The following is a 51,264-nucleotide window of genomic DNA, read 5'->3' as shown; positions in this document are numbered from 1 at the left end:
CCGCCTTCTCGGTGATCGACGGCACCTCGCGATACATGTTGAACAGTTCGCCCTCATCGAGTCCGAGGCTTTCGACGATATACTGGAAGGTGTGCGTATGCACGGCCTCCTCGAAAGACTGCCGCAGCAAATACTGGCGGCATTCCGGATTGGTGAGGTGGCGATAGATCGCCAGCACGATGTTGTTGGCGACGAGGCTCTCCGACGCCGCGAAGAAACCGAGATTGCGCTTGATGGCGCGGCGCTCGTCTTCAGTCAGGCCGTCGCGGGACTTCCACAGCGCGATATCGGCCTGCATGGAGACTTCGGTGGGCATCCAGTGATTGTTGCAGCCGGCAAGATACTTCTCCCACGCCCATTTGTATTTCAGCGGCAGCAGCTGATTGACGTCAGCGCGGCAGTTGATCATCCGCTTTTCGTCCACCGAGACGCGGCCGCCGGCGCGATCGATAGTGCCAAGGCCGGTGGCGTCGGCGGGAGGCTGCGGGAGTGGGATGAAGGCGGGGTTTTTGGGAGCGGCTGAGGTATCGGACCAGTCGAGCATGGGGTGTTCCTTGCGTATTTGTTCGGCCCTCATGGTGAGGAGCCCGCTTCTTCAGCGGACGTCTCGAACCATGAGCGTGGGGCCATCCTTCGAGACGCGGCCAAGAGGCCGCTCCTCAGGATGAGGTCAGTGTGTTTGGCGCAGCCTTACTGACACGCCTCGCATTCGGGGTTGTCGATCGAGCAGGCCATCGCGACATTCAGCTCCGGTGCCGTGACGGAAGACTGAACGAGAATCGGCGCGCCTGCCGTGTTCGCTGTCGCCACCATGGCCGACACAGCATTGAGCTTGCCGTCGGTGCCCTTCAGCGTGGACTTCTCCACATGCGTCGCGCTGCGCGAGCGCAGGTAGTAGGTCGTCTTCAATCCCAGCGTCCAGGCGAGGCGATAAAGCTGGTCGAGCTTCTTGCCGGAGGGATTGGCGATGTAGAGATTGAGCGACTGCGCCTGGTCGATCCATTTCTGCCGGCGCGAGGCCGCCTCGATCAGCCACGCGCTGTCGATCTCGAATGAGGTCGCATACAGCGCCTTGAGATCGTCGGGTACGCGGTCGATCGATCCGACGCTGCCGTCGAAATACTTGAGATCGGAGACCATTACCTCGTCCCACAGCCCGCGCTTCTTCAGATCGCGCACGAGAAACGCGTTCACCACCGTGAAGTCGCCCGACATGTTCGATTTGACATAGAGGTTCTGATAGGCGGGTTCGATCGACTGCGCGACACCGCAGATATTGGAGATCGTCGCCGTCGGCGCGATCGCCATCACGTTGGAATTGCGCATGCCGGTGGACTTCACGCGGTCCCGCAGGCTGTTCCAGTCCAGCGTGGTCGAACGATCCATCTGCACGCCGCCCCGCGCAGCGGCGAGTATTTCTATGGAGTCGATCGGCAGAATGCCGCGGCTCCACAGCGATCCATCGAAGGACGGATAACGGCCGCGCTCGGCAGCGAGATCGACCGATGCCGAGATCGAATGGAAGGCAATCGCTTCCATGCTGGTGTCGGCGAAGGCGACGGCAGCGTCCGACGCCATCGCGATGCCCTGGACCTGCAGGGCGTCCTGGAAGCCCATCAGGCCGAGACCGACCGGCCGATGCTTGAGGTTCGAGCGGCGGGCTTCTGGGATGGTGTAGAAATTGATGTCGATGACATTGTCGAGCATCCGCATCGCCGTAGTCACGGTGCGCTTCAGCTGCGCATGGTCGAGACCTTCCTTGCCGATGTGATTCAGCAGATTGACCGAACCGAGATTGCAGACGGCGACTTCATCATCCGACGTATTCAAAGTGATCTCGGTGCAGAGATTCGACGAGTGGATCACGCCGGCATGCTGCTGCGGCGAGCGCAGGTTGCAGGGATCCTTGAACGTGATCCAGGGATGGCCGGTCTCGAACACCATGGTCAGCATGCGGCGCCACAGGTCAGTCGCCCGCACTTTCTTGAAGACGCGGATCTCGCCGCGCGCGGCTTTCTCTTCATAGGCCGCATAGCGCTCGGCAAAGGGCTTGCCATAGAGATCGTGCAGTTCCGGCGTTTCGTCAGGCGAGAACAGTGTCCATTCGCCGTCAAGCTCAACGCGCTGCATGAACAGATCTGGCACCCAGTTGGCCGTGTTCATGTCGTGGGTGCGGCGGCGGTCGTCGCCGGTGTTCTTGCGCAGATCGAGGAATTCCTCGATGTCGATATGCCAGGTTTCCAGATAGGCACAGACCGCGCCCTTGCGCTTGCCGCCCTGGTTGACGGCGATGGCCGTATCGTTGGCAACCTTCAGGAATGGCACCACACCCTGGCTCTCGCCATTGGTGCCCTTGATATGGGCACCCAACCCGCGCACGCGGGTCCAGTCATTGCCGAGACCGCCGGAATATTTCGCCAGCAGCGCATTGTCCTTCACCGACTTGAAGATGCCGTCGAGATCGTCGGCGACGGTGGTGAGGAAGCAGGACGACAGCTGCGGGCGCAGCGTGCCGGAATTGAACAGAGTCGGCGTCGAGGCCATGAAGTCGAACGACGACAGCAGATTGTAGAATTCGATGGCACGGGCTTCGCGGTCGATCTCGCGCAATGCGAGGCCCATGGCGACGCGCATGAAGAAGGCCTGCGGCAGCTCGATGCGGTTGCCCTGGACATGCAGGAAGTAGCGATCGTAGAGCGTCTGCAGGCCCAGAAACTGGAACTGGAGATCGCCTTCCGGCTTCAGCGCTGCGGCGATTCGCTTGAGGTCGAAACGCGCGAGTTCAGGATCGAGCAGTTCGGCATTGATGCCGGTCTTGATATAGGCGCCGAAATAGTCGGCGTAACGCGTGGTCATGTCAGCCTGCGATGCATGCGTCAGGCTGCCATGGACGAAGGACAGGACTTCAGTGCGCAGCTTGTCGAGCAGCAGACGGGCGCTGACGAAGGTGTAGTTCGGTTCCTGCTCCACCAGCGTGCGCGCGGCCATGATGCCGGCCAGTGCCAGCTCATCCAGCGTGATGCCGTCATAGAGATTGCGGCGGGTTTCCTCGAGCACCGGGGCGGCCTCGACGCCATCGAGGCCGGCGCAGGCCTCGTTGACGATCAGCGCCAGACGCGCCGAATCGAGCGGCGCCCGGGTGCCGTTGGCGAGCGTGACATGCAGCACCGGCGCGGTGGAGACGAGCGCAGGCTTGGCGGCCAGTTCCTCTGCGCGGGTGCGGGCGCGCTCCTCGCGATACAGCACATAAGCGCGCGCGACCTTGTGATGCTCGCTGCGCATCAGCGCCAGTTCGACCTGATCCTGCACGTCCTCGATATGGAAGGTGCGCCCTTCCCCGACACGGCGCGTCAGCGCGGCGACGACGTCGCCGGTGAGCTGCTCCACCGCTTCATGAACGCGGCGCGACGCGGCAGCGGTGTGGCCCTCGACGGCGAGGAACGCCTTGGTCATGGCCACGGAAATCTTGCTGCCGTCGAAAGGCGACACGGTGCCGTTGCGGCGGATAATCTGCATCGAGGGTTCGCGCGCGGGTGCAGCGAGCGTTTCCGGCGACCGTTGAACCGGCGGCGTATGAGCCGCATCGCGGCCGTTGGACAAGACGGAAGATGAAGTAGGCATCGGCAAGACCCCGTGTGATGCATCAAGCAATGGGGGCTGGGGCCGAAAGGACGCTGCAAAATACACGGCGGACATCCCGCCGGCATTGCCTGCAAGCGACCGCTGGGACACCCCGCCCATGGACGTTCTGGTGTCGCGGCAGGTCTCCTGGCTCGCAGATTCAAGCGCTTGTTTCTGTCTTCCCAATGCCGACAGGGCATCAGTGACTTCAGACGAAACAAACTCTCTGCTTACAGTTGCGGGGGCAGCGCCGGAATTGGACGCGAAAACAACGTCTTCACCGGCTTCCCTCTTAGCCACCAAGTCTTGCGACAAGGCGGACCGTGACATCTACATTTGGTGTGACCCGTGGCAGAGTGTCAAGCGGACAAATTCATGACGGCTGTTGGTCCCGTGGACAACTGCTTGCCCTGGCAGGATCCGCGGCATCGGTGGCGGTCTCTGCACGATGCGATTCGTTGTCCGGAAGCGCTGTGAAGCGCAGAACACGATCATCAACCAATGGAGGATGCCATGCGCAACCTGATAACGACCACCGAGAGGATGAACTTCAATACTATCGTCGAGCGCCCGGGTGTGCCCGCGGCGTTCGAGACAACGGAGCAGATTGCCCGTCGCCGCCTCGACGAGATGCTGAACGAGGCGCTGATGGACAGTTTTCCGGCCAGCGATCCAATCTCCTCTTTGCAGCTCGCCTGAGCGGATCAGACCGCGCGAAAGCTGGCCCGGTACTGGCTGGGGGTCAGGCCCAGCCGTCGCACAAAGACCTGACGCATGTGTTCGGCGGTGGTGAAGCCGCATTCATAGGCCACCATCTTCAGCGGCAGATCGCTGCCTTCGAGGCGGTTACGCGCCGTGTCGATCCTGGCGCCCTCAACGAAATCTGCGGGCGTCATCTTCGTTTCCTGCTTAAATACCCGCGCGAAAGTTCGCGCGCTCATGCCCGCCACATCCGCAAGTTCATCCACGCTGTGCGCGTCACGCAAATGAGCCATCACATGGGCATGGACGCGCGCGATTGGTGAACCCGGCTCGGCCGGCGGCACCAGATAGGGACTGAATTGCGACTGGCCGCCCTGCCGCTGCGCCACCACGACCAGACGCTTGGCCACGGCCAGCGCAACATCGGCACCATGATCTTCCTGAACCAGTGCGAGACCGAGATCGATGCCTGCGGTGACGCCGGCCGATGTCACGAGCGCGCCATCGCGGCTATAGATGCGATCGAACTCCACATGCGCCTTGGGGAAACGCAGCGCCAATAGCGGCGCATTCTGCCAGTGCGTCGTCACCGTCTTGCCGTCGAGCAGACCTGCATGGCCGAGCGCGAATGCACCGGTGCACACCGAGCCGTAACGCTCCGCATGGAGTGCTGCGCTGGCCAGCCACTCGGTGAGCTGCGGATCGGCCTCCGCCGACGGCAGACCTGGCCCGCCGGCAACCAGAACCAGATCCCAGGGCTTCTTCGCGTCGCTGAACGCCAGATCGGCGGATATCCGCAAACCGTTCGATGCACGGAGCGGCGTGCAGTCTGCTGCAACAAGCGTGATGTCGTAGCCGTCGCTCGGCGCGACGAAGCCATTGGCCTCCATGAACACATCAAGCGGACCGGCCACGTCCAGCGACTGGACACCCGGAAAGATCGCAAGCGCAACGGACTTCATGGTGATGCTTCATTCCATCGATGGCAGTAAACCCAGACGCCGAAGAATAGATAGTCGCGTTCCGGCAGGAAATCAGGGATGAATGGCAGTTTTACAGGGCGTTGCGCGATTGCGAGAACACCGCCCTCGGACGACAACGGATGCATCACAACGACAGTGCAAGGAGCATCCCATGAGCAAGACGATTGCCGGCATTAAAGTGCCGGACAGCGCCCTCGCCCGCCAGGTCGATCAACTGGTGCGCGATACGGAAAGTGAGCTTTTGTATCACCACTCCAATCGCGTTTTCCTGTTCGGCGCGCTCGCGGGGCAGCGCAAGGGTCTCAAGGTCGATTCCGAGTTACTCTATGTGGGCGCCATGTTTCACGACATGGGCCTGCAGGCGCCCTGTGCGAGCAAGGAGGAGCGTTTCGAGGTCGATGGCGCGAATGCTGCCGCAGACTTCCTGCGCAGCCACCATATCGATGAACGCGATATCGACGATGTCTGGGACGCCATCGCGCTTCACACGACGCCGGGCATTCCCAAGCACAAGCGCCCCGTCGTGGCGCTGGTGACGGCGGGTGTCGAGATGGATGTACTTGGTCTGGACTACGATGCATTCACGGCACATCAGCGCCACGAAGTGTGTGCCTGCCATCCGCGCGGCCATGACTTCAAGAACGGGATCATCGATGCGTTCGCTGCAGGGACGATCCACAAGCCGGAGACCACCTTCGGCAACGTCAAGGCTGACGTGCTCGAACTTCGCGACCCCAGCTACAAGCGCGTTAATTTCTGCAGCGTCATCCTGAACTCGGCGTGGAGCGAATAGAGCTTCGGATTCGCATGGCGATCAACGCTGCCACCAGCAGCGTTGCGCCGAAGCCAGTGGGGCCGCCCAGGAATGGATAAGCAATCAACAGCGCCGCGGCGGCGCCGAGGATCGGCAGTTCGTGGCGCTGAAAGCCTTCGGAGAGACCGATACGCGCGAGAAAGCCGACGGCAATTGCAAGCACCATGACGTCGTACAGAAACAGATACGGCGTCGTCAGCAAGGCGCCGACCGCCAGCGCGGCTGCTTTCAATTCGTATCGCACACTGCTTCGCCACAACGGGACGAGCACCGCCACGACGGCGCCGATCATGATCCACTGAAACGTCCATGCCAGCGGCTCGCTGCCGTCAAAATAGCGCACCAGGGCGAAGATGCTCTGCATCTTGCCCCACGGCGCGCGGCCTTCGGTGAGAAAGGCCTGCGAGAACATCGGCATCCAGTGAATAAAGGCTTGCCAGCTCTCCGTGCCGAACGCGAGCCACGACACCGCGGCCAGCAGCACGGTCGTGATGCCTGCAATGACAAACGCCTTCCATTGTGATGCCGCGATCAACATCAGCGGAAACAGCAAACCATATTGCGGCTTGTAGCTGAGCAGCCCCAGACAGATGCCCGACAGGATCGGTCGGGTGGGCAATAGCACCAGCATGCCGCCGATGAGCGCCGCCGTCAGAAATCCATTCTGCCCGACCAGCGCGTTGGTCATGACAACCGGAAAAGCCGCTGCCAACACCAATCCGAAGGGGCGACCGACGATCGCGCGCATCGCAATCAGATAAGGAATGAAGCTGACTGCAGCCCAGCCGGCAAAGGCCACGGCATAAGGCAGCTTCGCGAGTAATGCCGCGATGAACAGGAATGGCGGCGGATAGTGCCAGGCAAAATTGCCCGGATAGGTCTGGCCGAGGACGGCGATCTGGATCTTCTTCTGAATGTCCCAGTCATAGGCCCATGCCGGATGCCCATCGAGCACCAGTCGGCCGGCGGACCAGACGTTGATGAAGTCCGTCGGGGAGCCGAGGTCGCCCTCATAGATCCAGCCGCGGCCGTAAAAGGTCGGGAAGAAGGCGAGATGCAGCATCGTCAGGATGGTGCAGACAATCAGCAGCGCCGGCGGAATGAGGCCGCGCCCGGGTGTCGAAGTCATCGTGAGCGGCACTGCCATGGGGTCCCCAATGCGCATCAAAGGCGCTGGCGGACAGTGCCGGGGGAAGTTTGAGGAAGGTTTAAGTGGACCGTAAGCCGACCGGAGCGCAGCGCAATCGGAGCTACAGACAACAAAAAACGCGGCCTTTCGGCCGCGTTTTGCATGTCTGAGTACGAGGCCTTTACGCCTGCGGCTGCGGCTCCAGGCCACCGTCCGGACGCGACCGCGGCTTGCCGGCGGGCGGCACGGCCGAGGTACGCGGGCCCGAGGGCTCCAGCACCGACTCGCGGTTCGGCTTCTTACCGTTCAGGAGATCAGTGATCTCATCACCGGACAGGGTCTCGAATTCGAGCAGGCCCTTGGCGAGGGCTTCCAGATCGGCACGCTTCTCGGTGAGGATCTTGGTCGCCTCGTCATAACCTTCCGCCACCAGACGCTTCACTTCGGAGTCGATCTTCTGCGCGGTCGATTCCGAGACGTTCTGCTGGCGGTTGACCTGCATGCCGAGGAACACTTCGTCATTGTTCTCGCCATAGGACACCGTGCCGAGTTCTTCCGACAGGCCCCAGCGCGTGACCATCATGCGCGCCAGGCGCGTGGCCTGCTCGATGTCGGACGACGCACCGGAGGTGACCTTGTTGCGGCCGAAGACCAGCTCTTCAGCAACGCGACCGCCCATCATGATGGCGAGGCGCGAGGTCATCTGCTCCAGCGACATCGACATCTTGTCGCGCTCCGGCAGCTGCATGACCATGCCGAGCGCGCGGCCGCGCGGAATGATGGTTGCCTTGTGGATCGGGTCGGTGGCGACGACGTTGAGGCCGACGATGGCGTGGCCGCCTTCGTGATAGGCGGTCAGCATCTTCTCTTCCTCGGACATCACCAGCGACTTGCGCTCGGCGCCCATCATGACCTTGTCCTTGGCCTCTTCGAACTCGCTCTGCGTCACCATGCGCTTGTTGCGGCGCGCGGCGGTCAGAGCGGCCTCGTTGACGAGGTTCATCAGATCGGCGCCCGAGAAACCGGGGGTGCCGCGGGCGATGGTCTTGAGGTTGATATCCGGCGCCAGCGGCACCTTGCGGACATGGACCTTGAGGATCTGCTCGCGACCGACGACGTCCGGATTCGGCACTACGACCTGACGGTCGAAACGGCCCGGGCGCAGCAGCGCAGGATCCAGCACATCCGGACGGTTGGTGGCAGCGATCAGGATCACGCCCTCATTGGCCTCGAAGCCGTCCATCTCGACCAGCAACTGGTTGAGGGTCTGTTCGCGCTCGTCATTGCCGCCGCCGAGGCCAGCGCCACGATGACGACCGACGGCATCGATTTCGTCGATGAAGATGATGCAAGGCGCGTTCTTCTTGGCCTGCTCGAACATGTCACGCACGCGGGATGCGCCGACGCCGACGAACATTTCGACGAAGTCCGAACCCGAGATGGTGAAGAACGGCACATTGGCTTCGCCGGCGACAGCACGTGCGATCAGCGTCTTACCGGTACCGGGAGGGCCAACTAGCAGCACGCCGCGCGGGATACGTCCGCCGAGGCGCTGATACTTGCCGGGGTCGCGCAGGAATTCGACGATTTCCTGCAGATCCTGCTTGGCCTCATCCACGCCGGCGACGTCTTCGAACGTCACGCGGCCATGCGCTTCCGTCAGCATCTTGGCGCGCGACTTGCCGAAGCCCATCGCCTTGCCGGCGCCACCCTGCATCTGGCGCGACAGGAAGATCCACACGCCGATCAGCGCGATGAATGGCAGCCAAGACACGAGCAGCGAGACGAACCACGGCACGTTGTCGCCCGGCGCCTTGGCAGTGATCGAGACCTTGGCGTCATACAGACGCTTGATCAGGGTCGGATCGCTGGGCGCATAGGTCTGGAAGGTGGAGCCGTTGGTGAAGGTGCCGTGAATCTCCGGCCCCTGAATCACAACGTCACGGACGTGATTTTGATCAACTTCGGTGAGGAGCTGCGAGAACGAGATGTCCTGTGAGGCAGTGCGCTGACCGGGATTCTGGAAAAGCGTGAACAGCGCCAGCAGCAGCAAAACGATAATGACCCAGAGGGCAAAATTGCGCAGGTTCGCGTTCATCGATCTTCCTTCGTCGCCGCGCGAAATCGCGGCCTTATTCCCTTGTGAGTCGCCACAAGGGTTCACCCTGGGTCGGTCGGATACAATCTAGGTGCGACCAGGGGCGCTGCCAAGGGAACTGGGATGGACTATTTAACGCATCTACGCGCATTTCCGGTTCAAATAATGGCGGTGCTGACAGGGTTTTCCCACGGTGGTTAAGGTACTGTGGGACAGCAGGTACGTCTTTGCACTCAATCTGCCGGACGCCGTCTTGGCGGCGCTGGAACGATTCTCAGGCGATCCTGCGTCAGCGTAATCATGGCGCCCGCCAGCGTCTGCTTCAGCAGGATACCTTTTCCGCCCGATCGCGCAGCCTGACCCATGGCCAGCACCAGTGTTTCGACCTTGCCGAGCTCTGCCGGGCCCTCGTGCCCGACCTGATTGATCATTCGCAACAGCAGCCGGACGCGGATTTCCTCGGCCAGCCCCGCAAAGGTCCCTGCGTCGATGGCTTCGGGCACCCGGCCCGGGCTATGCAGCGCCAGAAAACGTTCTGCGCCGTCGACCATCAGCTCCAGCGCTGCATCGGCGCGCCGCAACCGCATCGCCAGTCGGGCGAGATTGCGCGAGTCGAAGCCCTCGGACGCCAGCGTCGGCATCAGCGCCCGCAGCCGCGGACGGGTGTAGCTGGGGTCGGAATTACTGGGATCGGTCGCGAAATCGATATTCGCTTTGGTCAGCGTGGCAACAAGTTGTGCCTTCGCGATGTGCAAAAAGGGACGCGCGAGCTGGACCCCGTCACGCTCGGTCTGCCGCGCCATGCCGGCGAGGCCGGCGATGCCGCTGCCGCGCGCCATCCGCATCAGCAGGGTCTCAGCCTGGTCGTCGCGAGTGTGCGCCGTGAGCACATGGGAGGCGCCGGCACTGCGCGCGGCCTTGGCGAGCAAAAGATAGCGCGCCTCGCGTGCCGCGGCAGGCAGCCCGGCTTTCGGCTTGGTGCCGGTCCAGCGCATGGTGCGATGAGCAATGCCAAGGGAGGTCGAAAGCCGCTTGACGTCGCGCGCCTCTCGGGCCGCTTCGGGGCGCAAACCATGATCGATGGTCACAGCAATGAGGTCGGGGCCACGTTTCCGCATACGCCGCCAACGCGCGGCGAGCCACATCAGGGCGACGGAATCAGGACCGCCGGACACGGCAAGGACCAGCGCTGGCGCGGAGTTCCAGTCAGCGAATAGCTGTTTCGCCATCTGGGCCGAAATCGGCGACTGGTCGTCGTCGGACATGCGCATCAGACCGGTTGCGACCCGGCTCACCGTCCGGGTCGATCTGCCAGGGCGTGATCCGATCCGAAAACCGGGCTCCGCTCTTCGGGATCACGCCTTAGCACTTAACGCGTTTTTGCTCGCGGTCCACACCCTGTTTCACGCCGGCCGAGGCGCGGGGATACTTCCGCGTCACTTCACCGAAAGCAGCACAGGCGGCTTCCTTTTCCTTCAGCGCGGCCAGCGACTGGCCGAGCCGCAGCAAGGCATCGGGCGCCTTGGCGGATGTGTCGTATTTCGTAGTCACGCCCAGAAATGCCTCGGCAGCATCGCGATATTTCTGCCGCTGGAAGAAGCTCTCGCCGAGCCAATACTGCGAATCCGCAATCATTGGATCGCCCGGATATTTCTGCGCGAAGTTGCGCATGGTCTCCTCGGCCAGCGCGTAATCACGACGCTGCATATAGCCGATGCCGAGATCGAACTCGTCCTTCGGGGTCGAGCCCGGCGGCAAGGTCGTCAGTGCCGGCGCTGCTCCGCCCGGGGCAGCATTGCCCAACGGGAGCGGCTCGCCGGCCCCACGACCGCCCTGCGCACCGACCGGCGCGTTTGCGGGCATCGGCTGTTGGCCACCGCCGAGTGCGCGCGGCACGCCCGGCGCGTTCGGGTTCGCATTGGGATCGAACGCATCGTTACGACGGCCAGCGCGAGGAGCCGGCGCGGGATCCTGAGCAATTGGTGCAGGAATCGCGACCTGCGGCTGTTGTTGATTGTAACCGGGCTGCGGCGCCTGCTGCACCGGGGCGGCAGCGATATTGGGCCGGCCACCGGGAGCACCGGCCGGGGCACCGCCCGCCTGCAGCTGCCGCAGCTGATCCTCGAGCTGGCGGTTACGGAATTGCAGCTCCTCGTTCTGGCCGGTGAGTTGCCGCAGCTGGTTCTGCAATCGCTCGATCTGCAAGCCCTGATCGGCATCGTCGTCGCCCGGCTGCTGCTGGCCGTAGCCCTGCTGACGGGGAGCCGGTTGACCAAACAACTGCGCCCAAACCGGCGAAGCCGTGACGAGCAACATGGAGACGAGCGCAGCGCCGGCGAGCGAATGAGATCTGGATGACATTTGAGCCTGAAAATGACCGGTTTCGCGCCCCATTGGCGCGCATCACGATGAGAATTTCACTACGCCAAAAATGTGACTTTCGACAGCGACAAAGGCGCCCGTTGAAAACAAAAACGGCGCCTGCCCCAAGGCAGACGCCGTTTTATTTGATAGCAACGCCTGCTTACGCGCCGGCGTTCAGCACGGTGACTGCGCGGCGGTTCTGCGACCAGCACGAGATGTCGTTACACACCGCGACCGGACGTTCCTTGCCGTAGGAGATGGTGCGCATGCGGCTGGCATCGATCCCGCGTGAGGCCAGGAAGGTCCGAACCGACTGGGCACGGCGGGCGCCGAGAGCAATGTTGTATTCGCGGGTGCCGCGCTCGTCGGCATGACCCTCGATGGTGAACGAGTAGCGGTTGTACTGCTGCAGCCACTGCGCCTGCTTGTCCAGGGTCGCAATCGCCTGCGGTGACAGTTCGGTCTGATCGCTCTCGAAGAACACGCGATCGCCGACATTGACGACGAAGTCCTGCTGGCTGCCTGGCGTCGCGGCATTGGCCATCGCACCATCGGCACCCAAACCGTTCTTGTTGGCGCAGGCGCCCATCGACAGCGCCACGGCCAGCACTGCAGCCAGTTTTAATCCCTGGAGGATACGCATCTGATGCTTCATTCCCGGAGCCTCCACGCTCACGCTTTACCCAACTGTCATTCGGTCTACAGGGCGTTGGTTAAGCGAACGTTCCGTCAACCTTGATGAGGTGTTGCCAAAACCGATCAAAAGCCACAGGCCGCGAAAAAGCAACGACGTGGTTAATGGTTGGCAAATGTGGCGCGACGGTGAAGGTTCTGAGAAAGCAGATGGTTTTAGACAGAATCCTGCTGTGGGACTGCCGGGATAGTCAGCAATTGCCGCGACGGGACTGTCGCCCACTCACCCTCAGGTGCGGGGCGACATGGCGGCCTTGGCAATATGGAACTCGGATGAATGGAGATCCGGCGCCAGTGGCTCGCTCTTGCGCTCGAACAGAGCCCGCTGCTCGAACAGACTGGAGCGGAAATGCGGGTAGCGCATGAAAATGCGTTCGCGCACCGAGGCGTAGTCGGCCGCCATCAGGCATAGCGGCTTGGTCAGCGTCGGATAGGGCCGCGGCTCGCACATCGGCGTCTGCAGGAAAACCTTGCGATAAAATGCACGATGCTCGGCGCGCACGGTCGCCGTCCCGATATCGGCTTTGAAATAGCCGCAAGCGACATAGCCCAGCCGAACCGTCATATAGGGCAGTTCAGGAAACTTGGTGCGATTGTTCGGGTCGGCCACGAAGCGGTTCGGATCGACGATGATCTTCCCCTTGTCCAGCTCGGGACGCAGCAAGTCCCCGAATGCATCGACGGCGGGCGTTTCCGGATTGTCCGGCGTCGCTACGCTGACACGCAGCGAACTGGCGAGCTCGCCATCAACGAATATCCCGAAAGTCCATGAATTCGGCAAAGCATCGAAACGGTCGACGAGACGGCGATCCGCCCGAGGCTCGATGGCCCCCTCATGGAGATAGGCTCTATAGCGCAGGCTATAGATCGCCTCTTTCTCAGCTTCTGTTTCGGCAAGACGGTAGTCGACCCGGTCGAGAATATCGCTGCGCTTTGAAGCTTCAGTCGCTTGATCGGCCGAAGCCATCATTCCGTCTCCTACGCACCAACGCCATGACTACGCGAGTAGGGGAAACGTTAAAGCTTTCTTAAAAGTTGTCAAAGGTTCTGCCACAGTGTGGTTAACCTTTGCCCATGCTCGGCGTGGCGTAACGAACGGAAATGAAAATTCGGAAGTGTGGCCTGCGGCTGGTCAGGCGGGCGTACGTGTGGCCTCGACATTGACGTCGTGTTCGATCACGCGACGTCCGTGGGATGCATCCAGGAGCTGTCTGATACGGGTCGCAGGCACCGGGCGGCTGAACAGATAGCCCTGCGCCTCGCTGATCGTGCCATCGGCGCTGATCAGCTCCAGTTGCTCGTTGGTCTCGATGCCTTCGACGACAACCGTCATTCCGAGATCGGCACTGAGGCGCGCCACGCCGCGCAATAGCGTCAACGGACGATCCGTATCGATCCCTTCAAGGAATGAGCGATCGATCTTCACCTTCTGCAGCGGGAAATTGTGCAGATAGCTCAGGCTCGAATAGCCGGTACCAAAATCGTCGAGCGAAATCCGGCAGCCTGCTGCGTGCAACTGCGCGAGGGCATCGTGGGTCCATTGCGTGTTACGCAGCAGGGACGATTCCGTGATCTCGATTTCGAGACGATGCGCCGGCAGGCCGGACACGTCGAGGGCATAACGTACCTCGCTTAATACGTCGCGCTGATGAAACTGCTGTGACGAGAAGTTGACAGCGACGCTGACCGCATCCGGCCACTTCATGCATTCGATGCAGGCCTTGCGCAAAATCCAGCGGCCAAGATCGACGATCAGACCCATGTCTTCTGCGACGGGAATGATATCGACCGGCGAAACAGTGCCGCGAACAGGGTGATTCCAGCGCAGCAGCGCTTCGCAAGTCGAGATCCGCCCCGACTTCAGATTGACCAGTGGCTGGTAATAAATTTCGAATTCTTCATTGGCGAGCGCCTGACGCAGATCGAGTTCGAGCACGCGGCGCGCCTCGACCGTCTGGGCCATCTCGTCGCGGAAGAAGCAGAACGTGCCGCGGCCGGATGCCTTGGCGCGGTACAGCGCCATATCGGCATTCTTCAGGAGATGGTCAGCGCTGACATCGGGTTCCGTCAGGGCAATACCGACACTGGCGCCGATTTCGACCTGATGATTGTCGACCTCGTAGCGCTCGCTGAGCCGTTCGACGATGCGGCGCGCCAGATCGGCGGCATCATGACTGGTCCTGATGGCGCGCTGGAAGACCACGAATTCGTCACCACCGAAACGCGCGACGAAATCATCCGCGCGCAACATCTCGCGTAACCGGTCGGCGACCATGCACAGCAGCTGATCCCCGCACGGGTGACCAAGCGTATCGTTGACCTGCTTGAACTGATCGAGATCGACGAACAACAGGGCCGACAGCGTAGAATCGTTCGAACTCTTGAGCATGCGGCCAATTTCGTTTCGGAAACTGACCCGGTTCGGCAGGCCCGTCAATTCGTCGAAACGCGCCATGTGGCTGATACGCGCTTCGGAATTGCGACGCTCGGTAATGTCTTCAAGCAGAACGACCGTGCCACCGCCGATCATCGGCTGAAACTTCCACAACAACGCGCGTTCACACTCGTGCGCATGATCAAGGGTCGTGATTTCGGCTGCCTTCGAGCTTTCAATCTCGCCGACGATGGTCATCGCACTGGCCGACGACACTGTCCCCGCATTGACGCAGAGCGAGACGACTTCGCGAGCGGTCACGCCGCGCTGTACGAGATCCTCTGAAATCTCCATCATCGCGGTGAAGCGATTGTTGAGCACCGCCAACCGACCATCGGCGCCGAACATACACAGGCCATTGGGCATGTTGTTCAGCGCCGTATCGAACTGGCCGGCGATGGAGCCGACCCGCTCGGTGGCCAGCAGCGCCTTGACGTAGACGTCATGCAGGCGAAGCGTGATCCGGCGCAGGCCGACAAAGAACAGGACGTTCAGAAACGCGAAGCCGATATAGTAGAAATCACCGTGGATAATCAGTGCAAGCGCCATCGGGCCGCATGCCAGCAGCACCTGCAACTGCGCGATCTTCGGGCGGCCATAGGTCCGGCCCGCCCCGGCCGCGATATAGGCGACGGTCACGGCTGTACCAAGCATATGCGCGACAGGATCATCGCTGCCGAGCAGGACCACCCAGCACCACAGGCCCAACGCGGCTGCATAAAGCGAGCCGCCAATCATGTAATTGAATTCCCAGCGGATCGCCTCGTCAGGCGTCAGCGCGGTCTCGCGCTTTTCATAGCGGCTGAGCTGAAGAGCCCGCAAAGCGCCGATGACGATGATCAGGGCGGCGCATGGCCACAGCAACGGATTGCCGGTCTTCACAGCCGTCATGACTGCGCCGGTTCCGGCGCAGACCGCACCGGCCAGCATCGGAATCGGGTTCTCGAACAATGAATCGACGAGCGCCGTGTAGATCGACGGCGACATCGATTTGCTGTTCGTCCGGTTGTGGTCGGCGAGCTGCATCGGGCGTAAATGCGTCCTGTTCAGGCGCACATTGGTACCGGGTCCTGATGAAATCTTTCTGAGGGAAGATCGTTAGCGAACTGTTTAAGCATTCGCATAAACAGCAAATCTGCTCGTGATTTCAGCGCGGTGGGCAAAGTTTGCCGGGAATAGCCGGTAATCCGTCCGTCGCCGCCAATCGTTTGTTTACGATAGTAGCGGCGACCAGGCCGGGTCGGACGCGAAGCCGGGCGTCGGGACCTTGAGTTCGTTGCGTCCCGACACGTCGACCGTAAAGAGCGATGGCCCCGCTCCGGTATCGCGGAAGAACATGATCACGCGACCGTTGGGCGCGAAGGTCGGACCCTCATTGTGATAGCCTGATGTGAGCAGACGCTCGCCAGACCCGTCCGGCTTCATGATACCGATCGAGAACTGTCCGCCGCCCTGCTTGGTGAAGGCAATGTAGTCGCCGCGCGGCGACCAGACCGGGGTCGAATAGCTGCCTTCGCCGAACGAGATGCGCTGCGCGGGTCCGCCGGTGGCGGCCATCGTATAGACCTGCGGTTTACCGCCGCGATCCGATTCAAAGCAGATCTTCGAACCATCCGGCGAGTAGGACGGCGAGGTATCGATCGCCGGCGTATCGGTGAGGCGCGTGGTTGATTTCGAGCGAAGGTCCATCACGAACAGGTTTGAATTGCCGCCCTGCTGCAGGCTCATGATGACGCGCTGGCCATCCGGCGAGAAGCGCGGGGAGAACGACATGCCGGGGAAGTTGCCGACGACCTCGCGCTGACCCGTCTCGATGTTGAAGAGATAGACCTTGGGATCACCCTGACCGAATTCCATATAGGTGATCTCTTGCGTGGACGGCGAGAAACGCGGCGTCAGCACCAGGTCGGCACCGCGCGTCAGGTAGCGCACATTGGCGCCGTCCTGATCCATCAGGGCCAGTCGCTTGACGCGACGCTCCTTGGAGCCCGTCTCATCGACGAACACCACGCGGCTGTCGAAATAGCCTTTTTCGCCGGTCAGACGCTCATAGATCTGGTCCGAGATGATGTGGGCGATACGGCGCCAGTATTCCGGCGAGGTGAAATATTGCTGGCCGGCCAATTGCTGACCGGTGGCGACGTCCCATAGCCGGAATTCGGCCTTCAGGCGTCCATCGCCCTGACGGGTCATGCGGCCGGTGACCAATGCCTGCGCATTCACGGTCTTCCAGTTCACGAAGTTCGGCGGTGCATCGATATTGACGGCTTTCTCGACGAAGGCAGCCGGATCGATCGGCGCGAACAGGCCGCTGCGCTTCAGATTGTTGGTAATGACCTGCGAGACGCCGACGCTCACTTCGTTGTCAGCGCCTGTGCCTGCGGAGAAATTGGGGATGGCGATCGGCAGCGGCGCAACGTTGCCTTCGGTGATCTGCACGCGCGCCTGACCGAAGGCGGTTCGCGCACCGGTGCCCATCAGCAGACCGGTCGACGCCATTCCTGTGATGATCTGTCGGCGGCTTGGGCGAAACAACATCGGGGGCAATCCATTCTTGTCGGTCATTATTGCGGGCTTTGCTCGGTAATCGCGATTGTCACCAGAGGTGACGTGCTTATGACCGTCGTTCGGTGAAAACGGGTTCAAAAAACTTCCACTCCTCGAAAAACGCCGGAGGCAGCTTATACGGCGCACATTCGATGATCGCACGCAGTGCGCTCTCCTGATAGACGCGGAAATACGGCGTCGACGGATTGCTGATGGCAACCGGCGTCGTTTCCAACGACCCGTCACGCTTCAGCTTGATGCTGAAAATCGACTCGGTCATCTGCGCTTCGATGCCGCCATAGGGCTTCTTCCAGCAGCGTTCGACCTGCGACTTGAACATCGCGCCCCAGGTGGCGACGTTGTTGCTCGCACTGCCTTTCGCCAACCCCAGAGCCTCGTTCGGATTGAGGTCGGACCCCGTCACCGAATTCCGGGTCGGATCACGTTTGTCGATTAGCGCTGCGATCTTTGACTGGTCGAACACGCGCTCGGCCTTCTTCGCCTCCGCCTGGGCTTTTGCTTCAGCCTTGGCTTTCGCTTCGGCGTCAGCCTTGGCCTTGGCTTCCGCTCTGGCCTTTGCCTCCGCTTTTGCCTTGGCCTGCGCTTCGGCCTTCGCCTTGGCGTCTGCCTGAGCCTTGGCGTCTGCCTCTGCCTTCGCTTCGGCCTCTGCCTTGGCGTCGGCCACTGCCGCGGCTTTTGCTTCCGCCTTGGCCTTGGCATCCGCCGCAGCTTTCGCTGCAGCCTCGGCTTTTGCCGCAGCCTCCGCCTTCGCTGCTTCGGCCGCGGCCTTCTCGTCAGTCTTCGGCTGTTCCTTCGGCGCCGTCTCGGTGATCACCGGCGGCTTCTTGTCGTCGATCTTGCCGACGGTATCCTCGACCGGCGGCTTGGCCTCGGCGACCTTCTCCACCTTCGGCTTCGGATTTTCCTTCTTGCCGGTCTTTTGACCGACCATGGACTGGCTTTCGACGCTGATGTCGACCCCGACGGAATCCTCCGGCATCACTTCCAATGCCTTGGAAGAGAATGTGAGAAGTCCCCACCCGATCACGATGACGTGCAGGGCTACCGATGCGATGAGTGTCTTGTCGACCTTCACCATCAGATTTCCAATCCTGCTCCTGCCCCGATCAACCGGCTGTTCCACGAGCTTACGTCCCCTGCTCCGGCAGGATCACGATATTGGCCTTGAATCCGGCAGAGCGAAGGGTGCCGAGCAATTTCATCATGTCCGTGTAACAGACGTCCTTGTCACCACGGAGAAACACGGTGTTGTCTGCCTCCGAACGCGTCGCCCGGATTGCCTTGATCTTGGCGTCGAGCTCACTCACCGGCACCAGAGCGTCGCCGATATACATTTCGACCGCCGAATTACAGCCGCCGCCGGTGCGCTTCACCGACACGGTGAGCGGCGGAGCATTCTGCGATATCGACTTGCCGCCGCTCGCGATCGGCAGGTCGATATCGATGGTCGAGGTCATCAGCGGCGCCGACACCATGAAGATGATCATCAACACGAGCATGACGTCGACCATCGGAGTGACGTTGATCTCGGCCATGACGGCGGCACGCCGGCGTCCGCGCCGACCTCCGCCACCACCGCCCGAGCCCACATTCATCCCCATGACAGGGTGCTCACTTCAAGGTTCAATTCATCACCCATCAGGCGCGCTCGTCGATCTGGCGCGACAGGATCGCTGAAAACTCGTCGGCAAACCCCTCCAGGCGCTGGGCCTGTTTGTTCACTTCTGACGTGAATTTGTTGTAGAAAATAGTCGCCGGGATGGCGGCGATAAGGCCGATGGCCGTGGCAAACAGCGCTTCCGCGATGCCCGGTGCGACCACCGCCAGCGATGTGTTCTTCGACGCCGCGATCGCCTGGAAGCTCGACATGATGCCCCAGACGGTGCCGAACAGGCCGACGAAGGGACCGGCCGAACCGACGGTCGCCAGCACCAGAAGCCGGCGCTCGAGGCGTTCGACCTCGCGGGCGATGGAGACGTTCATCACCTTGTCGATGCGCATCTGCAGACCGGTGAAGGACCGCGCCTGGCTTTCGAACGACCGCTTCCACTCGCGCATTGCCGCGACGAAACACGCCGCCATCGACTGCGTCGGCTTGGCGGACAGCGCACGATACAGATCCTCGATCGACTCGCCGGACCAGAAGGCCTGCTCGAACCGGTCCATGGCGCGGCGTGTGCGCGAATACAGGAACATCTTGTCGATCGCGATCGCCCAGACCCACACCGAACAGCCCAGCAGTCCCAGCATGACCGCTTTCACGATCCAGTGAGCCTGCAGGAACAGCGCGATCAGCGAAACGTCGGATGAAGCCAGCGGCAGGGCTGACTGCGCCACATCGGCCGGGTTCATGAACGGTATCCTCTCAACGCAAAAATCCTCAATTTGCCAGCGACTTGCTCATCGCCGGTGTCGCGGCCACGCATCGCGCGCGGCGCGGAACGCCAGTGCAATGTTCTTGTTGTGTCGCATGGAGGGCTTGTCCAAAGCCGAGCCCTAAATTCCCTGCCAACATGTCAAAACAAGGGCTTGCACGCGCTTCTGCGGCTTTTACCAGACGCCAGTCATGGTTAATGCGGAGTTACCAAAGTGTGTTTTGGCCGAGAAATGAAGCGGTATTCGCTTGTTCGTGAAGAGCGCGTGACAACGCAAAACCGCCCGCCTGAATGATCAGGCGGGCGGCGATGCGGCATCGGGCGAAGGGGCGCTACCGCCTGACGCCAATCAGTTTCGGGCCCTTAGCCCTGCGGCTGATTGTTGTCGGTCGGCGGGGTGGGCTTGGGGCGGTGCTGCGCCATGAACTGGTCGAACTCTTCCTTGTCCTTGGCGTGACGCAGGCGATCGAGGAAGTTCTTGAACTCGTGCTGCTCTTCCTCAAGCCGGCGCAGGGTTTCGACGCGGTATTCGTCGAAGGCGCGATTGCCGGAGGTCGGCGGACCAAAGCCGAAGCCCGACCCGAAGCCCGAGCGCTCCATGCGGTTGCGCATGCGCTCCATCTTGTACTGCATCCGCTCCATCTTGCTCTCGAAACGGCCGTGACGATCCCAGCAACCCATTTTTCTGCTCCCGAGTGTGAAGAAGAGAAGTGCGAGGCCAACCGGCCACCAGATGATAAAACCGAGCACGATCAACACGATGTGCCATGGTGAGCGCATCTGGTAGGACACCCGATCATCGGCGGGCGGCCCCCATCGATTGTAATCTGCAGCGTTGGCCATCTTCCTCTCCATCAGCGGCACCATGCCGCTTGTGAATGTAAATAACATTTACATACGTAGCTCGCGGCCGGATTTTGTCAAGGCGACCGCAAGGGGAGCGCCGCGAATTATTTTGGGGCGGTTCCCCAAGGACCCGATCTGGGTGCCGAGGATATGTCGGCCTGGGGCGGCTTTTGGTCGGCCGGAAAACCCAGTCCACGCAAATAAATCAGCGCGCCGGCTTCCAGCAGATCTTCCGGGGACATCGGCAGTTTGCGTCGCGCGGCATCGCCGCGGCCGAACAGCGAGGCCACGCCGTGCGACAGCGACCAGATATGCAGCGCCATCATCATCGCCGGCGGACGCGTCACACCCGGCGGCGTCAACGCGGCCAGACGCTCGGCGGCTGCGCGGATCACACCGAAGGCGCGTTCGCCCGCCGCCGCCAGTTCAGGGCTTGAATCTGCGGGAACTCCCGACTCGAACATCGCCGAATAGAAGGCGGGTTCAGTCCGCGCGAAGTTGAGATAGGCCTTGCCGATCCGCTCGAAGGCCGAAACCGTATCCGGCCGTCCATCGTCCCAGGCTGCGGTCAGCGTCGCCTCGAATTGTTCGAAGCCCCGCTGCGCGATGCTGGCGAGAAGATCGTCGCGGTCGCGGAAATGACGATACGGCGCCGCCGCGCTGACGCCGGCCGTGCGCGCGGCATCGGCAAAGGTGAAGCCCGCCGGCCCCTTCTCTGCGATCAGCCCGAGCGCCGCCTGCAGCAGCGCCTCTTTCAGATTTCCGTGATGATAGCCGCGCTCGCCGCGACGGTCCTTGTGCCAGCTCATGTGAAGGGCTTTTACATGAGCTGGGCCAAAAGGTCACACCAAAACGGCGCGACCGGCGCAAATTCCCTCAACAAATCAACGCCCGCCGCATGCGGAATCCTGCGGCGGGCGTGCGACCATGCTGCGGTAAGACCGTTTCAGGCCCGTCGCAGTGATTTTGCCTCCGGTAAGCGCCTGGCGGTGGTCTGCATGTCCTCGAATCCCGAGGCGACCGCCTGCACGTCCTCCGGATAATCCGCCATTTCCTGCACCTGGCGGATCTCGATCACCTCGTTGGGGGTCGCCGGGCAACGACTGGCCCAGGCGATCGCCTCGTCGCGCGAGGCGACGTCGATCATCCAGTAGCCACCGAGCACTTCCTTTGATTCCGCGAACGGCCCGTCGGTCACCACCGGCTTGCCCGATGGAAAGGATACGCGCGCGCCCATCGATGGCGGGTGCAGTCCGTCGCAGGTAATCAGCACGCCGGCATCCATCAGCGCCTTGTTATAGGCCATCATCGCGGCGACGCGCTCGACGTCATCCGGCACGGTACCCGGCGCCGCAGTCTCATATCCGCCGGGGATCATCAGCATCATGAATCGCATGGTCGCGGTCCTCGTTGATCTCGTTGCCTATTTCTGCGCGGCTTGCGCCCGCAAACGTTCTTCCTGCTCGCGCAGTTCTGGCGTGAGCGCCTCGCCGAAATCTTCGGCCGCAAACACCTGACGAATTTCGATTTCGTCGCCGGCGGCGAACGGTGCGCGCTTCATCCACGCAATCGCCTCGTCCCGGGAGGCGACGTCGAGCACCCAGAAGCCGGCAATCAGATCGCGCGTCACATCGAACGGCCCCTGTTTCACTGTCGGCTCGCTGCCGGTAAAGGTGATGCGCACGCCTTTCGACGTCGGATGCAGCCCCTCGCCGGCCTGCAGCACGCCGGCCTTGACCATTTCCTCATTGAATTTGCCCATCGCGGTCAGCAGTTCCGTCGATGGCATCACGCCGGCTTCGCTGTCCTTGTTTGCATGCACAATCACCATGAAACGCATATCTCTCTCCTGTTTGCGTCATCGGCCGGACCCGGACTCATTGTCCACCACAACCCGGCTCGCCAGAATGACGAACGACCTTTTCGCAGACCGACATCTCCCGTGAAATTATTTCTGAGGTCATACGACGTTACAAAGCCTGCTTCTGAAACACCCCATCCCTGTATGTCGCGCCGAAATACACATCGATCGACCGGATGAGATCGCCCTCGAAGCCGAAGACTTCGGTGTTGCGAAAGCTCTTGCCGTCCCTCGCCACGCAGCGATAGGTCACGAAAACCACATCGCCATGGACCGCGACACGCTCAAGATCATGCTGCGCAATCCAGTCGGCGACACGCCAGCAGCGGGCGAAATAGGTCGCCTTGTCGATCCGGTCATCGAACGGGCTCGTAAAGGTAAAGTCGCCCGTGAACGCATCTTCGACAGCCTTGCGGTCATTGCGCAGATAGGCTGCAAACAGGTCTCGGATGATCCCGGTCTTGTCGGCCCCCATGATGCTCACTCCTGCGGAAACATATGGGCGTACGGCTCCGCCTCCTTCACCACGCGCGCAACTGACGGCCGCGCCAGCAACCGGCCGAGATAGGCCGAGACGTTCCGATGCGCATCTGCGAGCGGATGCACCTTGTTCGCGTAGTAGAGCGCTGGCACAGCTGCACAATCGGCGAGCGTGAACGCTGCGCCCATCGCCCACGTGTTCGTCACCATCTGCTTGTCTATCATCCCGTAGGACGTGGTGAGCTGGGCCCGCGCCATGGTCACACCATGCGCATCTTTCCAGTCAGCCGGCACCAGCCTGTCGCCGACGATTTTCTGCACTGGCGTATGGACATAGAGATCATAGAAGCGGTCGCGTAGCCGCGTCTGCAGGCCGAGATCGCCGTCGGGGATAAAGCGCGTGCGGTCCGGAAAATGCCGGTCGAGATATTCGATGACGATGGAGGACTCTGGCACGATCGCGCCGCGCGCATCGTCCTGCAGCACGGGGAATTTGCCGATCGGCCACAGTTTCAACAGGGCCGCACGCTCGGCCTCCTCGCCGAGATTGACCATATGCGGCGTGAACGGCGTGTCGTTCTCGTACAGGGCGATCAGCGCTTTCCAGCAATAGGACGACAGCGGATGATAGTGGAGCGTGAGCGACATGAGATCCTCCTGCATCTTGTTACTGGAAGACGAACAGGAACAGCCCGTCCCGACAAGCCTGTCGCAGAAATTCCGGCGGAAAATCCGGGCTTGTCCCGCCCTGCAGCGTCTCCTAAACAGGCCGCCTAAACAACAAGCCATCGATAACCATCAGGGCAGGACATGACCAAGGCTGACGGCAAGGAACAGATCCGCAAGGTTGCACTCGTCACCGGCGCCGCGCGCGGCATCGGCCTTGCGGTCGCCAGGCGCTTTCTTGGCGAAGGCTACCGTGTCGCGCTGCTGGATATCGAGCGCGAACTGCTCGACGCCAGCGTCAAGGCGCTAAACGATCCCGACAACACGCTGGCGCTGCACACGGATGTCTCCGACGCCGCCGCCGTCGACAAGGCCTTTGCCGCCACGCAGGCCCGCTTCGGCCGGCTCGATGCGCTGGTCAACAATGCCGGCATTGCGAATTTCAAGCCGCTGCTCGAGACGACACTGGAGGAATGGGAACGCATCATGGCCGTGAACCTCACCGGCCCGTTCCTGTGCACCAGGACGGCGGCCCCCTTGATGCGTGAGCATGGCGGCGGCGCCATCGTCAACATCGCCTCGATCTCGGCGCTGCGCGCGTCCACCCTGCGCGTTGCCTATGGCACCAGCAAGGCCGGCGTCATTCACTTCACCAAGCAGTCCGCCGTCGAGCTCGCGCTGCTCGGCATCCGCGTCAATGCGGTGGCACCGGGTCCTGTCGAGACCGCAATGGCCAAGGCCGTGCATACGCCCGCGATCCGCGCCGATTATCACGACGCCATTCCGCTCAATCGTTACGGCGGCGAGGACGAACTTGCCGACGCGATCTTCTTCCTGTGCAGCGACCGGTCGAGCTATATCACCGGCCAGATGCTGGCGGTCGACGGCGGTTTCGACGCCACAGGCATCGGCCTGCCGACGCTGCGGCGCGAGGGCATCAACGGCTAGGCTACCCGTTCGGCGTCACTGCGCGCGCAGGGCCAGCATGAAACAAGCCAGTGCGCCGGTCGAGGCCACCGTGCGGACGTGGTTCCAGCCGGTCCAGACCTCGAGATAGGTACGCCACAGGCTCGCGCCTTCGACACTATCAGGCGAGACCGAGGCGAGTGTGTCGTTCAGCGGCACATTGAACACGATGGTCACCAGCAGCGTGCCGACGATGTAGAGCAACGCCCCTGCGATCAGCCAGGCAGCGCCGGGCTGTGACCATCTGGTGACGCCGAAGATCGCCAGCACGACGCAGACCAAAGCCGTGCCCATGAAGGCCGCCATGAAGATCGGATTGAGGATGGTCGTGTTGATCGACTGCATCGCGGCGATTCCGGTCGGCGCCGGCAATTTGCCGAACGCGCCCATGACCGAGACCGAGAACACGAAGAACAACCCGGCCATCAGGCCGGAGCCGATGGCAGCCAAGAAGGTCAAACCGAACACGATCCGATCCACCGACGACCTCCCCCACCTCACAGACGCGGCACAATAGCAGCTTCGCCTACTCCGCGAGCTGCGGCGAAAGTTCGCGCGGGCGCAGCGTGGCGATGCTGACGGCAAGTGCGCCCACTGCCGTGCAGGCGATGGTCGCCACCATCGGCAGCGAGGTGCCATCGAAGAACAGGCCGGACACGCCGATCATCAGACCACCGGTGACCATCTGCAGCGTGCCGCCCAACGCACTGGCGATGCCCGCGATGGGGCCATGATTTTCCAGCGACAGCACCATGGTCGACGGGATCACCAGACCGAGGAAGGCAAAGGATACGAACAGCAGCGGAATCAGCATCGACAGGCTGGTGAAACCGGCCAGTGTCAGCGCCAGCAGCACGACTGCGAAAAACGCATAGGCCGACACCGCTGCCATCACCACCCGGCCCATGCCGAAGCGGCCGCCGAGGAACCCTGCGAATTGCGAGGCGCCGATGAAGCCGATGGCGTTGACCGAGAAGGCCAGGCTGTATTGCGTCGGCGTCAGGCCATAGTGGCCGATATAGACGAAGGACGATGTCGCCAGGAACGCGAAGAAGCTCGCCATGCCGAGGCCGCCGATGAAGGTGAGCCCGAGGAAGTGCCAGTCGCGCAACAGCTCGCCGAAGCTGCCGAGCACGTTGCGGACGCTGCCCGAGATTCGCTCATGGATGGGACGCGTTTCCGGCAGCAGCGCGGCGACGAGGACGAGCGCGAGCACGGCGGCGATGGTCACGGCAACGAATACCGCCCGCCAGCCGAACGGCACGATCATCGCACTGCCTGTCAGGGGCGCCAGGATCGGCGACACCGAGAACACCAGCATGACCAACGCCATCAGCCTGGTCGCCTCAGGGCCGGTGTGCAGATCGCGAATGATGGCGCGCGGGATCACGCCCATGGCGGCAGCGCCCAGCCCCTGGATGAAGCGAAACGCAATCAGCCACGCCACGCCCGGCGCCAGCGCGCAGCCGATCGAGCCGGCGATGAACAGCGACAGACCGGCATAAAGCGGCGCCTTGCGGCCATAGACATCGGACAGCGGGCCATAGGCGATCTGGCACAGACCGAAGGCGATGAAGAACGCAATCAGCGTCATCTGCGTTGCCGCGGTCGTGGTGTGCAGATCGGCAGTGATCGCGGGCAGCGCCGGCAGATACATGTCAATGGCGAAAGGACCGACGGCTGACAACAGGCCAAGCACGATGGCGTTGCGGGTAAAGGCGGACATGAGATTTTCTTTTCTAGTTCAACGTGGCCGCGACGCATCTTTCGATCGCTGATCGTGACACGCCGGCTGGGATGAGGGGCAAGGCACCGCCACTCACACCACCAATGATCTCTCGTGGCGCCTTGTAGCGGAAGCAAACCGCACAGGCCAACCAGCGGTTGGCATCGTGCCCGCCCCTCACCCGCCGCAAGGATGCAGCAACCTCTCCTTGCCTGGCGAAGCTTCGCTTCGCGAGGCGAGGTCAGGGAAGAAAGCCCGCAGTTACTCGGGGGCAGAATTGACCATCCAGGGCACGCCGAATTTATCGACACACATGCCAAATCCCTTCGACCAGAACGTGGCGCCGAACGGCATCTTGATGGTGCCGCCTTCGGCCAGCGCCGCAAAGCGCTTGCCACCCTCGACCGGGTCTTCCGCCTGCAGGCATACCGAGAAGCCCTGCATCTTCTCGAAATGCTCCGGCGGTGCATCGGAGGCCATCACCACCTCGCCATCGATGGTCATCTGCGCATGCAGCACCTTCTTGGCCATGGACGGCGGCATGTGCTCGGCCGCGGGCGAGCCTTCCACATGCATGATGACACCGATCTTGGCCCCAATCGCCTTCTCGTAGAACTTGAAGGCTTCTTCGCAATTGCCGTTGTAGTGAAGATAGGGATTGACCTGCATCGTCCTGTCCTCCGTTGGATTATTTTTCGGTGATGGATTTGAGACTGGCGAGGCCGGCGGAAAAATCCTTGCCGACCATGTTGTCCATGTTCATGAACACATGAATGATCTTCCCGAGAAACGGTGTCGGCCCGTGCATCGTCCAGGTCACCAGCGTAGTATTGCCCTGCGGCAGCATTGTGAACTCGGCGACATTGTGGCCTTCGAACGGCTTGATGAAATCGAGCTTGATGCCGATCTTACCGGGCACCGTCGCCTCGATGATCTCCATGCGGCCGGAGCCGACCTGGCCGTTGCCCTCCCAGGCATAGACGGCGCCGAGGCCGCTATTCGCGCCGCTGAAGGTGCGCTGCATGGCGGGATCCTTGTGCTCCCACGGCGACCATTGCCCCCACTGATGGAAATCGGCGATCAGCGGAAAGATCTTCGCAGCTGGCGCGTTGATGGTGGCGGCCCGCGTCACCTGGAAGGTGTCAGGCTTGGTGGCGGCGAGTATGAGGACGATCACGATGGCGACCGCGAGAACGGCGGCGACGCCGGCAATGATTTTCAACATGGATGGCTCCAGTGTTCAGTATCGATGTGTCTTCAAGACGAACGGGGCGGTGGCGATCCGACAACCGAGTTCATCTTTCTTTGCGGATCCCCAAGGCGATGCTTTGCATCGTCTGCGCGCCGCAACACCATCATTTCGCAGCCTTCGCGCTGTTCGGCTTGCTGTCGCGCTGCAGCCGGTCGAGATGCATCCGGATGTGTTCCGCCTCCGCCGACGTATTGGCCAGCGCGATGGCCCGGTTGAAGCTTTCCCGCGCCTCATCGTTGCGGCCGAGCTGCATCAGATAAGCGCCTTGCACGCCGAAAAAGTGGAAATAGTTCGAGAGCTTTGCGGCCAATGGCGCGATCATCTCCAGCGCGGCTTCGGGACCGCGCACTTTCGAGACCGCCACCGAGCGGTTGAGCGTGATCACCGGCGACGGCTGCAGAATTTCCAGCGAGCCATAAAGCAGGTCGATCTGTGCCCAGTCGGTGTGTTCCGGTTTCGCCGCGCGGGCATGGAGCGCAGCAATGGCAGCCTGGATCTGATAGGCACCGGTGCGGCGATGGCGCATCGCCTTGTCGATCAACGCCAGACCCTCGGCGATCATCTTGCCGTTCCACAACGTGCGGTCCTGATCGTCGAGCAACACCAGCGCGCCATTGGCATCGAAGCGCGCCGCCGAGCGAGCATATTGCAGCAGCATGAGCGCTGCGAGGCCCATGATTTCCGGCTCAGTTGGAAACAACTTCAGCAGCAGCCGCGCCAGGCGGATCGCCTCCTCACAGAGCGGGGCGCGCAAGTCGATACTGTCGCCGGACGCCGAATAGCCCTCGTTGAAGATCAGATAGAGCATCGCGGCCACGGCAGCGAGGCGCTCGGAGCGCTCCGGCGCGCCGGGCGTCTCGAACGGCACATTGGCCCTGGCGACGGCAGATTTAGCGCGGGTGATGCGCTGCTCCATTGCGGCATCAGACACCAGAAAGGCGCGGGCGATCTGCTTCACCGTCAGGCCCGACACGATGCGCAGCGCGAGCGCGATCTGCTGCGTCGCCGGAAGCTGCGGATGGCAGCAGATGAACAGCAGCCGCAGGATATCGTCGCGATAATGCGATCCGTCGAGACGTTCGGCCAGTTCGCTCTCGGCATCGTCCAGATCGGATATCGCGTGGTCGTCCTCGGGCAGCGGCTGCTGCTTCGCGCCGCGGCGGATATCGTCGATCGCCACGTTGCGGCCGACCATGATCAGCCACGCCGCGGCATCGCGCGGCGGACCATTCTGCGGCCAGGTCTTCAGCGCACGTAGGCAGGCGTTCTGGAACGCCTCCTCCGCCGTGTCCAGATTGCGGAAATAGCGCAGCAGCGCGCCAAGCACCTGGGGACGCGCCGAGGTCAGCGCCGCATCGATCCAGGCGACGTCGGTCATGGCTGAAACGCTCCGTGGAAGACGCCGATCGGGCGGATCTCATAGGCGCCGCCGGGATTGGCACGGCCAAGGTCCTGCGCAATCTCCAGCGCGCCATCGAGATTTTCTGCCTCGACGACATAGAAGCCGAGCAACTGTTCCTTGGTTTCAGCGAAGGGGCCGTCCAGCACAACCGGCGGCTCGTCCTTGCGCAGCGTGGTCGCCGCGGTGGTAGGCAGCAGCCGTGCCACGGGGCCAAGCCGGCCCTGCTGTGCGAGCTTGCCGTGCACGACGGCGAGCTTCGCCATCACGGCGTCGTCTTCGTCTTTCGACCAGCCGCCGACAACGGCTTCATCATGGTAGCAAAGGATGGCGTAAAGCATGGGGTCTCCTTGAATGAAAGACGGTCGGCATCGTGCGATGCCGACAGGATAGCGGAAATTATTGTTGGGAGCGCGGCGTGAAACCCGCTATGCGGGGGACTGGCACAACAGGCCGACTGCCTTTTGCACAAATGCCTCCAGCTCCGCGCGCGGAACGCCGGCGCGGGAGCGGATCGAGAGCATGTTCAACGTCGCGGATGCCAGTTGCGACAGCGTCGGAATATCGATCGTCTCAGGCAGCTCACCGCGCGTGACGGCTGTCCTGAAACACCAGCTGAAAGCGTCATCGAGCTCGACAAAATTCTCGCGCATCAGCGCGCTGATCTCCGGATCGGCGATCGCATCAGAGGCCACCGTCATCACGGCAAAACAGCCGCGCGGCGCGGTATCGCCTGTCGTGTAAATGTCGAGCGCCGCGTCGTAAAACCGGCGCAGTCGTTCCCGGATGTCGATATCGGCCTTGAAAATCTCGAGAACCTTGACCGTGTAGTCTTCGCGGTAGCGCTGATAGCTTTTGATATAGAGTGCGCGCTTGTCGCCGAAGGCGCCATAGAGCGACGGCCGGTTCATGCCGGTGACCTGGCTGAGCTCATCGAGCGACGTCGCCGCAAAGCCACCTTTACGAAAAAGAGCCAGCGCCTGGCCGATGGCCACATCGGGCGCATAGGCCCGCGGCCGCCCGCGCCGCTTCGGCCCGGCGGCCACTTCCGGCTTTGCCGCGACGGTGGGGCGATTCTTTTTTTGTACCATTTCGCATTAAATTCCTTGACCGGATTTATATTATGCGAGACGGTACGAAAATCAACCAACGGGTCGAGAGCAACGATCCGTCAGCTCAGGAGACTTCCAATGGATCTGTATTTCTCCCCGATGGCCTGTTCGATGGCGACACGTATCGCGCTGTATGAGGCGGAGGCCGGCAGTGCCGCGCGGTTCCTCGAGGTCGACCCGCTGAGCAAGGAGGTTCGCAGCGACGGTTCGGATTTCCGCAACGTGAACCCGCTGGGGCTGGTGCCGACGCTGCGCACCGACGATGGCGCGATCCTCACCGAGAATGCCGCGATCCTGCAGCATGTCGCCGATCACTTCCCGCAGTCGCCGATCGCGGCCGGGTCGGGCCTGGAGCGGTCACGGCTGCAGCAATGGCTCTGCTTCATCGGTACCGAACTGCACAAGGGTTTTTTCGTGCCGCTGCTCGCCAGGAAGGCGCCGCCCGAGATGAAGGCCTACACGCTGCAGAACGGCCAGTCGCGGCTGACCTATCTCGACAACCATCTCACCGGACGCGACTTCCTGCTCGACAGGTTCAGCGTCGCGGACGCTTATCTCGTCACAGTGCTGAACTGGACGATGGTGTTGCCGGAAATCGATCTGAACAACTGGCCGGCGATCAAGGCCTATCACAAGCGCCTGCGCGAACGGCCGAGCATCGTGCGCGCGGTGGCTGAAGAGTTCGAGCTGTTCAAGGCCGAGCAGGAGCGCCACAAGGCGGCCGCGTGACGCTCGACCTGTAGGATGGGTAGAGCGCATGCGCCAAGCGCCGGAGCGAAACCCATCGGCCGAATTTCCGCAACGATGGAATGATGGGTTTCGCGAAGACGCTCTACCCATCCTACGGCTGTTGCGTTCGCGTCACGCCACCGCGCGGCGACCGATGATGGCAAAGCGCAATCGGCTGGAAATCCAGTCGATTGCCGCCACCGCAACGAGGATCATCAGGATCAGGAACGAGACCTTCTGCCATTCCAGCACGCGTATCTGCTCGGCGAGCTGAAGACCGATACCGCCGGCGCCGACAATGCCGATGATGGTGGCGGAGCGCGTATTGGACTCAATGAAGTACAGCACCTGGCCGGCGATGACCGGCAGCACCTGCGGCATCAGGCCGAAGCGAATTTCGTGTAGCGCGCTGCCACCGGAGGCGCGGATGCCTTCGACCTGCTTCTTGTCGGCAGCCTCAATAGCCTCCGAAAACAATTTGCCGAACGCGCCGAAATCCGAAATCGCGATCGCCAGCACGCCGGCAAAGGGACCGAGACCGACAACGTTGATCCAGACCAGCGCCCAGATCAGCGTATCGACGCCGCGGATCGAATCCAGAAAACGCCGGACCGGGAAGCGTAGCCATGCTGACGGAATGACATTGCGTGCCGCGAGCAGGCTGACCGGCAGCGCGAACACGGCTGCGAGGGTCGTGCCGAGCAGCGCGATCGACAGCGTCTCGCCCATCGCCTGCAGATAGGCAGGCAGCGACGAACCGGGATTTGGCGGAATCATCATCATGGTGATCCAGCCGAGTTCGCGCAGGCCGGTCCACATCCGCGCCGGCGAAAAGTCGAGTTCATTGAGCCCGAAGATGAACAATGCCAGCGCCGCGACCAGGATGGCGGGCACACCGGCGCGCGAAGCCATCGGCCGGTTGAAGACATCAGGATAGCGCGCGCGTAATTCTGGCGTGTTGATGTCAGGCTGCCTGCTCATGATCTGGCTTCCTTGCCGAACAGACGGCCGCGCAGCCAGCCGGTGCCAATGTCGATGATGAAGACCGTGACGATGATCATCAGCAGGATCGCGCTGACATCGGAATAGTAGAACTTTCTGACAGCAACGACGAGCTCCTGACCTATGCCACCGGCGCCGACGAAGCCCATCACGGAGGCGCCGCGCACATTGATCTCGAAGCGCAGCAGCGTGTAGCTGGCAAAGCCCGCCGCAACCTGCGGCAGCACCGCAAAGCGCATGCTGTCGACCCAGCCCGCGCCGGTCGAACGAATGCCTTCCACCGGCTTCATGTCGATATTCTCGACGATCTCGCCATAGAGCTTGCCGAGCGCGCCGATGCAGTGGATCGCAATCGCCAGCACGCCGGCCATTGGGCCGAGGCCGAAGGCGATGACGAAGATCAGCGCGAACACGATATCCGGCACGGTCCGGCAGAATTCCATGAAGCGGCGCACGGCAAAGCGCAGCGGCGCTGACGGCGCGGTGTTCTCCGCGGCGAGAAAATTCAACCCGAAGGCCAGCACGGCACCGATCAGCGTGCCGACATAGCTGATCAGTACGGTCTCGCCGAGCAGCGACAGCCACTTCTTCCAGCCCCAGAACCATTCAGTGACGTCGGTCCAGACCCGCGTGCCGGCTTCAAGCGTGAAAATGCGATCGAAATAGCTGCCGAAATTGCCGATCTTCTCGATGAAGGTCCTGAGATTGACCTCGGCACCGAGCGCCGCGACGAACAGCGCTGCAAGGCAGGCCGCCACAACGAACAGCGTGCGCAACCGCCGGCGTGCCACCGACTTGCGGTAGGCCTCGTTCAGCGCAGCGAGCTGCGGAGCGGGAAGGATGGAAACGGCGGCGGACATGAAAAGTTGTGCCTATGAAAGTAACATACCGTCAGAGCGCTGCGCTCAGCATAACCTCTCCCCGCTTGCGGGGAGAGGTCGGAGCCGAGCGTTAGCGAAGCTTCGGGTGAGGGGGAGCCAGTGTTTCGCTCGCTGGCTTCCCCTCACCCGTCTTCGCTTCGCGAAGCCACCCTCTCCCCGCCCGGCGAAGCAGAGCTTCGCTAGGCGGGGCGAGGGAAGAGACCGCAGCGTTCCACACAGAAAAGGAGCCGGACCATTTCTGATCCGGCTCCTGTCCATTGCAGATACTTACGATGCCTTCTTCTTGCGAAGCGCGTCGACGAACTTGATCAGGTCGATGGTGGCGTCCCAATCCTTGGTGGTCGCGGCGTGGAAGCCCTTTTTCTGGCCGTCCGACAGCTTGTCGAACGCAGCCTTGTCCTTGGTCGGCGCGTCGGTGAAGGCCTTGGCGATGGCAGCTTTCAGATCTTCCGGCAGCGCCGAGCTATAGGCATAGGGGCCGTTGATGATCGGGGCCGACTTGTGGATGATCCGGAAGTCGTCCTTCTTCATCACCGAACCGTCGGCATTCTTCAGCATGCCCTTGGTGATCATCTGCTGCAGCGTCGAGTCGTTGTCGTTGGTCCACTGGTTGGCAGCAACGTCGACGGTGCCCTGCGACAGCGCGAGCATGGCGTTCTCATGGCTGCCGGTGAACACGACCTTGCTGAAATAGCTGTCAGCGTCCGAGATGCCCATCTTGTCCAGTTCGAAGCGCGGGACGTTGTTGCCCGAGGTCGAATTCGGATCGACGAGGCCGAGATTCTTGCCCTTCAGATTGTCGATCGACTTGTACGGGCTCGACGCCTTGACGAAGAACACCGAGTAATAGCCCGTTGAGCCATCGATGTTGATGTCGTTGGCGAAGGCATCGGTCTGCACGCCGGTCAGGCGGGCGCGGGCGAACGAGGCCGAACCGTAGCTGGCGATCTGGATGTTGCCGGAGCGCTGGCCTTCGATGACCGCTGCGTAGTCATTGGCGATGCGCAGGTTGACCTTCACGCCGAGTTCTTTCGACAGATAGGCGACGAACGGCGCCCAGCGCTCGGTGACACCCGAGGCGTTCTCGGCGGGAACGACGGCGAAGGTCAGTTCCGGATACTTGGCCTTGTAGTCCTGGGCTGAGGCAGAGGTGGCGACGAAGGCCAGCGCAGCAGCGCTGAGCAGAATGGAGCGACGGTTGATCATGACAATCCCTGTTTTGATCTGAGGTGAAACGTTTTCTTGGCAGAAGGCGCGTCTATCGCGGCGATGCCATCGTTACGATGACGTCACCACGATAATTTCAACGCACTGCAATCACGCGACGGCAGCAACACCGTATTCGGGAACGCGGGCGGGCGTCGGCATATGCGCCGATCCCATCACCTCGTCAGCTTCGAGATCGTAGAGTTCGCGGGCGATATGTTCGGTAAGCGCAGACGGCGCACCGTCGAACACGACGCGGCCGGCGGACATACCGATCAGGCGATCGCAATAGGTACGTGCCAGATCGAGTGAATGCAGGTTGCAAATCACGGTGATGCCGAAGTGCTTGTTGATGCGCAGCAGCGCATCCATGACGATGCGGGTGTTGCGCGGATCCAGTGACGCGATCGGCTCGTCCGCGAGAATGATATCGGGCTGCTGTACCAGCGCCCGGGCGATCGCGACGCGCTGCTGCTGACCGCCGGACAGCTGGTCGGCGCGCTGCGAGGCGTATTGCGCCATGTCGAACTGTTCCAGCGCCGACATCGCCAGCGCGCGGTCGTCCTCGGGCCACATCTGGGTCAGCGAGCGCCACTGCGGCATCTCGGCCAGGCGGCCCATCAGCACATTGGTCAGCACATCGAGACGGCCGACGAGATTGAATTGCTGGAAAATCATGGCAGAGCGCGCGCGCCACTTGCGCAGATCACGGCCCTTGAGTGCGGTGACATCGACGCCATCGAACATGATGCGCCCATCGGTGGGCTCCGCCAGACGATTGATCATGCGCAGCATGGTCGACTTGCCGGCGCCTGAACGACCGATCACCCCGACGAATGCGCCAGGCTTGATCTCGAACGACGCGTTATCGACGGCAGCCTTGGCGCCGAAACGGCACGTCAGCTTATCCACCACCAGCATGAGGCACTCCAATGACAATAGACATCGCCACCGGTAACGCCCGCGTTTAACAGTGATGTGACATGTGCCCTGCGCATACGGGTTATCCTCCTTGCGGGAAAAACACGCCCGAATTCATGCCAATGTCACGACACCGTCACGAAACCGACCGAAGAGGTCCCCGCGCGACAGCGCGCACCCTCTTCATCACCTCCTCATCCCTCTTCCGTCGCACGAGCGTCACATGGCCGGCAAACAACTCTCGCTCACGCCAGCGGTCGATCCCACCGCGAAACTCGTCGACACCGAGCTCGGCGCCTATACCGAAGTCGGCGCGCGCACGATCCTCACCGAAGTGACGATGGGCGACTATTCATATGTCGTGAATGACGGCCAGATCACCTACACGACGATCGGAAAATTCTGCTCGATCGCGGCGATGATCCGGATCAATCCCGGCAATCACCCAATGCACCGGGCGACGCAGGCGCACTTCACCTATCGCGCGAGTGCCTACTTCCCCGGCGAAAGCGACGACGCCGACTTCTTTGCCTGGCGACGCGAGCATCACTGCACGATCGGCCACGATGTCTGGCTCGGCCATGGCGCCATCGTGCTGCCGGGCCGTCAGATCGGTACCGGCGCGGTGATTGCAGCCGGCGCCATTGTGACCAAGGACGTCGCCCCCTATACGATTGTCGCCGGCAATCCGGCCCGGCCGGTGCGGCGGCGATTTTCGGAAGCCGTGGAAGACGGGCTGCTGGAGCTCGCCTGGTGGGACTGGGACCATGAGATGCTGCGACAGGCGCTGCCGGATTTCCGCAAGCTCCCGGTCGAGGATTTCCTGAGCAAATATAAAGGCGTCAAGGCGCCCAGGCAGATGGCGGTGACATGACCGATATCTTCATCGACGGCGGACGCACTTTGCTCGGCCAGGACATCGCCGAGACCTCGCTGCAGATTGCAGACGGTGTGATCGCTGACATCGGGTCGGATGCGACCCACGACGCGCTCGGCCTCGATGCCTCCGACCTGCTGGTGCTGCCGGGGATCGTCGACCTGCATGGCGATGCCTTCGAGCGACAGCTCATGCCGCGCCCCGGCGTCGACTTCCCCGTCGATGTCGCGCTGATCGACAGCGACCGGCAGGCCATCGCCAATGGCATCACCACGGTGTTTCACGGCACCACATGGTCCTGGGAGCCCGGCCTGCGCGGCGCAGAGAACGCCCGCAAGCTGCTGGATGCCATCGAGACGCTGCGGCCAAAGCTCGCCTCCGACACGCGCTTCCATCTCCGGCAGGAGACGTTCAACCTCGACGCGGAAGACGAGATCCTGGGTTGGCTGCAGGCCGGTCGCATCGATCTGCTCGCCTTCAACGATCACATGGACATCGCCGGCATCTCAAGGCCGGCGAAGCGCGCACGTATGGTGGAACGCACCGGCCTCACCAGCGAAGCCTTCGATCAGCTGGTCGAACGCGTGCTGTCGCGCTCCGACGAGGTGCCGGCCTCGATCGCGCGCCTCGCCAAATCGGCGACTGCTGCCGGCGTGCCGACGCTCTCGCATGACGACGCGACACCTGCGATGCGCGATGACTTCCGCAGGCTCGGCGTCGACATCGCCGAATTCCCGATCAACGAGGAAACCGCACAAGCCGCCGCTAATGCTGGCGACTTCATCGTATTCGGCGCGCCCAATGTGGTGCGGGGCGGCAGCCACACCGGCTGGACCAAGGCATCCGACATGATCGCCAAGGGCCTCTGCTCGATTCTTGCCTCCGACTATTATTATCCCGCGCAACTGCTGGCCGCGTTCCGGCTGGTTGAGGACGGCATTCTGTCGCTGCCGCAGGCCTGGGCGCTGATCTCGTCAGCACCAGCCAGGGCCGCCGGGCTCACCGACCGTGGCGAGATCGCGGGCGGGCGCCGCGCTGATTTACTGCTCGTCGATGACAGCGTCGCGCTGCGACCACGGATCGTCGCCGTGATCGTAAAAGGCAAGCTCGTGCATCTCACCGATGCCGCGCGCCTGCAGCCGGCGCGTGCCATGCAACGCAAAGCTATTGCCGCAGCGTAACGCGGCTTTATTGTGCGGCCATGACTGAATTCCCGCGCTACGCGATCTATTACGCCCCCGACACCGACGGTGCCCTTTCCCGTTTCGGCGCCGAAATCCTCGGCTACGATCCCTTCACCGGCAATGACGTGCTGGTTCCCGGCGATCTCATCATGCACGCGCCGGACTGGCCGGCGCTGATCAAGGACCCGCGCAAATACGGCTTTCACGCCACGCTGAAGGCGCCGTTCTCGCTGACGCCTGACACTACCGAAGACGACCTGATCGCGGCCTTCGATGACTTCGCCCGGACGCCCCGTGCCATCCCGGACATCGTGCCGGTGGTGCGCATCATCAGCGGCTTCACGGCAGTCGTGCCGGATGCTCCGTCTGCCGAACTTTCCGCACTGGCCCAGGCCTGCGTCGAGGGGTTCGAGGTGTTTCGCGCCCCAATGACACCGGAAGACCGTGCGCGTCGCAAGCCGGAGAACCTGACGCCGCGGCAGGTCGAGCAGCTGGATCGTTTCGGCTATCCCTATGTGCGCGATGATTTTCGCTTTCACATGACGCTGACCGGACGGCTACCGACGGAACGCAGCGCGTCCGTACTGGCGATGCTACAGCAGAGATTCGCGATACTCGACCTCACCGCGCTGCAGATCGACCGTATCGGCCTGTTCCGCCAGACCAGTGCGACGTCGCGTTTTAAGGTGCTCCATCACGCGGCGCTGACGGCAATTTGACGCGTCACGAAGACGCCATCTCGTCAGCTCGCTTCCACGCCGGAAACGGATCCGGGAGCTTCGCCCAGCCGGCGACATCCATGCCGGGCTTTCCAGGCACGAGGCAAGCATCGAGCCGGCGGCGGATATCGCTCTCATCCATGTCGGAACCGATGAAGACGATCTCCTGACGCCGATCGCCATAGATCTCGTTCCAGTTCTTCTTCAGCGACTGCCGCCAATACGGATCGTCCGGCCAGCGATCGGCGGGGACATTGGCCCACCAGAATCCCATCCCCTCGGTGCGCACGATGGCGCCCGCCTGGCTGAGTTCGCCGACCCATTGTGGCCGTGTCGCCAGCCAGAAATGCCCCTTGCTGCGGATCACGCCGGCCCAGCTCTCACACAGGAAGGCCTGAAACTTCACGGGATCGAACGGTCGCCGCGCGCGATAGACGAAATTCGTCACGCCATATTCTTCGGTCTCGGGCACGTGGTCGGCGAAACCATACAGTTCCTTGTGCCAGAGCGGATGTTGTTGCGCTTTTTCAAAATCAAAGCGGCCGGTATCAAGCACACGGTCGAACGGTACATTGGCAAAGCTTGCTTCGATGATGTCCGCATCGGGATTGAGTGCACAGATGATCTTGCGCGCGCTGTTGCATTGCTCAAGCGTCGCGTCATTGACCTTGTTGAGCACCACGACATCAGCGAATTCGATCTGCTCTACCAGCAGGTCCACCAGCGTGCGCTTGTCACCGTCAAGCGCCTCGCCGCGGTCCTGCAGAAAGTCGGTGGAGGAATAGTCCTTCAACAGGTTCACCGCATCGACCACCGTCACCATGGTATCGAGCTGCGCCACATCGGAGAGGCTGTCGCCGTTTTCGTCGCGGAAATCGAAGGTCGCGGCCACCGGCAGCGGCTCCGCAATTCCGGTGGATTCGATCAGCAGGTAATCGAACCGCCGGCTTTCGGCGAGCGCCCGCACTTCCTTGAGCAGATCGTCACGGAGCGTGCAGCAAATGCAGCCATTGGTCATTTCGACCAGCTTCTCATCCGTCCGCGACAGGTTGGCACCACCATCGCGAACCAGGTCCGCATCGATGTTCACCTCGCTCATGTCGTTCACGATCACCGCCACTTTCAGGCCGTGACGGTTGTTCAGCACGTGGTTCAGCAAAGTTGTCTTTCCAGCCCCGAGGAAGCCGGACAAGACTGTGACGGGGAGTTTTTGCATCGAGATCGAACAGTCTTTTGAGGGTACGGGACATCAGGCTCTTCTTATTTGTTATGTTATAACATTACAGAACCGATGCCTGTCAACCCGCTCGCGCCGATCCCTCCGATGCGCTGTCAGTTTGTCTGATCTGCTGGAAATCTCATCCGGCGCGGTCAGCCCACGCTCATTGCGTGGACGCTAGCCCGCCCGCGCGATTGTCTCGGCATCCACCGGCTTGGCAAAGATCACGCGGTTTCGACCGCTGGCTTTCGATGCGTAAAGCGCCCAGTCGGCAGGAGGCGTGAGGTCGCACGGATCGTCATCCTCGCGGCCAATGGCAATGCCGACGCTGGCGCCAACCGACAGTTCCAGGTCATCGATGACGAACGACTCCGAGAGCGTTCCCGTTGCAGAGACTGCGCCGCTTGCCTGTCATATCCGCCAAACCTGGGAGTCCGAGAAACAACCAACAACGCCCACTCGCCGTGTCCACACTGACGATGCCAAGAAGCCTCCGCCTCCTTCACTTTCCGCGTCCTTATACTGCCGCCATCGGTGATGCTTAGGCGTTTCAAACGTCCCAATTTCTGGTAGATGAAACCGTCTTGGCAACCTGCCGAACGACATCTCCCAAGTGCCGAGCGACCCGCCGCCAGACCTCTGGCGCCGATCAAGTGCAGACGACCGGGCACAGCTGGCCTCATGAACGACCTGTTGATCAAATTCGGCCTGCGCTTCGAGGACCCTGAGCAGGAAGCAAGTTTTGTCCGATGCTTTGCGCTCGGAGAACGCCGCCGCGCCCAGGCTGCGATGGTGCTCGGTGCAATCGTCTATTGCGCGTTCGCGATCTGGGACCGGATCCTCGATCCCGTCGCATGGACAACGACACTCGCCATTCGCGCCGCGGTCGCCGCCATCGTTCTGCTGCCCCTCACCGCGGCGTTGTTTGTGCCGCGCGCGCACCGCTGGGCGGAACCGATCTATCTGCTCTATTGCGTGGTGCCGGGTTGCGTCCTCAGCATCATCTATCTGTTCATCGACCGCGGCTTCGAACACTCCACGGCCGGAATGATCATCGTGATCCTGTTCGTCTCGACGCTGCTGCCGCTTCGCCTCCCGGCGCTGACGGTTTTCTGCATCACCACATGGGCATGCTTCATCTACTGCCAGACCTTTGCGACCTATTTGACGGACGGCCTGCGCTTCATCAATAATTTCGAGGTCGGGTTTGCCTATGTGCTCTCGCTCTATGCGGTCGGTGCACGGGAATTTCAGGCGCGGCGTCAGTTCCAGACATCGCAAGCACTGCAGGATGAAAAAGAGCGCTCGGTTGCCGCGCTGGTCGAACTACAGAACACGCAAGGGCAGCTGGTGCAGGCCGAGAAGCTGGCGTCACTCGGTCAACTGGTCGCCGGCGTCTCGCATGAAGTCAGCACACCGCTTGGCGTCGCCCTGACCACCGCGACTGCCCTCGAAGGCGAGCTGAAGATGCTGACTGCCACGATCGAATCCGGTCAGGTCCGGCGCTCCGCGCTCACACGGAGCATCGCGCGGCTCAGTGAAGGCATGAAGCTGCTGTTCGACAATCATCGGCGGGCTGCGGACCTGGTCCATAGCTTCAAACAAGTCGCGACTGACGAAGCCAACCAGGAACGCCGCGCATTCGAGATGCGTGATTGGCTCGGTGAAGTCATGAGCACGCTGCAGCCCTTGCTCGATCGCAGAGGCCACGCGGTTCGCGTGATATGCGAGGACGGCATCGTGGCGGACACCTATCCCGGCGCCCTCGCGCAGGTTATTCGAAATCTCGCACTGAATGCAGCGGTCCACGGCTTTCCCGATGGCCGCACCGGCGTGATCGAGCTTACCGTCTTGCGGCTGGATGATAGCAACATGCGCATCGTCGTGGCCGACAATGGCGACGGCATTCCGCCGGACGATCTGTCGAAAGTTTTCGATCCTTTTTTCACGACACGGCGCGACAAAGGCAGCACCGGTCTCGGCCTGCACATCGTCTTCAATCTGGTCGTATCTACCCTGAAGGGGCAAATCGATCTGGCCAGCGAACCGTGGCAAGGCACACGGTTCACACTGGACTTGCCGCTGGATCCCGAGAACCCGAGCTCACCGGCGTTGAAGACCGGCGAGTTCCAGGTCAGTCATGGCGCGACGGGGCCCGAAGCTCGCCATCGCGCCTTGTCCTGATCGATCAGAAACCAAGCGCCATGCCGTCCTTGCGGTGATCCGAGGCGCCAAGCAATACGCCGCGCTGATAATCGATCTGGATCGCCTGTGCGCCGCCAATGCCGGCATCCATCATCTGCAGCTTGTGGCCGCGCGCCGCGAGTTCGTTGCGCACCGCCTCCGGGATCGTGTTTTCGACCTGCAGCACATTGTTGGTCGCAAACGAACGCGCAGCCTCTGCGGCCTCCTGGATGTCCATCTTCAGGTCGAGCACATTTGAGATGTATTGCGCATGGCCGGTGGCCTGATAATGACCACCCATCACGCCGAACGGCATCACCGCGCGGCCATCCTTCATCAGCATGCCCGGGATGATCGTGTGCATCGGCCGCTTACGCGGGCCGAGCGAATTCACATGGCCTGGCTTGGCGCGGAAGCTCCAGCCGCGGTGATGCAGAAGCACGCCGGACTTCTTCGCATAGATGCCGCTGCCGAACGGACCGAACAGCGAATTGATCAGTGATACCGCATTGAGGTCGCGATCGACCACGGTGAGATACACCGTGTCCTTGTGGATAACGGAATCCCACTCCTCCTCCGGTGACGCCTTCTTCATATCGATCTTGGCACAGAGGTCGCCGATGAACTTCTCGGACAGGAAGCGCTCGACATCGGTCCTGGCGACAGCCGGATCGCAGAAATAGGCATCGCGGGTGCGATATGCCGCCTTGGTCGCTTCGGCCAGCACATGGATGCGGTCGGCTTCGCTCAGGTTCCTGATGTCGTAGCCGGCAAGGATGCGCAGGATCATCAGCGCCGCAAGGCCCTGCCCGTTCGGCGGACATTCGGTGACGTCATAACCCTGATAATTGGCTGAAATCGGCGTCACATAATCGGAACGCTGCTCATTGAAATCGTCGGCCTCATGCGCGCCGCCGACAGCGCGCAGCGTAGTAATGATGTCGTCGGCCACCTGGCCCTGGTAGAAACCGTTGCGGCCTTCGCGCGCAACCCGGCGCAGGGTAGCAGCGAGCGCAGGCTGGACGCGCTTGTCGCCAACCGCGGGCGCATGACCGCCCGGCAGGTATTGCGCGGTCGCGTCGGAATGCAGTTCCAGCTTGCGGCGCCATTTGGCCCAGTCGGCCGACACGCGCGGGGTGATGAGAAAGCCATTCTCGGCGGCGTCGATGGCCGCTGCAAAGACATCGGCTAACGACTTGGAGCCATGATTCTTGCTGAGCGTACACCAGGCATCGATGGCACCGGGCACGGTGACGGTCTCGACGCAGGTCTCGGGAATGTCGCGGGCGCCGGACGCCGCATATTTCTCGGAATCGATTCTGGCAGGGGTGCGGCCGGAGCCGTTCAGCGCGATCGGCGCGCCGCCTTTCGGCGAATAAAGCGCAAAACAGTCACCGCCGATGCCGGTCATCGCGGGGTCGACCACGCATTGCACGGCGACCGCGGCCAGTGCCGCATCGATAGCATTACCGCCGGACTTCAGCATCTCCACCGCAGCCAGCGTCGCCAACGGATGCGAGGTTGCGGCCATCCCGTGTTCGGCAACGGCAACGGAACGGGCGACGGCCATGAAATCACGCATGAGGGTCCTCTATCGGTACGAAGCCGCCCCACGCGGATCACGCGATGAGGCGGGAGAGATGCGGTCGAGCGCCGAGCAGATCGGCCCCCAGGCGCGCGGGGATGCCGTGTGGTTTAACCTGTGAATCGACAGCGCGGTAGCCGTCACCACAATAATGATACCGGCAGTCGCCACCGCGAACTCGATATCGCGCCGCAACCCCACCGTGCAGATCGACACGCAGTTCCCGCGCTCCGCCTGCAGCCGCCGGATCAGGGAGACGCCGGGCAATGCCGCGAGCAGGGCGAGGAGGCAGCAGATCATGTCGCGTGCCTCCCGGTCATAGTCTCAGGACTTGTGGCAGCAGGAGCTTCCGGCAGCCCCCGTCGCCGTATCGGTGCTCAGAACGCTGCGGCCATTGCGCTCCGGCGCGATATCCTGCGCCGGATTCGCCGCGAAGAAGCCATTCGGCTTCAGCATGAAGCCGGCATATTCCACCGGCATCACCGGGAAATCCTCGGGCTTGCAGACATGGGTGTGGCCGAACGAGTGCCACAGCACGATGTCGGTATTCTCGATATTGCGGTTCTGCTCGATATAGCGCGGCAGGCCGTCGCCGCCGGCATGGACGTTCGGATAGTCCCCGCTGGCGTATTTCTCCGCGGGATCATAGGCGGTGACCCAGACATGTTTGGTCGCGAAGCCGCCGCGCTTGCGCACGAAGCTGCCTTCCTGCGCCAGCATCAGCGGACTTGGCATCACGGAGAGCTTGTAGCCCGTGGGATTGCCGACGCTGTTCTTGCTGTTCGGGTTGGTGACCTTCCAGTAACGGCCGCTCTGGCCGTTTGCGATCGCTGCCGCATCGCGCTCGCGCGACAGCGTGCGGCTCTTGAGATCGAACGCATTGCCATGGGGATTGTCGGTGCCCCATGGACGCTGCGCAAATTCGTGTTCGGTCACGGTGTTGCCGCCGCCGTCGAGATCCATATGCATACGGACATTGAAGAAGTGCTGGTGGGTGGGGCCACCGAGATTCTCGTCGACCATGCCGCCCCAGGCATATTTCTGGTCGGGCGCCACCGCCGCCGTCTGGATGATGCCTGTGAGCTTGGCCTCCAACTGGATGGTGCCGTCCTGGTAAAGATACCAGTAGAAGCCGTAATCATAATTGCCGACGGTGGCGAAGAAGCTGATGACGAGGCGGCGCGAGCGGCGCACTTCGAACAATCCGTTACGGAATTCGTAGTGCTTCCAGAGGATACCGTAATCCTCTTCATGCATGCAAACCGCATTCTTCATCGTGAACGGCACGCCCTGCTCGTCCGCCGCCGGGATGTCGAAATAGTGGATGTTGCCGAGGCAGTCGCAGCCGAGTTCCAGCGCGTTGGCGAGCATGCCGAGGCCGTATTCGCCAGCGTCGAAAGCCGACTTCCAGTAGTGATTGGCCGTCGGGTCGGCATAGGGCACCACCATCTCGGTGACGCTGGCGCGATGGATGATGGAGCGCTTCCTGTCGCCATCCTGATAGGAAAGCTGGTTCAGCACCAGACCCTCGCGCGGCGTGAAACCGACGCGGAAACTCCACTTCTGCCACTCGACATTCCAGCCATCGACCTTGAAGCTCGGACCTTCCGGCTGCTCGATATTCAGCGGTTTGATGTCGGTACGCGGATTGGTATTCTCATGGGCGCCATAATTGCGCTTCTTCTTCGGGATCGGAATGACGACCTCGTCGTCGAGCAGATCGACCACTTTCTGATGGATCAGATCGACAACGGCCACGACACCCTCGACCGGATGCGCATAGGCATTGTCCTTGATATCCTCACGGAAAAACGTGACGGCACGCACGATGCGGCGACCACGCTCGAAATCGCGATCGAAAAAACCCGACGAAAATGGATCGACCTGCGCCATCTCCATATCCTTGTCGGACATGCCACGGCGGCGCATCGCATTGCGCCAGCCTTCATCGGATTTGACGATTTTCTCGCACAGCATGAACTCCCCGATCATTACCGGCGGCTGACCATAAGGCGCTTCGGAATTCGGCAGCAGCTTGCTTTCGACGATCTTGCCGGCCGAGAGATCGACAATGTATTCGGTCGAAGCACCGGTCGCGGATTCCAGCACAACGATAAACGCCAGCCGCGGCAGCCTGGTGCCACCGGCATAGGCGCGCAGATCGGCCTTACTCGGCTCTTCCAGCCGCACGATGGGAAAACGGGCGCGCGCCGAGAGTTGGGCAACCGTCTTCACGAGATCGCAGGCCACCCCGATTTCATCGAGCGAGAGCGGGTTGAGCGGATGGAACGGCACCGGTGCATCCGTCTGAACAGTCGCATCGCTCTCGATCTTGGTCATGACCGTCATAGACAGAACTCCTGAAGGCGCCTTGCGCCGTGGGGGATTGGAAAGTATTGGGCGCCAAAAGCATTCATTGCAGTCGCTCCCGGCCTGGGGCCGCCGAAAATAAGGCCTGTGTGTAGGGATGCTGTGGATTGTCGAAGACGTCGGCGGTCGAGCCGCTTTCGACGATCTCGCCGGATTTCATCACCATGATGCGGTCGCAGAGTTCGCCGGCGACACGCAGATCGTGGGTAATAAACAGCATGGCCAACCCAAGCCGGCTGCGCAGATCGGCGAACAGTCTCAGCACCTGTGCCTGCACGGTGACGTCGAGTGCCGAGACGGCTTCGTCGGCAATCAATATCTGCGGTTCCGAGGCCAGTGCGCGCGCGATGCAGATCCGCTGGCGTTGGCCGCCGGAAAATTCATGCGGGAAACGATCGAGGATCTGGGTATCCATGCCGACAAGCTCCAGCAAGGACGCGACCTTTGCGCGCGCCTCATCGGGTGTCGCTCCGAAATTGACAACGCCTTCGATCAGAGATCGTCCGACCGACAGGCGCGGATTGAGCGACCGATAGGGGTCCTGGAATACGACCTGAATATAGCGGCGATGTGGGCGCAGCGTCTCATTCGATGCGCGAGCGATATCGGTACCGAGCAGGCTGATCTCGCCCGATGTCGGCTTCATCAGCCGCGACACGCAGCGCGCCAACGTCGACTTGCCGGAACCGGACTCGCCGACCACGCCAATGATTTCGCCGCGACCGAGCGTGAATGCAGCTTCCTTAACCGCCTGCGTCACCCGGCCCCGGCCAAAAAATCCGCGATGCCCATAGGTCATCTTCAGAGCCTTGACTTCCAGCACCGTCGGCGTGGGCTCACGCGTCTCGGTGGCCACGCGGATGCCCTTGGGCACGGAATTGATCAGCAGGCGTGTGTAAGGCTGTGTGGGATTCTTCAAGAGCGCATCGACGCTGCCGCTCTCCACGACCAGGCCCCTCTGCATCACCACGACCTGATCGGCGATATCAGCAACGACGCCGAAATCGTGGGTAATGAACAGCACGCCGATATTCTTGCGTTTCACCAGATCCTTGATCAGCATCAGGATCTGCTTCTGCGTGGTGACATCGAGCGCCGTGGTGGGCTCATCAGCAATCAGCAGGATCGGCTCGAGCAGCATCGCCATGGCGATCATGACGCGCTGGCGCTGGCCGCCGGAGAGCTGATGCGGATAGGCACGCATCATCTGCGAGGCGTTGGGCAGCAGCATGTCTTCCAGCGCCGCAAGAACGCGCTTGTCGACTTCGGCCTTGGTGTGCCGTTTGTCGGAATGCCACTCGATCAGTTCGGCAAGCTGTTCGCGCACGGTCATCACCGGATTGAGCGCCGTCATCGGCTCCTGGAAGATCATGCCGATGCGGCTGCCGCGTAGTTCGCGCATCCGGTCGTCCGTGGCCCCGATCAGTTCTTCGCCGAGCAGTTTGATCGAGCCGGCGACAGGCTTTAGCCCTTCCGGCAGCAGCCCCGTGACACTGAAAGCCGTGACCGACTTGCCGGAGCCGGATTCACCGACCACGCAGACGATCTGCCCGCGCGGCACCGTGACATTGATATCCCGGACAATACGACGCCCATCGGCATCGTGCGTCAGTCCGACGGTGAGACCCGCGACTTCGAGGACGGCCTCGCTCATTTGACACCTCCCACCGAACGCGCGAGCCGGGGGTCGAGCATGTCGCGCAGGCCGTCGCCAAGCCGGTTGATGCCGAGCACGGTGAGCGCGATGCAGATGCCGGGGAACAGCATCAGGCCGGGCCTGATCTGAAAATACAGTCGAGCATCGGCCATCATGTTGCCCCAGCTCGGGATCTCGTCGGGCATGCCGATACCGAGGAAGGACAGCGAGGCTTCGATCAGGATCGCCGACGAAGCGATATAGGTGGCCTGCACGATCAACGGGGCAAGAATGTTGGGAACGATATGTCTGATAACCAGTACCGGCAGCCGCGTGCCCATACTGACGGCAGCCTCGACATAGGCCTCCTCGCGTACTGTGAGCACGACACTGCGCACCATGCGGGCCACCCGCGGGATTTCGGGAACGGCAATGGCGATGCATATGGTCACGAGATTGGCGCCGAGGCCGCCGATCAATGCGATGGCGAGCAAGATCGCGGGAATCGCCATCATCCCGTCCATCATGCGCATCAGCACATTGTCGATCCAGCGCACCATGCCCGCAATCAGGCCGAGCGCACTGCCGGCGACGACCGCAAGGATCGCCACCACCGCGCCGACGACCAGCGACACACGGCTTCCATAGATCAGCCGGCTCCAGATATCGCGGCCGAGATTGTCGGTGCCAAGCCAGTTGACCGCACTCGGCGACCGCAGCCGCAACCGGGGCTTGAGCGCAGCCGGATCCACAGTCCACAACACGCTGGCAAAAATCGCGACCAAAGCGAGCAGGATGAGAACGCCGAGGCCGAACAGGATCGTCCGGTTACGCAGCAGCTTACGGACGAGAGTCCACACATCGACTGGCGAAGATGCGGGCGCGATGACGGTGGTGGCGGTCATTGCGCGCTGATCCTCGGGTCGAAGAATGTGTAGCTGATATCGACCAGCAGATTGATCGCCACATAGGCGCCGCCGAATACCATGATGATACCCTGGATCACCGGGTAATCACGCGCTAGTACGGAATCCACCGTCAGACGGCCGAGGCCGGGCAGATTGAACACGCTCTCGGTGACAACCACGCCGCCGATCAATAGCGCGACGCCTATGCCGACGATGGAAACGATGGGCACGGCGGCATTACGCAGCGCATGTTTGAACACCACGATGCGCTCCGGCAGGCCCTTGGCGCGAGCGGTGCGGACGAAATCCTCGTTCAAGACTTCGAGCAGGCTGGTACGCGCCACGCGGGCGATCAGCGCGACATAGACGAGACTGAGCGTCAGCGTCGGCAACGCGAGGTGCCAGAGAAACAGACCGACGCCCTGGGACAGCGATGCATAGCCCTGCACCGGGAACAGGCCGAGCTGCATCGACAGCAGATAGATCCAGAAATAGCCGATGGCGAAGGTCGGCACGGCGAACCCGGTCACAGACGTCCACATGGCGAAGCGATCGAGCCAGCCGCCGCGACGCCACGCAGCGAGCACACCGATCGGCACGCCGACGAGCACCGAGAAAATGATGGTGGTAAGCGAGACGGCCAATGTCGGACCCACCCGCTGGCCAATCAGTGTCAAGACCGGCTGATTCGAGACGATGGAGATGCCGAGATCACCCTGAAGAAGTCGCCACAGCCACTGCAGGAACTGCACCGGCAATGGCTGATCGAGGCCGAGCCGCGCACGGATCGCGGCGATCGCTGCCGGATCGGCATTGTCGCCCGCGAGTTGCGCCACAGGATCTCCGGACGAGAACCGCAGCAGCAGGAACGCGATCAGCGCAACCACCGCAAGCACGGGAACGACCGACACGGACCGCTTGAGAAGGACACCGGCGATCGCCATCAGCTTACGCCGTTTTCTCGACGTTCCAGAACAGCGGCGCTGGTGCGCGAACGATATTCTTCAGCGCCTTGCTGTGCGAGACCGGTTGCCGGAACTGGCCACCCGGAATATGTGTCATCACATCGTAAGCGCGCTTCTGGATCGCTTCGGCCACAGCCTTCTGCGCGTCAGCCGAGGGCTCCAGAGCGAATGTGTTGCGCAGGCCCTCGATTTCGGTGTCCTCCGGCCAGCCGAAGAAGCCACCGGCCTTGCCGCGGGTATCGAGCAGAGTGTTGGCGAGCGGGTTCATCAGCTCGGTGGTGGTCGTAACCCAATGGGTTATCGACCAGCCGCCATTGGCGGTGGAATCCTGCTTGACGCGGCGCGCCAGCAGCGAGCCCCAGTCCATGGTCTGCACCTCGACATTCATGCCGATGGCGCGGAGCTTCTGCGCGGTGACGGTGCTGGAGCCGGATAGCAGCGGCGAGTCGGTGGCCTGCAACATCACGACCTTCTCGCCCTTGTAGCCGCCCTTCTTGAGCAGATCCTTGGCGCGTGCGACATCGGACTTGGTGTTCCAGCCGACCTCGCTGCCGAGCGGCGTGGTGACGCCGAACATTGCAGCCGAGGTCTGATAATATTCGGGATTGCCGACCTGAGCATCCAGCCAGTCGGTCTGATCGCTCGCATACATCACGGCCTGGCGGATTTCCGGACGGTTGAACGGCTCGCTCTGCCAGTTCATCCTGCACACCGACATGAAGCCGAGCGGATTGTAGTCAGCAACCACAACATCCTTGGCCGCGGCGAGTGACGGCAGGATGTCGTGCGGCGCGGCTTCGAGAAAATCGATCTCCTTGTTGACCAGCGCATTGGCCGCCGTCTGGAAATCCGGCATGCTGATCCATTCGTAGCGGTCGATCTTGACGATCTTGCCGCCGGCAAGGCCATCGGACGGCTCGTCGCGCGAGACGTAATCCGCGTTGCGCTCATAGACGGCGCGATTGCCCGGGCGGAATTCCGACGCGATGAAGCGGAACGGGCCAGAGCCGACAAACTCCGTGACCGGTTGATCCGGCGCCTGCGCGGCGAGACGCGCCGGCATGATGAAGGGCATGATGCTCGATGGCTTGGCCAGCGTCGGCAGCACTTGGCCGTAGGGTGATTTCAGGACCAACTGGAAGGTGCGCTCATCGACGGGTTTGAGTTCCGCGATGAAACTCATCATCCGCGAGCCCATGGTGTCGCGCTTGGCCCAGCGCTGCAGCGACGGGATGACGTCAGCCGACGTTACTGGCGCGCCATCGTGGAATTTCAGGCCGGAGCGCAGCTTGAATGTATAGGTCAGCTTGTCGGCGGAGACTTCATAGGCCTCGACCATCTGCGGCCGGATCTGGAATTTCGAGTCCGTGGAGAACAACGTGTCATAGATGTTGAGGCCGTGGTTACGGCCGGTCCATGCGGTGTTGATCAGTGGATCGGTGGCGCGCAGCGGCGCATGCATCACGGCGCGAATGACCCTGCTTGATTGTGCGCGCGCAATGCGCGGCATGATGCCGGTGGCAAGACCCGCGGCGCCCGCCTTGAGAAGCGAACGACGGCTGAAATCATTGAACATGGCGGTCTCCGAACAATGGGATGGCACGGAAATGTCAGACGGAAGGTTTGGACAGCGCTTCACCGATCGCGCGGAAGGCCGCGAGCCAGCGATGATCGATCGGGATATCCATTGGATTGGGCTGCGCAGCGACCTTAACGATCACCAGGTCCGTGGTGGGGTCGATATAGATCCACTGACCGTGGATGCCGATGGCCGCAAGATCCAGCCGCGTGGGATCGACGGTGTACCAGCAGGCGCGATAGCGGCCGCTCGGGAAGACGAAAGCGAGATCACCGTTGGCCCATGCCTGCATGTCGCCATTGAGATGAATGTCGTCGACCCATCTGCCCGGCACAACCTGTGTGCCATTGGCGAGACCGCGATTGCGCATCATCTCGCCGAATCGGGCAAGATCGCGCAATGTTGCGCAGATGCCGCCTGCTGAGCGCGACGCTCCGTGGGTATCGAGCGTGATATAGGCGTCGTCTTCCGCGCCCATCGGCGCCCACATATATTCGGACAGTATCTGCGCATAGGGCTTGCCGCAGACCTTCTCATAGACCCAGCCCAGCACGTCGGTATTGGTCGATACATAGTGAAACACCTTGCCGTGCGGCCCGCCATTCGGCCGCAGCGTCGCAAGGAAGCTGCGCTGGTCGCCCTGCGCCGTGCCGTTCGGCAGCACGTCCCAGCCGTTGCAGAGGCGATATTTGGCAACATCGCCGTCCGGATCGTCGTAGTCCTCGTCGAATTTGATCGCGACGGTCATGTCGAGCAGATGGCGCACCGTGCAGCTGCCATAGACCGACGACGCGACTTCCGGAATGTAATGGGTGATCGGCTTGTCGACATCGAGCAGACCGCGCTCAACGAGAATGCCGCCCAGCGTGCCGCAGATCGATTTGCTGACCGAGCACACGAGATGCGGTGTATGCGGCGTCATGCCCTCGCCGTACCATTCGGTGACGATCTTGCCGCGCTGCATCACAAGCAATCCGTCGGCGTAAGTTTGCGCCAGCGTTTCGGCGATAGTCGTCTGCTTTCCGTCGGCAACAAAGCCGACTGCACTCAGATCGCGGACAGACGACGTCAGTACACTCGGCGTCGATGACCGCCGAATATCCGCGGTCGGCAGTACCTGCCGCGTATTGCGGAAGCTCCACTGGCTGTAGGGGTATTTTCGCCAGTTAAACCGGCTCACCAGCGCCTCGGTCGATGGAGGTGCACCGTT

General features: G+C 62.0%; 48 protein-coding genes and 1 riboswitch (1 of these 49 only partly in view). Of the genes, 8 read left to right on the top strand and 40 right to left on the bottom strand.

All coding sequences use genetic code 11. From position 1 onward, the window contains the following. Both ACEK02_RS10260 and ACEK02_RS10255 read right to left on the bottom strand, forming a co-directional pair. Positions 1 to 544: ribonucleotide-diphosphate reductase subunit beta (locus ACEK02_RS10260; RefSeq protein ID WP_371421602.1), on the bottom strand; the 544-nt coding region annotated here is incomplete at its 3' end. A 146-nt stretch (positions 545 to 690) separates the two neighbouring features. Beyond that, positions 691 to 3,621: a ribonucleoside-diphosphate reductase subunit alpha gene (locus ACEK02_RS10255; protein WP_371421601.1), complete on the bottom strand. Its 2,931-nt coding sequence runs from the start codon at positions 3,619 to 3,621 to the stop codon at positions 691 to 693. A gap of 119 nt (positions 3,622 to 3,740) precedes the next feature. Beyond that, a riboswitch (cobalamin riboswitch) is annotated at positions 3,741 to 3,962 on the bottom strand. 160 nt (positions 3,963 to 4,122) lie between these two features. Between ACEK02_RS10255 and ACEK02_RS10250 the strand changes: the two genes are divergently transcribed. Beyond that, complete coding sequence (locus ACEK02_RS10250) at positions 4,123 to 4,320, top strand: hypothetical protein (RefSeq protein WP_371421600.1); 198 nt, start codon at positions 4,123 to 4,125, stop codon at positions 4,318 to 4,320. A gap of 5 nt (positions 4,321 to 4,325) precedes the next feature. Here the strand turns inward: ACEK02_RS10250 and ACEK02_RS10245 are convergent, their stop codons facing one another. After that, positions 4,326 to 5,291 carry a GlxA family transcriptional regulator gene (locus ACEK02_RS10245; protein WP_371421612.1) on the bottom strand — a complete coding sequence of 322 codons (966 nt, stop codon included), beginning with the start codon at positions 5,289 to 5,291 and terminating at the stop codon, positions 4,326 to 4,328. A 166-nt stretch (positions 5,292 to 5,457) separates the two neighbouring features. Here ACEK02_RS10245 and ACEK02_RS10240 point away from each other — a divergent pair, with 166 nt between their 5' ends. Then, complete coding sequence (locus ACEK02_RS10240; protein WP_371421599.1) at positions 5,458 to 6,099, top strand: HD domain-containing protein; 642 nt, start codon at positions 5,458 to 5,460, stop codon at positions 6,097 to 6,099. On the opposite strand, the gene ACEK02_RS10235 is transcribed toward ACEK02_RS10240, so the two are convergent. From ACEK02_RS10235 to ACEK02_RS10155, 17 genes are all read right to left on the bottom strand, one after another. Continuing rightward, positions 6,071 to 7,267 (bottom strand): glycosyltransferase family 87 protein, encoded by a 1,197-nt coding sequence (locus tag ACEK02_RS10235; protein ID WP_371421598.1) that lies wholly within the window; start codon positions 7,265 to 7,267, stop codon positions 6,071 to 6,073. The two genes, ACEK02_RS10240 and ACEK02_RS10235, sit on opposite strands and share 29 nt — an antisense overlap. Before the next feature lie 163 nt (positions 7,268 to 7,430). Further along, complete coding sequence (gene ftsH, locus ACEK02_RS10230) at positions 7,431 to 9,347, bottom strand: ATP-dependent zinc metalloprotease FtsH (protein ID WP_371421597.1); 1,917 nt, start codon at positions 9,345 to 9,347, stop codon at positions 7,431 to 7,433. A gap of 233 nt (positions 9,348 to 9,580) precedes the next feature. Next, positions 9,581 to 10,612, bottom strand: coding sequence for a tRNA lysidine(34) synthetase TilS (gene tilS / locus ACEK02_RS10225; RefSeq protein WP_371421611.1), 1,032 nt, complete (start codon positions 10,610 to 10,612; stop codon positions 9,581 to 9,583). 97 nt (positions 10,613 to 10,709) lie between these two features. Further along, on the bottom strand, positions 10,710 to 11,708 hold the full coding sequence (gene ybgF / locus ACEK02_RS10220; protein ID WP_371421596.1) for a tol-pal system protein YbgF: 999 nt from the start codon (positions 11,706 to 11,708) through the stop codon (positions 10,710 to 10,712). A gap of 163 nt (positions 11,709 to 11,871) precedes the next feature. After that, on the bottom strand, positions 11,872 to 12,366 hold the full coding sequence (gene pal / locus ACEK02_RS10215; RefSeq protein WP_068733555.1) for a peptidoglycan-associated lipoprotein Pal: 495 nt from the start codon (positions 12,364 to 12,366) through the stop codon (positions 11,872 to 11,874). A 267-nt stretch (positions 12,367 to 12,633) separates the two neighbouring features. Next, the gene (locus tag ACEK02_RS10210) at positions 12,634 to 13,374 is read right to left on the bottom strand and encodes a hypothetical protein (RefSeq protein ID WP_371421595.1); all 741 of its coding nucleotides are present in this window, start codon (positions 13,372 to 13,374) and stop codon (positions 12,634 to 12,636) included. Positions 13,375 to 13,536: 162 nt separating this feature from the next. Then, entirely contained in the window at positions 13,537 to 15,864 is a 2,328-nt protein-coding gene (locus tag ACEK02_RS10205; RefSeq protein WP_371421594.1) for a putative bifunctional diguanylate cyclase/phosphodiesterase, read from the bottom strand. A gap of 186 nt (positions 15,865 to 16,050) precedes the next feature. Further along, entirely contained in the window at positions 16,051 to 17,376 is a 1,326-nt protein-coding gene (gene tolB / locus ACEK02_RS10200; protein ID WP_371421593.1) for a Tol-Pal system beta propeller repeat protein TolB, read from the bottom strand. A 76-nt stretch (positions 17,377 to 17,452) separates the two neighbouring features. After that, complete coding sequence (tolA, locus tag ACEK02_RS10195) at positions 17,453 to 18,481, bottom strand: cell envelope integrity protein TolA (protein ID WP_371421610.1); 1,029 nt, start codon at positions 18,479 to 18,481, stop codon at positions 17,453 to 17,455. Positions 18,482 to 18,533: 52 nt separating this feature from the next. After that, complete coding sequence (locus ACEK02_RS10190; RefSeq protein WP_371421592.1) at positions 18,534 to 19,007, bottom strand: biopolymer transporter ExbD; 474 nt, start codon at positions 19,005 to 19,007, stop codon at positions 18,534 to 18,536. A 37-nt stretch (positions 19,008 to 19,044) separates the two neighbouring features. Then, entirely contained in the window at positions 19,045 to 19,758 is a 714-nt protein-coding gene (gene tolQ / locus ACEK02_RS10185; protein ID WP_116661140.1) for a protein TolQ, read from the bottom strand. A 386-nt stretch (positions 19,759 to 20,144) separates the two neighbouring features. Continuing rightward, positions 20,145 to 20,624 (bottom strand): DUF2852 domain-containing protein, encoded by a 480-nt coding sequence (locus ACEK02_RS10180; protein ID WP_371421591.1) that lies wholly within the window; start codon positions 20,622 to 20,624, stop codon positions 20,145 to 20,147. Positions 20,625 to 20,731: 107 nt separating this feature from the next. Continuing rightward, positions 20,732 to 21,436, bottom strand: a complete 705-nt coding sequence (locus tag ACEK02_RS10175) for a TetR/AcrR family transcriptional regulator (protein WP_371421590.1) — start codon at positions 21,434 to 21,436, stop codon at positions 20,732 to 20,734. A gap of 137 nt (positions 21,437 to 21,573) precedes the next feature. After that, complete coding sequence (locus tag ACEK02_RS10170) at positions 21,574 to 22,023, bottom strand: YciI family protein (protein WP_371421589.1); 450 nt, start codon at positions 22,021 to 22,023, stop codon at positions 21,574 to 21,576. 27 nt (positions 22,024 to 22,050) lie between these two features. After that, the gene (locus ACEK02_RS10165; RefSeq protein ID WP_371421588.1) at positions 22,051 to 22,467 is read right to left on the bottom strand and encodes a YciI family protein; all 417 of its coding nucleotides are present in this window, start codon (positions 22,465 to 22,467) and stop codon (positions 22,051 to 22,053) included. Between the two features lie 130 nt (positions 22,468 to 22,597). Then, entirely contained in the window at positions 22,598 to 22,963 is a 366-nt protein-coding gene (locus ACEK02_RS10160; RefSeq protein ID WP_371421587.1) for a nuclear transport factor 2 family protein, read from the bottom strand. 5 nt (positions 22,964 to 22,968) lie between these two features. Beyond that, positions 22,969 to 23,616 (bottom strand): glutathione S-transferase family protein, encoded by a 648-nt coding sequence (locus ACEK02_RS10155; protein WP_371421586.1) that lies wholly within the window; start codon positions 23,614 to 23,616, stop codon positions 22,969 to 22,971. Between the two features lie 162 nt (positions 23,617 to 23,778). Here ACEK02_RS10155 and ACEK02_RS10150 point away from each other — a divergent pair, with 162 nt between their 5' ends. Continuing rightward, positions 23,779 to 24,582, top strand: a complete 804-nt coding sequence (locus ACEK02_RS10150; protein WP_371421585.1) for an SDR family NAD(P)-dependent oxidoreductase — start codon at positions 23,779 to 23,781, stop codon at positions 24,580 to 24,582. 15 nt (positions 24,583 to 24,597) lie between these two features. Here the strand turns inward: ACEK02_RS10150 and ACEK02_RS10145 are convergent, their stop codons facing one another. The 7 genes from ACEK02_RS10145 to ACEK02_RS10115 all read right to left on the bottom strand — a co-directional run bounded on the left by ACEK02_RS10145 (position 24,598) and on the right by ACEK02_RS10115 (position 30,068). Further along, positions 24,598 to 25,080, bottom strand: a complete 483-nt coding sequence (locus tag ACEK02_RS10145; protein ID WP_371421584.1) for a DUF1772 domain-containing protein — start codon at positions 25,078 to 25,080, stop codon at positions 24,598 to 24,600. 46 nt (positions 25,081 to 25,126) lie between these two features. Then, positions 25,127 to 26,326, bottom strand: a complete 1,200-nt coding sequence (locus ACEK02_RS10140; protein WP_371421583.1) for a multidrug effflux MFS transporter — start codon at positions 26,324 to 26,326, stop codon at positions 25,127 to 25,129. Between the two features lie 261 nt (positions 26,327 to 26,587). Then, positions 26,588 to 26,995, bottom strand: coding sequence for a VOC family protein (locus ACEK02_RS10135; RefSeq protein ID WP_371421582.1), 408 nt, complete (start codon positions 26,993 to 26,995; stop codon positions 26,588 to 26,590). Positions 26,996 to 27,014: 19 nt separating this feature from the next. Beyond that, a complete protein-coding gene (locus tag ACEK02_RS10130; protein WP_371421581.1) occupies positions 27,015 to 27,551 on the bottom strand; it encodes an SRPBCC family protein in 537 nt (178 codons plus the stop codon). A gap of 130 nt (positions 27,552 to 27,681) precedes the next feature. Beyond that, complete coding sequence (locus tag ACEK02_RS10125) at positions 27,682 to 28,956, bottom strand: RNA polymerase sigma factor (protein ID WP_371421580.1); 1,275 nt, start codon at positions 28,954 to 28,956, stop codon at positions 27,682 to 27,684. Beyond that, a complete protein-coding gene (locus tag ACEK02_RS10120; protein WP_092139199.1) occupies positions 28,953 to 29,318 on the bottom strand; it encodes a YciI family protein in 366 nt (121 codons plus the stop codon). Before ACEK02_RS10120 ends, ACEK02_RS10125 begins: the two co-directional genes overlap by 4 nt. A gap of 87 nt (positions 29,319 to 29,405) precedes the next feature. Beyond that, positions 29,406 to 30,068, bottom strand: a complete 663-nt coding sequence (locus ACEK02_RS10115) for a TetR/AcrR family transcriptional regulator (RefSeq protein ID WP_371421579.1) — start codon at positions 30,066 to 30,068, stop codon at positions 29,406 to 29,408. Between the two features lie 99 nt (positions 30,069 to 30,167). Between ACEK02_RS10115 and ACEK02_RS10110 the strand changes: the two genes are divergently transcribed. Beyond that, complete coding sequence (locus ACEK02_RS10110) at positions 30,168 to 30,818, top strand: glutathione binding-like protein (protein ID WP_371421578.1); 651 nt, start codon at positions 30,168 to 30,170, stop codon at positions 30,816 to 30,818. A 132-nt stretch (positions 30,819 to 30,950) separates the two neighbouring features. Here ACEK02_RS10110 and phnE (ACEK02_RS10105) read toward each other — a convergent pair whose 3' ends face one another. The 4 genes from phnE (ACEK02_RS10105) to phnC form a co-directional block, all read right to left on the bottom strand. Further along, positions 30,951 to 31,799 (bottom strand): phosphonate ABC transporter, permease protein PhnE, encoded by an 849-nt coding sequence (gene phnE / locus ACEK02_RS10105; RefSeq protein ID WP_371421577.1) that lies wholly within the window; start codon positions 31,797 to 31,799, stop codon positions 30,951 to 30,953. Then, a complete protein-coding gene (phnE, locus tag ACEK02_RS10100; protein ID WP_371421576.1) occupies positions 31,796 to 32,680 on the bottom strand; it encodes a phosphonate ABC transporter, permease protein PhnE in 885 nt (294 codons plus the stop codon). The genes phnE (ACEK02_RS10105) and phnE (ACEK02_RS10100) overlap by 4 nt, the downstream gene beginning before the upstream one ends. 288 nt (positions 32,681 to 32,968) lie before the next feature. Beyond that, complete coding sequence (gene phnD, locus ACEK02_RS10095; protein WP_371421575.1) at positions 32,969 to 33,907, bottom strand: phosphonate ABC transporter substrate-binding protein; 939 nt, start codon at positions 33,905 to 33,907, stop codon at positions 32,969 to 32,971. Positions 33,908 to 34,018: 111 nt separating this feature from the next. After that, positions 34,019 to 34,828, bottom strand: a complete 810-nt coding sequence (phnC, locus tag ACEK02_RS10090; protein WP_371421574.1) for a phosphonate ABC transporter ATP-binding protein — start codon at positions 34,826 to 34,828, stop codon at positions 34,019 to 34,021. 223 nt (positions 34,829 to 35,051) lie between these two features. Here phnC and ACEK02_RS10085 point away from each other — a divergent pair, with 223 nt between their 5' ends. The 3 genes from ACEK02_RS10085 to ACEK02_RS10075 are packed head-to-tail and all read left to right on the top strand — an operon-like array spanning position 35,052 to position 37,608. Then, positions 35,052 to 35,702, top strand: coding sequence for a chloramphenicol acetyltransferase (locus ACEK02_RS10085; protein ID WP_371421573.1), 651 nt, complete (start codon positions 35,052 to 35,054; stop codon positions 35,700 to 35,702). Continuing rightward, positions 35,699 to 36,886, top strand: coding sequence for an alpha-D-ribose 1-methylphosphonate 5-triphosphate diphosphatase (locus ACEK02_RS10080; protein ID WP_371421572.1), 1,188 nt, complete (start codon positions 35,699 to 35,701; stop codon positions 36,884 to 36,886). The genes ACEK02_RS10085 and ACEK02_RS10080 overlap by 4 nt, the downstream gene beginning before the upstream one ends. Positions 36,887 to 36,906: 20 nt before the next feature. After that, positions 36,907 to 37,608: a DUF1045 domain-containing protein gene (locus ACEK02_RS10075; RefSeq protein ID WP_371421571.1), complete on the top strand. Its 702-nt coding sequence runs from the start codon at positions 36,907 to 36,909 to the stop codon at positions 37,606 to 37,608. Positions 37,609 to 37,612: 4 nt separating this feature from the next. Here ACEK02_RS10075 and zigA read toward each other — a convergent pair whose 3' ends face one another. Next, positions 37,613 to 38,824, bottom strand: coding sequence for a zinc metallochaperone GTPase ZigA (zigA, locus tag ACEK02_RS10070; protein WP_371421570.1), 1,212 nt, complete (start codon positions 38,822 to 38,824; stop codon positions 37,613 to 37,615). Between the two features lie 684 nt (positions 38,825 to 39,508). Here zigA and ACEK02_RS10065 point away from each other — a divergent pair. Further along, a complete protein-coding gene (locus tag ACEK02_RS10065) occupies positions 39,509 to 41,011 on the top strand; it encodes a sensor histidine kinase (protein WP_371421569.1) in 1,503 nt (500 codons plus the stop codon). A 4-nt stretch (positions 41,012 to 41,015) separates the two neighbouring features. Here ACEK02_RS10065 and ggt read toward each other — a convergent pair whose 3' ends face one another. From ggt to ACEK02_RS10025, 8 genes are all read right to left on the bottom strand, one after another. Then, complete coding sequence (gene ggt, locus ACEK02_RS10060; protein WP_371421568.1) at positions 41,016 to 42,593, bottom strand: gamma-glutamyltransferase; 1,578 nt, start codon at positions 42,591 to 42,593, stop codon at positions 41,016 to 41,018. A gap of 9 nt (positions 42,594 to 42,602) precedes the next feature. Next, positions 42,603 to 42,896 (bottom strand): hypothetical protein, encoded by a 294-nt coding sequence (locus tag ACEK02_RS10055; RefSeq protein WP_371421567.1) that lies wholly within the window; start codon positions 42,894 to 42,896, stop codon positions 42,603 to 42,605. 24 nt (positions 42,897 to 42,920) lie between these two features. After that, on the bottom strand, positions 42,921 to 44,936 hold the full coding sequence (locus tag ACEK02_RS10050) for a primary-amine oxidase (protein WP_371421609.1): 2,016 nt from the start codon (positions 44,934 to 44,936) through the stop codon (positions 42,921 to 42,923). Positions 44,937 to 45,009: 73 nt separating this feature from the next. Beyond that, entirely contained in the window at positions 45,010 to 46,620 is a 1,611-nt protein-coding gene (locus ACEK02_RS10045; RefSeq protein ID WP_371421566.1) for an ABC transporter ATP-binding protein, read from the bottom strand. Further along, entirely contained in the window at positions 46,617 to 47,507 is an 891-nt protein-coding gene (locus ACEK02_RS10040; protein WP_371421565.1) for an ABC transporter permease, read from the bottom strand. The genes ACEK02_RS10045 and ACEK02_RS10040 overlap by 4 nt, the downstream gene beginning before the upstream one ends. Next, entirely contained in the window at positions 47,504 to 48,448 is a 945-nt protein-coding gene (locus tag ACEK02_RS10035) for an ABC transporter permease (protein WP_371421608.1), read from the bottom strand. The genes ACEK02_RS10040 and ACEK02_RS10035 overlap by 4 nt, the downstream gene beginning before the upstream one ends. A 10-nt stretch (positions 48,449 to 48,458) precedes the next feature. After that, positions 48,459 to 50,051: an ABC transporter substrate-binding protein gene (locus ACEK02_RS10030; protein WP_371421564.1), complete on the bottom strand. Its 1,593-nt coding sequence runs from the start codon at positions 50,049 to 50,051 to the stop codon at positions 48,459 to 48,461. Between the two features lie 34 nt (positions 50,052 to 50,085). Continuing rightward, positions 50,086 to 51,264, bottom strand: partial view of a serine hydrolase domain-containing protein gene (locus tag ACEK02_RS10025; RefSeq protein WP_371421563.1) — the 3' portion only. Its footprint extends 21 nt past the window's final position; 1,179 of the gene's 1,200 nt are visible here — the last part of the coding sequence; its start codon lies beyond the right edge, outside the window; the stop codon is at positions 50,086 to 50,088.

The sequence above is a fragment of the Tardiphaga sp. genome, assembly GCF_041424195.1.
Classification (GTDB): Bacteria; Pseudomonadota; Alphaproteobacteria; order Rhizobiales; family Xanthobacteraceae; genus Tardiphaga.
The sequence above is the reverse complement of the archived record's forward strand: the minus strand, read 5'-3'. Positions and strand labels throughout refer to the sequence as shown.

Bases quoted from the DNA above. Each gene is read 5' to 3' on its own strand.
- ACEK02_RS10255 (WP_371421601.1), bottom strand. From the start codon at position 3,621: ATGCCTACTTCATCTTCCGTCTTGTCCAACGGCCGCGATGCGGCTCAT.
- ACEK02_RS10250 (WP_371421600.1), top strand. From the start codon at position 4,123: ATGGAGGATGCCATGCGCAACCTGATAACGACCACCGAGAGGATGAAC.
- ACEK02_RS10240 (WP_371421599.1), top strand. From the start codon at position 5,458: ATGAGCAAGACGATTGCCGGCATTAAAGTGCCGGACAGCGCCCTCGCC.
- ACEK02_RS10235 (WP_371421598.1), bottom strand. From the start codon at position 7,267: ATGGCAGTGCCGCTCACGATGACTTCGACACCCGGGCGCGGCCTCATT.
- ftsH (WP_371421597.1), bottom strand. From the start codon at position 9,347: ATGAACGCGAACCTGCGCAATTTTGCCCTCTGGGTCATTATCGTTTTG.
- tilS (WP_371421611.1), bottom strand. From the start codon at position 10,612: ATGTCCGACGACGACCAGTCGCCGATTTCGGCCCAGATGGCGAAACAG.
- ybgF (WP_371421596.1), bottom strand. From the start codon at position 11,708: ATGTCATCCAGATCTCATTCGCTCGCCGGCGCTGCGCTCGTCTCCATG.
- pal (WP_068733555.1), bottom strand. From the start codon at position 12,366: ATGAAGCATCAGATGCGTATCCTCCAGGGATTAAAACTGGCTGCAGTG.
- ACEK02_RS10210 (WP_371421595.1), bottom strand. From the start codon at position 13,374: ATGATGGCTTCGGCCGATCAAGCGACTGAAGCTTCAAAGCGCAGCGAT.
- ACEK02_RS10205 (WP_371421594.1), bottom strand. From the start codon at position 15,864: ATGCAGCTCGCCGACCACAACCGGACGAACAGCAAATCGATGTCGCCG.
- tolB (WP_371421593.1), bottom strand. From the start codon at position 17,376: ATGTTGTTTCGCCCAAGCCGCCGACAGATCATCACAGGAATGGCGTCG.
- ACEK02_RS10190 (WP_371421592.1), bottom strand. From the start codon at position 19,007: ATGGGGATGAATGTGGGCTCGGGCGGTGGTGGCGGAGGTCGGCGCGGA.
- tolQ (WP_116661140.1), bottom strand. From the start codon at position 19,758: ATGAACCCGGCCGATGTGGCGCAGTCAGCCCTGCCGCTGGCTTCATCC.
- ACEK02_RS10180 (WP_371421591.1), bottom strand. From the start codon at position 20,624: ATGGCCAACGCTGCAGATTACAATCGATGGGGGCCGCCCGCCGATGAT.
- ACEK02_RS10175 (WP_371421590.1), bottom strand. From the start codon at position 21,436: ATGAGCTGGCACAAGGACCGTCGCGGCGAGCGCGGCTATCATCACGGA.
- ACEK02_RS10170 (WP_371421589.1), bottom strand. From the start codon at position 22,023: ATGCGATTCATGATGCTGATGATCCCCGGCGGATATGAGACTGCGGCG.
- ACEK02_RS10165 (WP_371421588.1), bottom strand. From the start codon at position 22,467: ATGCGTTTCATGGTGATTGTGCATGCAAACAAGGACAGCGAAGCCGGC.
- ACEK02_RS10160 (WP_371421587.1), bottom strand. From the start codon at position 22,963: ATGGGGGCCGACAAGACCGGGATCATCCGAGACCTGTTTGCAGCCTAT.
- ACEK02_RS10155 (WP_371421586.1), bottom strand. From the start codon at position 23,616: ATGTCGCTCACGCTCCACTATCATCCGCTGTCGTCCTATTGCTGGAAA.
- ACEK02_RS10150 (WP_371421585.1), top strand. From the start codon at position 23,779: ATGACCAAGGCTGACGGCAAGGAACAGATCCGCAAGGTTGCACTCGTC.
- ACEK02_RS10140 (WP_371421583.1), bottom strand. From the start codon at position 26,326: ATGTCCGCCTTTACCCGCAACGCCATCGTGCTTGGCCTGTTGTCAGCC.
- ACEK02_RS10135 (WP_371421582.1), bottom strand. From the start codon at position 26,995: ATGCAGGTCAATCCCTATCTTCACTACAACGGCAATTGCGAAGAAGCC.
- ACEK02_RS10130 (WP_371421581.1), bottom strand. From the start codon at position 27,551: ATGTTGAAAATCATTGCCGGCGTCGCCGCCGTTCTCGCGGTCGCCATC.
- ACEK02_RS10125 (WP_371421580.1), bottom strand. From the start codon at position 28,956: ATGACCGACGTCGCCTGGATCGATGCGGCGCTGACCTCGGCGCGTCCC.
- ACEK02_RS10120 (WP_092139199.1), bottom strand. From the start codon at position 29,318: ATGCTTTACGCCATCCTTTGCTACCATGATGAAGCCGTTGTCGGCGGC.
- ACEK02_RS10115 (WP_371421579.1), bottom strand. From the start codon at position 30,068: ATGGTACAAAAAAAGAATCGCCCCACCGTCGCGGCAAAGCCGGAAGTG.
- ACEK02_RS10110 (WP_371421578.1), top strand. From the start codon at position 30,168: ATGGATCTGTATTTCTCCCCGATGGCCTGTTCGATGGCGACACGTATC.
- phnE (WP_371421577.1), bottom strand. From the start codon at position 31,799: ATGAGCAGGCAGCCTGACATCAACACGCCAGAATTACGCGCGCGCTAT.
- phnE (WP_371421576.1), bottom strand. From the start codon at position 32,680: ATGTCCGCCGCCGTTTCCATCCTTCCCGCTCCGCAGCTCGCTGCGCTG.
- phnD (WP_371421575.1), bottom strand. From the start codon at position 33,907: ATGATCAACCGTCGCTCCATTCTGCTCAGCGCTGCTGCGCTGGCCTTC.
- phnC (WP_371421574.1), bottom strand. From the start codon at position 34,828: ATGCTGGTGGTGGATAAGCTGACGTGCCGTTTCGGCGCCAAGGCTGCC.
- ACEK02_RS10085 (WP_371421573.1), top strand. From the start codon at position 35,052: ATGGCCGGCAAACAACTCTCGCTCACGCCAGCGGTCGATCCCACCGCG.
- ACEK02_RS10080 (WP_371421572.1), top strand. From the start codon at position 35,699: ATGACCGATATCTTCATCGACGGCGGACGCACTTTGCTCGGCCAGGAC.
- ACEK02_RS10075 (WP_371421571.1), top strand. From the start codon at position 36,907: ATGACTGAATTCCCGCGCTACGCGATCTATTACGCCCCCGACACCGAC.
- zigA (WP_371421570.1), bottom strand. From the start codon at position 38,824: ATGCAAAAACTCCCCGTCACAGTCTTGTCCGGCTTCCTCGGGGCTGGA.
- ACEK02_RS10065 (WP_371421569.1), top strand. From the start codon at position 39,509: ATGAACGACCTGTTGATCAAATTCGGCCTGCGCTTCGAGGACCCTGAG.
- ggt (WP_371421568.1), bottom strand. From the start codon at position 42,593: ATGCGTGATTTCATGGCCGTCGCCCGTTCCGTTGCCGTTGCCGAACAC.
- ACEK02_RS10055 (WP_371421567.1), bottom strand. From the start codon at position 42,896: ATGATCTGCTGCCTCCTCGCCCTGCTCGCGGCATTGCCCGGCGTCTCC.
- ACEK02_RS10050 (WP_371421609.1), bottom strand. From the start codon at position 44,936: ATGACCAAGATCGAGAGCGATGCGACTGTTCAGACGGATGCACCGGTG.
- ACEK02_RS10045 (WP_371421566.1), bottom strand. From the start codon at position 46,620: ATGAGCGAGGCCGTCCTCGAAGTCGCGGGTCTCACCGTCGGACTGACG.
- ACEK02_RS10040 (WP_371421565.1), bottom strand. From the start codon at position 47,507: ATGACCGCCACCACCGTCATCGCGCCCGCATCTTCGCCAGTCGATGTG.
- ACEK02_RS10030 (WP_371421564.1), bottom strand. From the start codon at position 50,051: ATGTTCAATGATTTCAGCCGTCGTTCGCTTCTCAAGGCGGGCGCCGCG.